A 57671-nucleotide genomic window follows, 5' to 3' on the forward strand; every position below is an offset into this window, starting at 1 on the left:
CCAGGATCTTGATGCCGTCCAATGCTTTCATCAGGTCATTCCCCCTTGTTTTTCGTGATCCCTGCGCGGGTCCAGACCTCGCGCACGTGGTCGTGCAGGCGCATCGTGTGATCGCGCACGCGCGTCCCGGCAAGATCCGGATCGCGCGACTCCAGCGCCTCGATGATTTCCATGTGATCCGCCACCGATTGCGGAACGCGATCCACCTCGGCCATGGACCGGCGGCGGACGGCGTGCATGTGCACGAACAGGTTCTCGGCCATGCTGGAAAGCAACTCGCAACCCGAAATTTCCAGGATCTTCTGGTGAAAGCGGATGTTGTCGTCGGAATATTCCGCGATATCCGCGCCCGTCTTGGAGACCGAGTATTTCGCCGCAATCGTGCGCAGGCTCGAGATCTCGCGGTCCGTGGCACGCTCGCAGGCCAGCCGGGCAGCCATGCTTTCCAGCGCGGCCCAGGCGATGATCATCTCCAGGATATCCGAAAGCGTCTTGCGCTGCACGAAGATGCCGCGACGGGGGCGGACCTCCAAAAGGCCTTCTTGTTCCAGCCGCACCAGAACCTCGCGCAGGGGCGTGCGAGAGACGCCCAGCTGGTCCGCAAGGCTGCGTTCGTCCAGCCGCAAATCCACGCTGTCGGAATAAATGTCCATCTCGAGGATCGCTTCGCGCATCCGGTTATAGATGTGGTCCTTGAGCGTGACCGACGTGTCGATCGGATTGAGTTTCATGACGGCGCACCGGGTTTGAGTCGCTAAATCCGTAGTCTGGTATACCACGAACCAACGCAAATCAACGGCAAACTTTCGCGGATGCAGCAAGAATACCGCCCTGTCGCGGTGCGGACCGCCTTTTCCTAAGGTCAAAACGAAAGGGCCGGGAAAACCCCGGCCCTTCGAAAATCATGATCGCAGCGCGGACTACTCCGCCGCCACCGCCGCTTCGGCCTTTTCCACCCGCACGGCCGAGTACTTGAACTCGGGGATCTTGCCATAGGGGTCGATGGCCGGGTTGGTGAGGATGTTCGCCGCCGCCTCGACATAGGCAAACGGCATGAAGACCATGTCCGGCGCAATCGCGCGGTCGGCCCGCGCCATCACATCGATCGAGCCGCGCTTGGTGGTGATCCGCACCATGCCGCCCGGCTCCACGCCCAGCTTGCGCAGGGTCGAGGGGTGCAGCGAGCAGTTCGCCTCGGGCTCGACCGCGTCCAGCACGCTGGCCCGGCGGGTCATCGACCCGGTGTGCCAATGCTCCAGCTGCCGTCCGGTGGTCAGAACCATCGGATAATCCGCATCCGGCAGGTCGTCGGGCGGGATCACGCTGGCCGGGGTGAACCGGGCACGGCCCTCGGGGCGGGGGAAGGCATCGCCGAAGACCACGGCCTGGCCGGGGTCCTCGGGGCTGAGCGACGGATAAGTCACCGCCTCGCGCTCCAGTCGTTCCCAGGTGATGTTGTCGAGGCTGCGCATGTTGATCGCCATCTCGTTGAACACTTCGCTGGGATGCGTGTAGGTCCAGTTCAGACCGCAGCGCTTGGCCAGTTCGACCTCGATCCACCAATCCTCTTTCGCCTCGCCCGGCGGCGGCACGGCCTGGCGCAGCATCTGCACCGTCCGGTTGGTGTTCGACACCGTGCCGGATTTTTCATAGAGGGCCGAGGCTGGCAGGATCACATCGGCATAGTTCGCCGTCTCGGTGATGAAGATGTCCTGCACCACGAGGTGATCCAGCATCGCCAGCGCGTCGCGGGCGTGCTCCACATCCGGGTCGCTCATCGCCGGGTTCTCGCCCAGCACGTACATCGCCTTGATGTGGCCCTCGTGCACCGCGTCCATGATCTCGGTGACGGTCAGACCCTTCTCGCTGCTGAAGTCGCCCGATTCCCAGACTTCGGTGAACGCCTTGCGCACGCCATCGTCGGTGACCGACAGGTAGTCGGGCAAAAACATCGGGATCAGGCCCGCGTCGGACGCGCCCTGCACATTGTTCTGGCCGCGAAGCGGATGCAGGCCCGTGCCGGGACGGCCCACATGGCCGCACATCAGCGCAAGGCTGATCAGGCAGCGAGAGTTGTCCGTGCCGTGGATGTGCTGGCTGACGCCCATGCCCCAGAAGATCATGGCGGATTGCGCCGAGGCGAACTCGCGGGCGACCGCGCGCAGCGTCTCGGCGGGGATGCCGCACAGCTCTTCCATCTTCTCGGGCGGGAACTGCGCCAGATGCGCCTTCTCGGCCTCCCAGTTTTCGGTGAACGCCTCGATATACTGCTGGTCGTAAAGCTCTTCCTCGACGATCACGTGCATGATCGCGTTCAGCATGGACACGTCCGCGCCCGGCTTGAACTGCAGCATGTGGGTAGCGAAGCGTTTCATCCCCACGCCGCGCGGATCCATAACGATCAGCTTGCCACCGCGCTTGGTGAACTGCTTGAAATAGGTGGCCGCGACGGGGTGGTTCTCGATCGGGTTGGCCCCGATGATGATCGCCACATCGGCATTCTCGATCTCGTTGAAGGTCGCGGTCACCGCACCCGATCCGACGTTCTCGATCAGGGCGGCAACGGAGGACGCGTGGCACAGCCGCGTGCAGTGGTCCACGTTGTTGTGGCCAAAGCCTTGGCGGATGAACTTCTGGAACAGGTAGGCCTCTTCGTTTGTGCATTTCGCACTGCCGAAGCCGGCCACCTCGCGTCCCCGGCCTTTCAGACCGTTCGCCGCCACGTCCAGCGCCTCGTCCCACGACGCTTCGCGGAAGAAATCCTGCCAGTTGTCGGGATCGACGTTCAGGCCCTTCGCGGGTGCGTCCTCGCGCCGGATCAAAGGCTTGGTCAGGCGGTGCGAATGGTGGATATAGTCGTAGCCGAACCGGCCCTTGACGCACAGCCGGCCTTCGTTGGCGGGGCCATTGATGCCCTCGACATATTTCACCTTGTCGTCCTTGACCTTCAGGCTGATCTGGCAGCCCACACCGCAGAAGGCGCAGACGCTGTCGACCTCGCGGTCATAGTCGGCGCTGTCTCCGACCTGGGCGTCATCGACCACCGTGGACGGCATCAGCGCGCCCGTGGGGCACGCCTGCACGCATTCGCCACAGGCCACACAGGTGCTTTCGCCCATGGGGTCGTCGAAATCGAACACCGGGAAGCTGTCATGCCCGCGACCGGCCATCCCGATCACGTCGTTGACCTGCACTTCACGGCAGGCGCGGACGCAAAGGTTGCACTGTATGCAGGCATCCAGGTTGACGCTCATCGCGACGTGGCTGTCATCCAGCAGCGGCACACGGTCCTGTTCCAGCTTGGGAAAACGGCTTTGCGATACGCCGGCCAGCTTGGCCATGTCCCAAAGGTGGCTCGACTTGTCATGCGCCTTTTCCGGCTCGGGCTGGTCGGCGACCAGCATCTCCATCACCATCTTGCGCGCGGTCTCGGCCCGGTTGGAATTGGTGGTGACGTTCATGCCCTCGCTGGGCTCGCGAATGCACGAGGCGACGAGGTTTCGCTCGCCCTCGACTTCCACCATGCAGGCGCGGCAGTTGCCATCGGGGCGATACCCCGGCGCGGGTTTGTGGCACAGGTGCGGGATTTTCAACCCCCGGCCATTGGCCACCTCCCAGATGGTCATGCCCTTCTCGGCTTCGACTTCCTTGCCATCGAGTGTGAACTTGATCGTGTCGGTCATGTCTTACACCTCGTCCGGGAAATGTTTCATGGTCAGGCGAATGGGGTTGGGCGCCGCCTGCCCCAGGCCGCAGATCGAGGCGTCGACCATGGTCTGGCTCAGCTCTTCCAGCAGCGACTGGTCCCATTTATCCGCCTGCATCAGCTTGACGGCCTTTTCACAGCCGACGCGGCAGGGCGTGCATTGGCCACAGCTTTCGTCCTCGAAGAACTTCAGCATGTTGATTGCGGCTTCCTTGGCGCTGTCCTTGTCGGACAGAACCACCACGGCGGCGGACCCGATGAAGCTGCCATGCGGCTGCAACGTATCGAAATCGAGCGGTACATCATCCATGTGCGCAGGCAGAAGGCCCGAGGACGGACCGCCCGGCTGATAGGCTTTCAGCGTGTGACCATCGAGCATCCCGCCCGCGGCCTCGATGATGTCCAGGATGGTGGAACCTGCCGGCAGCAGGTGCACGCCCGGGTTCTTGACCCGGCCCGAGACCGAGTAGGAGCGCAGACCCTTGCGGTCGTTCTTTTCCACGCCCGACAGGATCTCGCCGCCTTCGCGCAGAACGCGGGTCACCCAGTAGAGCGTCTCGACATTGTTCACCAGCGTCGGCTTGTTGTAGACACCGACCTGCGCCACGAAGGGCGGGCGGTGCCGCGGCAACCCGCGCTTGCCCTCGATCGATTCGATCATCGCGCTTTCTTCGCCGCAGATATAGGCCCCCGCGCCGCGGCGCAGTTCGATATACCCTTCCTCGACGATGCCCGCGTCCTCCAGCGCCTTGATCTCCTTGGCCAGGATCTTCAGCACAGCGGGGTATTCATCGCGCATGTAGATGAAACAGGTCTTGGCCTCGACAGCCCAAGCGGCGATCAGCATCCCCTCGAGGAACAGATGCGGCGTGCGCTCCAGGTAATAGCGGTCCTTGAACGTGCCCGGCTCGCCTTCGTCACCGTTGACGGCCAGATAGCGCGGCCCTGCCTCGGCCCGCACGAACCCCCATTTCTTGCCCGAAGGGAAACCGGCACCGCCCAGCCCGCGCAGGCCCGAATCCAGCAAGGTCTGCTGAATGGTCTCGAACTCGCCACTCTTGCGGATCTCCGCCAGTTTCTCGTAGCCACCCTCGGCCTTGTAGGCGGCGAAATCTTCATAGTCGGGCACATGCGTGTGGGTGTCGCCCGCGGCAATCGCCGCCTCGACCTTCTCCACCGTCGCGTTGTCGATGTGGTTGTGGCCCAGTTCCAGCACCGGCGCCGTGTCGCACCGCCCCATGCAGGGCGCGCGCAGCACGCGGACCTCACTGGGGTCCATGCCATCTTCCAGCGCCGCCTTCAGCTGTTGCGCCCCGGCCAACTCGCACGACAGCGAGTCGCATACCCGGATGGTCAGGGCCGGCGGCGGCACCTCACCTTCCTTGACCACGTCGAAATGCGCATAAAACGTTGCAACTTCATAGACTTCGGCCTGCGCGATGCGCATTTCCTCGGCCAGCGCGCGCAGGTGTGCCGCGCTGAGGTGGCCGAACTTGTCCTGGATCAGGTGCAGGTATTCGATCAGCAGGTCGCGCCGCCGGGGCGCATCGCCCAGAAGGTCGCGAACCTCTTCCCAGGCCTGATCCTCAAGCTGCCGGCCCTTGGGCGTGTGCCGCCCCTTGCCTTTGCCCGATTTCCAGACGCCGCTGCGATCATCAAGTGCCATGTGGACCCTCCCGTTGCTGAGGGCACACTAAAGCATACCGTTTTCAATCAAAAATCGTATGATTCAAAGCCACGATAAGCGGGGCTTATCGCAGAACCTCTTTCAAGGCCTGCACCGTGCGCAAGGCCGGCCCCCTGTCCGCTGTCACAAGGCTGAGCGACTTGTGCACTTCGGGATCGACCAGCGGCAGGATGCGCACCGACCGGGGCGCGCCGGTGTTTTCGACCAAAACCTTGGGCACCACCGTTGCCGCCGCGCCCTGAATGGCCATCACCACGCCCGCAGTCAGGCCCGACAATTCCGCCACGACGCGCGGGCGCGTGCCCACGTCCTGGAACACCGTGTCGATGATATGCCGGTTCTGCATCCCCGGCTCCAGCAGGCAAAGCGGCAGCGCGCCGGCCTCTTTCCAGGTGATCTGGGTCTTGCCGTCCTCGACCATGTCCGAGGGAACCAGCAGCACGTATTCCTCGTCGTCGATCGGCGTCACGCTCAGGAAACTGTGAATGGCACTCTCGGAATTCGCACTGTCGGTATAGGTGATCCCGGCATCGTAGGTACCTGCCTCCAGTCCGTGCAGAATGGCCAGCGAGTTCATCGTCTTGACGCGCACGGTGATCCCCGGATTGGCCTCGCGCAGTTGGATCACCGTCTTGGCCGCCAGGGCGGCGGCCGTCGGGATTACCGCCAATGACAACACGCCGGTCACGTCCCCCGGCTCGGCGCTGAACTCGGTCTCCAGCCGCTTCACATCCTCCAGGATCTGAAGCGCGTGGCGCACGATGCTCTCCCCATCCGGCGTCAGCCCCTGAAATCGGTTGCCCCGATGAACGATCTTTGTCTCCAGATGCTCTTCCAGCTTGGCGATCCGCATCGAGAATGCAGGCTGCGACACGCCGCATTCCTCGGCAGCGCGGGCAAAGTGCTTTTGCCGCGCCAGCGCAGTCAGGAATTGCAGGTCTTTGAGGTCCAGCACGTCTGCTCCATCATCGGTCGCCAATCGTGCCGGACTAAATCAAGCCCCGCGCCGGATGTCTATTTGAAACCGGCAATCTGCCCGATCACACCGGACTGTCCACACGGCCGAAAATCTGCGCCGCGTGCTTTTCAAGATAGATGCGCAGCCAAGGCGTGTAGATTTCCGGCATGGTACGCGCATAGTCCCGCAGGTCATCAAGATCGACCCAGGCCGTGTCCATCACCTCGGTAGGGTTTGGCCGCAGGGAAAAGCGTTCCGCAACATTGGCCACGAAAACATCGACCACTTCGTGCTCCACCAGCCCGCCGCCCACATCGGCGCGGTATTCCAGCTGGTCACGGTAGTCCAGCGCCAGGCCTTCGATGCCCAACTCTTCGGTCAGCCGACGATGCGCACAGGTCTCCGGGTCCTCGCCCCAATGCGGATGGGTGCAGCAGGTGTTCGCCCACAGGCCCGGCGTATGGTACTTGCCCAGCGCCCGGCGCTGGATCAGCACCGCGTTGCCGCACAGCACGAAAACCGACACCGCCTTGTGCCGCAGGCCGCGCTCGTGCGCCTCCAGCTTCTCGACGGCCACAAGGTCGCCGCCGACCCATGTGGGGATCATGACGCTCATGTATAGGCCGCCGGCACCAGCCGCGTCAGATGCGCCAGGTTCTTCAGGCCGATCTTCAGGTGGGCCATGGGCCGGGCCTTGACCAGTTTCTTGTTCATGTACGCCTCGAAGGTCAGACGCTGCACGTCGATGTCATGGCACAGCGACACGAACCGTTCGCGCCGCTCGTCCGACTTGTAATAGGCATTCTGCATCGACGCCAGCACCCGGAACACGGTCTTGTGCTCTTTCATGAAGAGCTGCCGCGCCAGTCTCAGGTCCTTGACCCGCCCCGAGGCCAGGGTCGCCGCGGCTGCCGTGGCCGCAACGCGCCCCCCGGCCATGGCATAGTAGATCCCCTCGCCCGAGCTTGGCGCGACCACACCCGCCGCATCCCCGGCCAGGACGACATCCTTGCCATTGTCCCAGCGGTCCAGCGGTTTCAGCGGAATGGGCGCGCCTTCCTTACGGATCGTCTCGCACTCCGCCAGCCCGCTGGCGAGACGCAGATCGGCGGTGGCCTGTTTCACGTCCACCTCCTTGACCAGCGATCCCATGCCGACGCTGGCCGACTTGCCGTGCGGAAAGACCCAGCCATAGAAATCGGGGCTGATCCGGCCGTCATAGATGACGTCGCATCGGGTCGGATCGTATTCGCCCACCTTTCCGGGGGCCGCGATGATCTCGTGATAGGCGATGACATACGGAATCCGGTCCCCGCCCTCGACCTCGTCGCGCGCCACGTTCGACCGCGCGCCATCCGCGCCGATCACCAGCTTGCAGGGCAATTCGCGCTCGTTACCGCTGACCTTGTCGCGATAGATGACCTTGACCTGCCCGTGCTCGCGCTCGATCCGCCTGTAGGTTCCGGTGGCCCGCACCGCCCCCGCGGCCTCGGCCCGGACGCGCAGGAACTCGTCGAAATCCTCGCGGTCCACCATGCCGACAAACCCATTCTCGATCGGGATATCGACCTTGCGCCCGGTAGGCGAGATCATGCGCGCGGTGGTGATCTTGGCCACCAGCAGATCCTCGGGGATGTCGAAATCCGCAACCAGGCGCGGCGGAATCGCCCCACCACAGGGCTTGATTCGCCCGGCCCTGTCGAGCAGCGCCACCTTGTGCCCAGACCGCGCCAGATCCTCGGCCGCCGTGGCCCCGCTCGGGCCGCCTCCAACCACTACAACGTCATACATCGCTCATTCTCCCGGTTGCAGCAGCGGCGCGGTCGGCCGATGCAGGATTCGCATCGCCACCAGCGCGGCGGCCAAGAAAAGCACGGCCTCAAGGCCGAACACCGCGGCATAGGCCGCCCCGTCGCTCATCATCAAACGGGCCACGTCCAGCGTGCCCGTGGCAATCAGGCCAGCCAGCCCGGCGGCCACTGCCTGCGCCGCGCCGAAGACGCCCATCCGCGTGCCGGTCGCCCCTTCCTGCGCCGCGGCCAGTCGCATCATCGACCCGATGGCGCCCACCACGAACAACCCGTTGCCCAGCCCCAAAATCACCGTGAACGGCACCAGCGCCGCGCCCGCGCCAAGGCCCATCAGGCCCAGCGCCGAGATCACGCAGCCAGTGACGGCCCATGTCCGCAAGCTGCCGAGCTTGAAGGTCGAGAACGCCCCAGCCATCAACATCCCCAAAAGCGCCGCGCCATCCTTGCCGCCCGACAGCTTGGTCGACTCGTCGGGTGTCAGCCCATGGATATGTCCGGCAAAGGGCTCCAAAACCAATTCGCTCAGGTAGAAGGCCAGGATCGACAGGAACACGAAGCCCGTGAATGTCTTCGCCGCCGGGTCCGCCCAGGTCGCGCGCAGCGCCGGACCCAGCTTGGCCTCCTGCGGCGCGGGCACGGCGCCCAGACGCCGCTCGACGCCCCATGTGGCAATCAACGCCGCCACGAAACAGGCGGCCGCCACGATGGGCACGACCAGCATCAGCCGCTCCGGGCTGTAGGGTTTCAACGCGATCCCCGCGCCAACCGACGCCGCAATCGCCCCCGCGATCAGCATCAGCCACGCAAACGTGGCCGCGGCCCCTTTCCTGTCGTCCGGCGCGGCCGTCGCAAGCAGCGCCAGGAAGGACGTGCCCGCCGCCCCGATGCCGAAGCCGATCAGCGCATAGGCCACAATCCAAACCGCAATCGCCATCTGCGTGTTTGGCGCAAAAGCGATTCCCCAGCCAGTCAGCACCAGCCCCGCGCCCACGACCAGCGTACCGCCCAGGATGAACGGCGTCCGCCCGCCCTTGGTATCCGAACGATGGCCCCAGACAGGCCGCGACAGTTGCACGGCATAGTGCAAGGCCACCAAGAACCCCGGCAACAGGGCGGGCAAGGCAAGCTCCACCGTCATCAGCCGGTTGAAGAGGTTGACCGGCAGCGCCGCCATTCCGCCAATGGCCGCATTGGCCAGGCACAATCTTGCGATACCGCCCCAGCCCAGCGTCATACCAGCGTCCTTACTGCGAAGGCCGCAACCATCATGCCGCTGACATAAAGCGTGACGCCCGTCCCGTTGTACCAGGGCGCACGCCCCTTGGGATCGGACAGCAGAACGCGCATCGCCCAGACCTGAACGCCCAGCAGTGCGGCAATAGCGGCGGCGTGATACACCTGCCCCCACCCCGTCAGCAGCGCGATCACCGCAACCTGCGGCAGCGCCATGACCCAGCAAGCCACCCGCGCCGCGCGCTCGGGGCCCAGCGTGACCGGCAGGGAATTGACGCCGGTCTGGCGGTCCCCCTCCAACGCTTTGAAATCGTTGAGAGTCATGATCCCGTGCGCGCCCACGGCATAAAGCAGCGCCAGCACCACGATCTGCCAGGCTGGCGCACCCGCCGACAAGACGGCGGCCCCGGTGAACCAGGGCAATCCTTCGTAACAAAGTGCCACCAGGCCCGGCCCCCACCAGCCCGATTTCTTCAACCGGACAGGCTCGGCCGAATAGGCCCAGGCTGCCAGAACGCCGAAAACCGTCGCGCCAAAGCCCCACGGGCCCAGCGTCGCCCCCAGCGCCAATGCGGCGGCACTCATCACCAAGGCGATCCAAAGCCCCCAGCGCCCGGGAATGCGCCCCGACGGGATCGGGCGGTGCGGTTCGTTGATGGCATCCACATGCCGGTCGCACCAGTCGTTGGCCGCCTGGCTCATGCCACACACGACGGGTCCGGCCAGAACCATGCCGATCAACACCAGCCACGGCGCCGACATCACCGGCACGCCGCTGGACACGACGCCGCACAGATAGGCCCAGACCGGCGGAAACCACGTGATCGGCTTTATCAAGGTAAGTATGGCGCGCGGTTCGGGCCGGCGGCGCGACGCCTGTATGCCCAATGAGACACTCATGGTGTCAAGTATGGTTTACATCTCGGATTCGCGAAAGGTCTTTTTTGAAACCGGACTCGTTCCGCACCAAAATCCTTTCAAAAAGGATTTGCCAAAAGCTTTCACAAAGCTTTTGACCGCCTACTCGTCAGCACCCGAATTGATCAGGCCGTATTTGCGCAGTTTCACGTAAAGGCTCTGGCGTGACAGTCCCAGCATTTCGGCCGCCGCGACCCTGTTGTTCCCGGTCAACTGCACCGCCGTCTCGATGCACAACTTCTCGATCACGTCCGACGTGGCCGAAACGAGTTCTTTCAGCGAGGCTGTCCCGACGAGGTCCATGACGTTCTTCATGGCCTCTTCGCTGACCACGCTGGTCACTTCGGCATCCGCACCTTCGTTCAAAGACGTATTTCGCAGGATGAAACCATACCCGAAATCGCCGGCCGGGTCGCGCAGCCGGGCCACGGAGACATCGACGCTCGACCGCGTTCCGACGATGCTGGCCATCTGGGTGGCGTAGTTGCTCAACCGCCCCTGCTTGGCCGCCGTCTCAAGCATCAGCTTGGTATCCACGGCACCGCGCACCAGGAAATCCGCCAGATTGTTGTCGCGCACGTCGCGCAATTGCGCCGCATCGGCCATGGTCAGAAAGGCCTCGTTCGCGTCGCGGATCGCACCTTTGCCATCGGTGATCACGATCGCATCGCTGGTGGCGGCATATAGCGCGCCAAGCACCTGCGCGGATTCAGCCGCCGTTCCGGCGTCGCCATCCGCAGGCCGCACGCGGCACAGCATATAAAGCTCACCCGCCGCACGGAAAAAATCGGGGTAGAGCTTCAGTTCGCGCTCGTTGCGCCGCGCCACAAGTTCGATGCCCCGCGCCTCGCGCGATCCGGCCGCGCTGCGCATCGCGTCCATCAGCTCTTCGCGCCGGCGGCCGTCGAACGCCTGCGCCAGCGACGATCCGCTCAGCGTGTCGACATTCGTACCCAATAGCATCGCCGCCGCGCTGTTCAGGTCGCGAATGCGGCCTTTCTCCGGCTCGACCAATATCAGCGGCGTCTCGGACGCTTCCAGAACGACATGATAAAACGTCTGCTCACCGCGCAGCCGCTGCTGGTCACGCTCGCGCGCCGTTTGCTCGGCAACAAGGCGTTGCTGCACCTCCGCAATGGGCTGCATGTCGCGCCCCAGCAAAAGCAAGCCTCCGTCATAGACCCTGTGCAGGGTATAGCGAATCGGAAATTCCCACGTGGCATTGTCGATATGATTCAGTTCCAGCCCCCGAGTCGTCGCGTCGGGATTGGCGCGCATCTCTGCCAGCCGCAACTCGAGCTTTTCCTTGCTTTCGACAGTCAGGAATTTTTCGAACGGCCGCCCAACCCAATGGTCAAGGCATCCAAGCGATGGACAATCGGGATTGACGGATATGCCGGCGACTTCGCCATCGTCTGCCACGTATACCGCCATATCACCGGCCTGTTCGACAATATTGTGCACCCCGGAAGGATCGGGCAAGGCGCCGGCGCGTAGTCGCTCAGACTTCCGAGTCTCACGCGTCATCGGACCACTCCGCCAATCCCCAATTCAGGCAGCATCAGATCGCTCCGGTGAACGGCAGCGCCTCAGCTACACTCGACAAGCCACATTTTTCAATCGCTTCTCTTGCAGTGCGCACCGCGTGATCCGCGCCGGTCTTGGATACGGCCTTGGGATCTGCTTCAACGGCCCGCCCGCCGATCACGATCGGTGGCATATAGTTAGCATTCGAGCGGAGGTAGTCTATGAGTTCGGTGGTTTTTTCAACCGAATTCCGCGTCGCGACCGAGATTCCGATCATTGCAAAGCGCCGCGTGCCCGAAAGTTCAGCCAATTCCTCTCGTGTCAGGCCGATCGCCATGTGCACCCACAACCCATGACGGCGAAGATTATCCGCCGCGACAAACGCGCCGAGCGCGTGCTGCTCGTACTGCGGCACGACCATCAGCGCGGATTGGCCAAGCGGGATGCTCCGGTCGCTCCACCGACCGGGCGAGTCGGCCTGTTTACCGCGAAACAGCCCCTGCAAACGCGAAGCGCCGACCGTGACATCGACGAAACTTGCCCGATCACTGACCCAAAGCTCGCCAAGATAGGCCGAGGCGGCCGGGATGTAGGACTGGAAAATCTCCTCGCTGCTGACTCCGTTCGCCATCAACGAAGATATGACCGCGCGGTAGCTGCTGTCAGAGTCCGACATCAGCGCTTCGCACAAGCGTTCGACCCATTGCTCTCGGGTTCGCGGCTCGGACCGGGCCGTGTTCGAGATGACCGTTCTCAGCGCCGATTCTACGAGAAACCGGATGGCCGGTTGCTGCGTCTTTGAAAGGCCTTGGCCTTTTCTGTCAGAGGACTCTCCCACGCGCTTCTCCCCCGCGTTCGACAACATGACTTAGCCCGAAGAAACCGGGCACGCATGTGGCCAGAGTTAGTCTGCGCCCGCCGGACCTCAATGTCAATTTTTCCTGACATACACGCATGAGGAGACAACTCAAGCCCTTGTTTGCCACCAATTTATTCTTGCGCCAAACAGCCTGAAAATGACCTGATGGCAAATAAAAAACCAAAGCCAGTCGCGTATCAGGCCAACCGCGCCTGTTTACAGATCGCGACGGATCAATGTGTAAATTTTAGTTGACACTTTGGCGCCCCGACCCCTAGCATCGTGCTACGATCTTACGGCCTGCGAGGGGGAGCCAATGACGCTGCAAGCGCCACCAAAAGCGAGCCCGGGCCTGCTCTACACACCCGAGCAGCGCGCCCGCCGCGATGCCAGTATCTGGACCCTGGTTCAGGGCGTTCTCGCGCCCGCTCAATTCCTCGTCTTTCTCGTCTCGCTCGGTCTCGTGCTGCGCTACCTTTGGACAGGCGAAGGCTATGCGCTGGCCACCTGGTCGATCCTGATCAAGACCGGCTTTCTGTATCTCATCATGGTCACCGGTGCGATCTGGGAAAAAATCGTTTTCGGTCAATACCTTTTCGCCCACGCCTTCTTTTGGGAAGACGTGTTCAGCTTTGCGGTCATCGCGCTGCACACAGCCTATCTCTGGGCGCTTTTCACGGCCGCCTTCTCCCCTCAAGGTTTGATGATCCTGGCGCTCGCGGCCTATGCCGCCTACGCCATCAACGCCACCCAGTTCTTACTCAAATTACGCGCCGCGCGACTGCAATCGGCAGCCCTGTCAGAGGTGCCGGCATGACCGACGACTCCACGCCTCTTCCGGCCACAGGATGCCGTGACGCCCCGGTTCTGAAACAGCGCGGCCAGCACGAGGTCTTCTGCGGCCTGACGGGAATCATCTGGCTGCACCGCAAGATGCAGGACGCGTTCTTTCTGGTCGTGGGCAGCCGCACCTGCGCCCACCTGCTGCAATCCGCCGCCGGCGTGATGATCTTTGCCGAGCCGCGTTTCGGCACCGCGATTCTCGAGGAAACCGACTTGGCCGGCCTGGCCGATGCCCAGGCCGAGCTTGAACGCGAGGTTGCCCGCCTGCTGGAGCGCCGCAAGGATATTCGCCAGCTCTTCCTCGTGGGCTCCTGCCCGTCCGAGGTGATCAAGCTGGACCTTGCCCGCGCCGCCGAAAAGCTTTCGCTGCAATACGCGCCGCATGTGCGGGTTCTGAATTACTCTGGGTCGGGCATCGAAACGACCTTTACCGAGGGCGAGGACGCGTGCCTCGCCTCGATGGTGCCGGTCCTGCCGGAAACGGACGAGCGCCAGCTTCTCGTGGTTGGCGCCCTGCCCGACGTGGTCGAGGACCAGATGCTCGATCTTCTGTCCAAAATGAGCATCGACAACGTGAAAGTGCTGCCAGCGCGCCGCGCCGACAGCACTCTCGCGGTTGGTCCCAACACCTCTTTCATCCTTACCCAGCCTTTCCTCGGCGGCACCCTCGCCGCACTTGGAAAGCGCGGGGCGCGTCACATTCCTGCGCCTTTCCCGTTCGGCGAAGAAGGCACCACCGCGTGGCTTCGCGCCGTGGCAATGGAGTTCGGTGTCGACATCACCCTGTTCGACACTGTAACACACGCGCCCCGCGCACGGGCCAAAAAAGCGATCTCGCAGGCGTCGGAGAAACTGGACGGCAAATCCGTCTTCTTCTTTCCCGACAGCCAGCTTGAGATCCCGCTGGCCCGGTTTCTCACCCGCGAATGCGGGATGACCGCCATCGAAGTCGGCGCACCCTATATCCACAAGGGCGTTGTCGGCCCCGATCTCGACCTTCTGGAAGAAGGCCCGACACTGTCCGAGGGCCAGGATGTCGAGATGCAGCTTGACCGCTGCCGCGCCGCCCAGCCGGACCTGACGGTCTGCGGTCTGGGCCTTGCCAACCCGTTGGAGGCCGAGGGACTGGCCACCAAGTGGGCCATCGAACTGGTCTTCACCCCGGTGCATTTCTACGAACAGGCCGGTGACCTTGCCGGTCTCTTCTCGCGTCCCCTCAACCGCCGCGCCAAACTGCGGCTGGAGGCGGCGGAATGAAGCTGTCGGTCTGGACATACGAAGGCCCGCCGCATGTCGGCGCCCTGCGCGTCGCCACCGCGATGAAGGGCCTGCATTACGTCCTGCACGCGCCGCAGGGCGACACCTATGCCGACCTGCTCTTCACTATGATCGAGCGGCGCAACCACCGCCCGCCGGTCACTTACACGACGTTTCAGGCTCGCGATCTGGGCGCAGACACCGCAAACCTGTTCAAAACCGCGGCTCAAGCGGCCTATGACCGATTCAAGCCGCAAGCGATGATCGTCGGCGCCTCCTGCACCGCCGAACTGATCCAGGACGACCCCGGCGGCATGGCCGAACAGATGGGCCTTCCCTGCCCGGTCATCGCGCTGGAACTCCCGAGCTACCAGCGCAAGGAAAACTTCGGCGCAGACGAGACCCTGTTTCAGCTGGTGCGTCACCTTGCGAAACCGATGGAGCGTACGGGCCACGTCACCGCCAACCTGATCGGCCCCACCGCGCTCGGCTTCCGCCACCGCGACGACATTACCGAGGTCACTGCCCTGCTCGAAGACATGGGCATCTCGGTCAATGTCTGCGCACCGTTCAACGCGACGCCCCGGGACCTCACCCGGCTGGGGGCCGCGCATTTCAACGTGCTGATGTACCCCGAAACCGGCGAGGCCGCCTGCCGCTGGATGGAACGTGAGCTGGACCAGCCGTTCACCAAGACCGTCCCCATCGGTGTCGGCGCCACCCGCGATTTCATCGCCGAGGTGGCCCAGATCACCGGACAAGAGCCGAACCTCGACGACAGCCGCCTGCGCCTCCCGTGGTACTCCGCCTCGGTCGATTCCACTTACCTCACCGGCAAGCGCGTGTTCCTCTTTGGCGACGGCACGCATGTCGCCGCCGCCGCCCGCGTCGCCCGCGACGAGATGGGGTTCGAGGTGGTGGGCCTTGGCTGCTACAACCGCGAGATGGCCCGCCCGATCCGTGCTCTGGCAAAGGATTACGGCGTCGAGGCGCTGATCACCGACGACTACCTCGACGTCGAACAGCGGATCGAGGAACTGGCACCCGAGATGATCCTCGGAACGCAGATGGAACGCCATATCGGCAAGCGCCTCGGCATCCCCTGCGCCGTCATCTCCGCCCCCGTCCACGTTCAGGATTTCCCGGCCCGTTACAGCCCGCAAATGGGTATCGAGGGCGCAAACGTCATCTTCGACACCTGGGTGCACCCGCTGGTCATGGGGCTGGAAGAGCATCTGCTGCACATGTTCCGCGACGATTTCGAGTTCCATGACGACGCGGGTGCCAGCCATCACGGACACAAGGCGGTCGACCGCAAAACGGACGACCGTCCCGGGCTTGACCCGGGACCTCCCGGCCACTCAACCGAAGAACCGCAGCCTGCCAATGACAACACCTCCATCACCTGGCTTGCCGACGCCGAGAAGGAGTTGAAGAAGATCCCCTTCTTCGTGCGCGGCAAGGCCCGCCGCAACACCGAAAACTTCGCCGCCGAACGCGGCATGACGCAGATCAGCCTCGACACGCTTTACGAGGCAAAGGCCCATTATGCGCGATGACGCCATGATAACCCGGCCTTACAAGGTCGTGATCCTGACGCTGGACAGCCACGCCGCCGGTCCCTGCGAACGCGCGGCGCTGAATCTCGGCATGGATTTCCCGGGGCTGGAACTCAAAGTCCACGCCGCCGCCGAATGGGGTGAAAGCGACGCCGCCCTGGCCGCCGCCCGCGCCGACATCGCCTCGGGCGACATTCTCATCGCCAACCTTCTCTTCCTCGAAGACCACATCAACGCGATCCTGCCCGACCTCGAGGCCCGGCGCGAAGACTGCGACGCGCTGGCGGGCATCATCGCCGACGCCAAGATCGTGCGCCTGACGCGTATGGGCACGCTCGACATGCAGGCGCCCGAATCCGGCACCCGCAAGCTGATGAAAAAGCTTCGCGGCCAGACCAAGCAGAATGTCGACAGCGGCGCCAAGAAGATGAAGATGCTGCGCCGCCTGCCGCGCATCCTCAAGCTGATCCCTGGCAAGGCGCAGGACCTGCGCGCCTGGTTCCTGGTGATGCAATACTGGCTGGGCGCATCCGACGAGAACGTCGAGGGGCTGATCCGCTTCCTCATTTCGCGCTACTGCCGCCACGACGACTGGCGCGGCGCGCGCGTGGCGCTGCCGGTGGAATATCCCGATACCGGGCTTTACCACCCCGACCTGTCCGACCGCATCACCACCGATCCCGCCGATCTGCCCGGCCACATCCCCGGTGCGCCCACCGTGGGCCTTCTGATGATGCGCTCCTACGTGCTCTCTGGCGACACGGCGCATTACGACGGCGTCATCCGCACGCTTCATGCCCGCGGCCTCAACGTGTTGCCCGCCTTCGCAGGCGGTCTCGACGGGCGCCCGGCCATCGACGCCTACTTCCGCACCGAGCGTGGCCCCAAGATCGACGCGCTTGTCTCGCTGACCGGCTTCAGCCTTGTCGGCGGCCCGGCCTATAACGACAACGACGCAGCCATTTCCGTGCTCAAGGACCTCGATCTGCCCTACATCGCCGCGCACCCGCTGGAATTCCAGACGCTGGGCCAGTGGGCCGCCTCGCCCCAGGGCCTCGGCCCGATCGAGACCACGATGCTGATCGCCCTGCCGGAACTTGACGGCGCGACCTGCCCCACGGTCTTTGCCGGCCGCCACGGCCCCGAAGGCTGTGACGGATGCCGTCACAAATGCCGCGCCGCTCCCGATGTCAAATCCATGGCCCCCTGCCCCGAGCGCATCGACAGCCTGGTCGAAAAGACCGAGCGCCTGATACGCCTGCGCCGCAGCAAGCTGGCCGAAAAGAAGGTCGCCATCGTCCTCTTCGGCTTCCCGCCCAACGCGGGCGCCGTGGGCACCGCCGCCTATCTCTCGGTCTTTGAAAGCCTGCACAACACCATGCTGGAAATGCAGGCCCAGGGCTACGACATCGAGGTGCCCGAAACCGTCGACGCCCTGCGCACCGCCGTCCTGCAAGGCAACGCCGCCCAGTACGGGCAAGAGGCCAATGTCGCGGCCCATGTCAGCGCCGACAGAATCGTGGCAAACACGCCCCACCTCTCCGAGATCGAAGAGGTCTGGGGACCCGCCCCCGGCAAGGTGCAATCCGACGGGCGCGGCGTTTTCGTGCTTGGCCAGGACTTCGGCAATGTCTTCGTCGGCGTCCAACCCGCCTTCGGCTACGAAGGCGATCCGATGCGCCTGCTGTTCGAGCGCGGCTTCGCGCCCACCCATGCCTTCGTGCAATTCTACCAGTGGCTGCGCAACACCTACCAGGCCGACGCCATCCTGCATTTCGGGATGCATGGCGCGTTGGAATTCATGCCGGGCAAACAGGCGGGTCTTGGCGCGCGCGACTGGCCAGACCGCCTGATCGGCGAGATGCCCAACATCTACCTCTATGCCGCCAACAACCCGTCCGAGGCCAGCCTCGCAAAACGCCGCTCCGGCGCCGTCACCATCTCGCACCTCACCCCGCCGCTGGCCACCGCCGGCCTCTACAAGGGCCTGGCCGAGCTGAAAGACAGCCTCACCCGCTGGCGCGCCACCCGCCCCGGCGCGTCTGAGCGCGCCGATCTGGAATCCCTCATCGCCGAACAGGCCGAGGCGGTGGATTTGGGCGACACCGACCCTGAAACGCTCTGGCTGAAACTGCTGGAAACCGAGGATGCGCTGATCCCCGAAGGACTGCACGTCGTGGGCCGGCCTATGTCCGACACGGCTCGCGCCGAGTATCTCGACCTCATGGCCGACGCCGATGCCGAGACCCGCGCCATCGCCGACAAACACCTGAAGCAAAGCACCGAGATCCCAGCCATCCTCCATGCACTTGCTGGCGGCTACACCGCGCCCGTGCATGGCGGCGACCTGATCCGCTCGCCCGATATCCTGCCCACGGGCCGCAACATCCACGCGTTCGATCCGTTCCGCATGCCCAGCGAATTCGCCTGCCGCGAGGGCGCGGCCCAGGCGCAGCTTCTGCTGGACACTCACAAGACATTGCCGCGCACCGTGGCGATCGTCCTCTGGGGGTCCGACAACATCAAGTCCGATGGCTCGCAACTGGCGCAGGCGCTGGCGCTCATGGGCGCAACCCCCCGCTTCGACAGTTTCGGCCGCCTTTGCGGCGCAGACCTGATCCCACTTGCCGAACTGGGCCGTCCCCGCATCGACGTCATCATGACCCTCTCGGGCATCTTCCGCGACCTGCTGCCGCTTCAGACCAAACTACTGGCCGAGGCCGCGCTCAAGGCCGCGCAGGCCGACGAGCCGGTCGAACAAAACTTCATCCGCGCCCACGCGCTGGCCTATGCCGAAAAGATCGGCTGCGACCTGCAAACCGCCGCGCTGCGCGTCTTTTCCAATGCCGAGGGCGCTTACGGCTCGAACGTCAACATGATGGTCGACAGCTCCGCCTTCGATGACGAGGACGAACTGGCCGACGCGTACCTGTCGCGCAAATCCTTCGCCTACGGCGTCGACGGCAAGGCCGCGGCCAACGACAAGCTGCTGCAAACCGCGCTCGGCGACGTCGAACTGGCCTATCAGAATCTCGAATCCGTCGAGCTTGGCGTTACCACGGTCGACCACTATTTCGACACGCTGGGCGGCATCTCCCGCGCGGTGAAACGCGCCCGCGGCGGTGAAGAGGCGGCGATCTACATCTCCGACACCACACGTGGTGCCGGAAAGGTGCGCACGCTGGCCGATCAGGTCTCGCTGGAATCCCGCTCGCGGGCACTGAACCCCAAATTCCACGAGGCACTCTTGCAACACGGCGCCGAAGGCGTCCGCCAGATCGAAAGCGCCTTCACCAACACGATGGGCTGGTCCGCGACCACCGGACAGGTCGAACCGTGGGTCTACCAGCGCCTCAGCGAGACCTTCATCCTTGACGCGGACATGCGCCAGCGGCTGGCGGATCTGAACCCGACCGCCTCCTCGCGCATGGCCAACCGCCTGCTCGAAGCCCACGACCGCGCCTATTGGCAGCCCGACGAGGACACTCTCTCGGCCCTGCGCAACGCCGCCGACTCCCTCGAAGATCATCTCGAAGGAGTCGCAGCAGAATGACACGCAATCCCGAAAGGACAGGCGACATATGAGCCCTCGCGACGACATTCCGGCCCTCAGGGGCCAAGACGGCGAAGGATCGGTTCAGGTTCACCAGGACCCATCGATGAAAATCGAAGGGGCCAAGGTCTTTTCGGTCTACGGCAAGGGCGGGATCGGCAAGTCCACCACGTCCTCGAACCTGTCGGCGGCCTTCGCCAAGATGGGCAAGCGCGTGCTTCAGATCGGCTGCGATCCCAAGCATGACAGCACCTTCACTCTGACCGGCCGCTTGCAGCCCACGGTGATCGACATCCTGAAAGAGGTCGATTTCCACCCCGAGGAACTGCGCCCCGAGGATTTCGTGGCCGATGGCTGGGGCGGCGTCAAATGCGTCGAGGCAGGCGGTCCGCCCGCCGGCACCGGCTGCGGCGGCTATGTCGTGGGCCAGACCGTCAAGCTGCTGAAACAGCACCACATGCTGGAAGACACCGACGTGGTGATATTCGACGTGCTGGGCGACGTGGTCTGCGGCGGCTTTGCCGCGCCCCTGCAACATGCCGACCGGGCGGTGATCGTCACCGCCAACGATTTCGACAGCATTTATGCGATGAACCGCATCATCGCAGCGGTGCAGGCCAAGTCGGTCAACTACAAGGTCCGGCTGGCGGGCTGCGTCGCCAACCGCTCGCGCGAGACGAACGAGGTCGACCGCTACTGCGAGAAGGTCGGCTTCAACCGCATCGCGCATATGCCCGACTATGACGCCATCCGCCGCTCGCGGCTGAAGAAGAAGACGCTCTTCGAGATGCCCGACGAGGAAGACATCGTCATGGCGCGGGCCGAATACGTGAAACTGGCTGAAACCCTCTGGCGCGGAACCGAACCGCTGGCTCCCGCACCGATGGAAGACCGCGACATCTTCGAGCTTCTTGGATTCGATTGATGAGCTACGACCGCACATTGACCCGGGTCGAAACCTATTTCGACAAGACCGCCACCCGCACGTGGGAGGCGCTGACCAGTGACGCGCCGGTCTCGAAGATCCGGGAAACCGTGCGGCGCGGGCGGGACGCGATGCGGCAACAGATGCTGTCGCGCCTGCCCAATGATCTGCGCGGCGCGCGCATTCTCGATGCGGGCTGCGGCACCGGCGCCATGACCACCGAACTGGCCGCGCGCGGCGCGGATGTGGTCGCGGTGGATATCTCGCCCTCGCTTGTGGCCATCGCACAACGCCGCCTGCCCGAAACGCTGGCGCATCGCGTGGCCTTTCACGCAGGTGACATGCTGGACGAACGCCTCGGCCGGTTCGATCACGTGCTGGCGATGGACAGCCTGATCTACTACCGCGACGCCGATATCGCCCGGTCGCTCGCGACGCTCATGGCGCGCAGCTCGGGCCGGATCGTCTTTACCGTCGCCCCACGCACGCCGCTCCTGATGGGCATGTGGTACGCGGGCAAGCTCTTTCCGCGCTCCGACCGCTCGCCCACCATGATCCCGCACAGCCCCGCGCGGCTGGCGCGCGCCTATGCCCACGCCAATGGCACCGGCACGCTTGCTCCGCTGGAACGTGTGACCTCGGGCTTCTATATTTCCCACGCGATGGAGGTGACTGCATGAGCCGTCCTTCGCCCCTCAAGCACCTCAGCCTGCGCGCCCTGCCCTTCGCGGATGCGGCCAGCGAGGGATTGCCGATGGGCGAACTGCTGCGCCTGTCGCTCTTTCAGGTTTCGGTCGGCATGGCAACGGTTCTGCTGCTCGGCACGCTCAACCGCGTGATGATCGTCGAACTTTCCGTCCCGGCCACCATCGTGGCCGTGATGATCGCCCTGCCCGTCCTGATCGCGCCCTTCCGCACGCTTCTGGGCTTTCGCTCGGACACCTACCGCAGCGCCATCGGCTGGAAGCGTGTGCCCTACCTGTGGTTCGGCTCACTCTGGCAGATGGGCGGTCTCGCGGTCATGCCGTTCGCGCTGTTGGTCCTGTCGGGCAACACTGTCCACGACGTGCCCTTCGCGGGCGAGGTGCTGGCGGCGCTGGCCTTCCTGATGACCGGCCTCGGCCTGCACATGACCCAAACCGCCGGTCTGGCCCTGGCCACCGACCGCGCAGACGAGGCGACGCGCCCGCGCGTCGTGGCCCTGCTTTACGTGATGTTCCTCTTGGGCATGGGCATCTCGGCCATCGTCATCGGCTGGCTGCTGCGCGACTTCAGCGAACTGGCCCTGATCCGCGTGGTGCAAGGCGCGGCTCTGGCGGGCATCGTCCTCAACCTCATCGCCCTGTGGAAGCAGGAAAAAATGGCGCCGATGACCAAGGCGGAACGCGCCGCCCCCCGCCCCCGTTTTTCTGAGGCCTGGGCCGACCTGATGGCCGGCGGACAGGCCGGGCGGCTTCTGGCGGTGGTCTTCATCGGCACAATGGCCTTCAACATGCAGGACGTCCTGCTGGAACCTTACGGCGGCGAAATCCTGGGCCTCTCGGTGTCCTCGACCACGCTCCTGACAGCGCTCTGGGCCACGGGCGCACTGGCAGGATTCGTCTGGACCGGGCGCTCACTGGCGCAGGGGCGCAATGCGCACCGGCTTGCGGCCCTCGGCGTACTGATCGGCATCGCGGCCTTCGCCATTGTCGTCTTCGCCGCGCCGATGGACTCGACCACCCTCTTCTTTGCCGGGGCTTGCCTGATCGGGCTGGGCGGCGGCGTCTTCGCCGTGTCGACCCTGACCGCGGCCATGACCGTGACGACCCAAGGCAAGGCCGGCCATGGCCTCGCGCTCGGTGCGTGGGGCGCCGCGCAGGCCACGGCAGCGGGACTCGCCATCGCCTTCGGCGGCGGCATCCGCGACGCGGTGAACGCCGCTGCCACCTCCGGCGCATGGGGCGAGGTGCTGAACACGCCCGCCACCGGCTACGCTTTCGTCTATCACACCGAAATCGCCCTTCTCTTCGTCACGCTCGCCGTGATCGGGCCATTGGTGCGCAACCCGCGCGCCGCCACCCATTCCACCCCATCGGAGGCGGCCCGCATCGGCCTGGCCGACTTCCCGACATGATGTGCCGATCCATGGAAAGGATATCCCATGAGTAACGCTTTCTTTGCCAATTTCGATCTTGCCAGTCTTTCGATCTGGCTGTTCTGGGTCTTCTTCGCCGGGCTGATCATCTACATCCAGCGCGAGAACATGCGCGAGGGCTACCCCCTGGAAGACGATGACGGCAACCTGTCCGCCAACCAGGGGCCCTTCCCGATCCCCAGCGACAAGACCTTCATCCTGCCCCATGGCCGGGGCGAGCTGACCGTGCCCTCGGGCCAGCGCCCCGACCGCCAGAACGTCGCCCTGCAAAAGACCGCCGCCGGCAACGGCTTTCCGTTCGAGCCCACCGGCGATCCGCTCGCCGATGGCGTCGGCCCGGCCTCCTGGGCCAACCGCGAGGACGTGCCGGAACTGGACGGTCATGGCCATCCCAAGATCGTGCCGATGTCGGCCAACGAGCATTTCCACGTGGCCGCTGGCCGTGACCCGCGCGGCTTGCCCGTGGTGGCCGGCGATGGCGAGGTCGTGGGCATGATCACCGACCTCTGGGTCGACGAGCCCGAGCAACTGGTGCGCTATCTCGAGATCGAACTCGACGGCGATCATGGCGGCGGAAAACGGCTGGTGCCGATGACCCTGACCCGGATCAAGAGCAACCACGTCAAGGTGCTCAAGATCTACGGCAAGCATTTCGCCGGCGTGCCGACGCACGCCTCGCCCAACCAGGTGACCAAGCTCGAGGAAGACAAGATCTCGGCTTATTACGGCGGCGGCACGATCTATGCCGACGACGCCCGCCTCAACCCCAAGCTGGGCTGAGCCGGAAACAAGACGGACGGAGGAGATGACGATGCCCCATGACGACTTTCACGTGGAACCGGTGCCCGGCCTGCCCGAACGCCCGCCCGAGGGCGAGCAGATCCTGTGGCAAGGCCGGCCCAACTGGTGGGCGCTGACGGTTCAGTCGCTCAACCTCTACTGGGTAGTGGGCTATTTCGTCGTGCTCTTCGCCTGGCGCTTCGTCACCCTGTTCGATCAGGTGGGGATGGCCCATGCGTTCCGGGTGTCCTTCCCGTTCCTGGTCATCGGTGCGGTGGCGGCGGCGCTCCTGCTGCTGATCGGCTGCGTGCAGGCCCGCGCCACCGTCTACACCATCACCAACCGGCGCGTGGCGATGCGCGTCGGCGCGGCGCTGACCGTCACGCTGAACCTGCCCTTCAGCCGCATCGCCAGCGCCGATCTGGCGCTGCGCCGTTCGGGCAACGGTACCATCGCGCTCGACCTGATGGACCCGCCGCCGCTCAGCTACCTGACCTGCTGGCCGCATGTGCGGCCCTGGCACGTGCGCAAGCCGCAACCCGCACTGCGCGCCATCGACGACGCCGCCCGCATCGCGCGCCTCATTGCCGAGACGGCCGAGGCGCAGGTCAATGCCCCCAAACTCGCCCGCACACCGGCCGCCACGCCCAACACCGGCGCGGATGACATCGCCCCCGGCGCCGTGCCGGCGGAATGAGAAGGACCTGACAAACCATGGCCCAGACCGACAACATCCACGCCACCGACCGCACCGGACATGACAAGGAACTCGTCCCGCGCGTGCTGGTCTTCGCGGTCTGCACCTTCGTGCTGATCGTGCTGGCGCTGGTGACATGGTCGCGCCTGTCGGGCCAGCCGGTCACCTATACGCCGCCCACCGGTACCATCACGCATGAACGCACCTTCAACCTGTCCGGCGACATGTCCGGCAGCGCCATCGTGACCGACCTCGACGGCACGCTCATCGCCGACCTGAACCCGAAAGAGGGCGGGTTCATCTCGGGAGTCTGGAGGGTGATCCAGCGCGAGCGCACCAAACACCGCGTGGCCCTGGAGGGCCCGCTGACACTCGTCCGCTACGACAACGGACGCATCGCGATCCACGACCCGTCCACGGGCTGGAGTGCCGACCTCATGGGGTTCGGCATCGACAACGCCAAGGCCTTTGCAAGGCTCCTGGCACAATAGCAAAAGGAGACGCCAAAATGGGATGGCTGACCAAAGACATAGAAAGGGCGCCCTGCACGGTCGAAGTATCACACTGCTTTGACTCCCTGCACGCGCATGTGCGGTTCAACAACGGGGCGGTGATTCACCCCGGCGACGAGGTAAAGGTCCACGGACCCGAGATCATGGCGCCCTTCGGCGAAGTGGTCAGCGAGGACCGCGAGGCCACCATCGTTCGCGCCAGCAAACTGGAACAGCTCTGGACCCGCCTCACGGGTGATTTCGAGGTGATGGAGCTGTGCGAGTTTTCCTTCTCCGAGGAGGTCACGCTATGAACGCCCACACCGGAAAGCACACCGCCGACGCCACCACCGTTGAAGAGGGGCTCGCGATCGCCGAAGCGCAGGATCGCCAGTACAACGATGAAATGGCGACCGAGACGGCCATGTCCAACACGCTGCTCACGCCGCGGTTCTACACCACCGACTTCGACGAGCTCGATGCCATCGACGTTAGCCCGGTGCGCGCGGACTGGGACAAGCTGATCGACCAGATGGAAGCCGATCCCAACAAGGGCCACTTCAAGAAGAACGAGGACTGGGACCATGTCGACTGGGAGGGTATGGACCCCGCCCTGAAGAAGGAATTCATCGACTTCCTGATCTCAAGCTGCACAGCCGAGTTCTCGGGCTGCGTGCTCTACAAGGAGATGAAGCGCCGCGGCAACAACAAGGACATCACGCAGCTTTTCCAACTGATGGCCCGTGACGAGGCCCGGCACGCCGGCTTCATCAACGACGCCCTACGCGAGGCCGGGTTGCGGGTGAACCTGGGCTTCCTGACGCAGAAGAAGAAATATACCTACTTCCGGCCCAAGTTCATCTACTACGCCACCTACCTTTCGGAAAAGATCGGCTATGCGCGGTACATCACCATTTACCGCCATCTCGAGGCGAACCCCGAGCATCGCTTCCACCCGATCTTCAAGTGGTTCCGCGAATGGTGCAACGACGAGTTCAGCCACGGCGAGGCCTTCGCCCTGCTGATGAAGACCGACCCCAAGCTGACCTCAGGCCGAAACGTCTACTGGATCAAGTTCTTCCTGACGGCGGTCTACGCGACAATGTATGTCCGCGACCACCAGCGCCCGGCCTTTCACAAGGCCCTCGGCGTCGATCCTGACTGGTACGCGCACGAGGTCTTCACCAAGACGTCGGAGCTGACCAAGCAGATCTTCCCGATCACACTGGATATCGAGAATCCGAAATGGCAGCCGCTGCTCGAAAAGCTTCAAAAGGCCAATGTCGATCTCGACACCGCGCGCAAAGAGGGCGGGCCGATGGGCTTTGCCAAGCGTCTGTCGGCGCAGGCCCGCGCTGGTACTGCCTTCGTACGGCTTATGCTGATCCCGTCGAAGTCGCACAAGGTGCCGGAAAACGTGCGGCTGGAGCCGGCCTACTGATGACGGGCGGCCGCCATATCGCACGCCCCGCCCCGGACTTGATCCGGGGCCTCATGGCGTCAGAGGTCCCGGGTCAGGCCCGGGACGGGGATGCCCGATGCTGACCTCGCCCTGGATCGCGGCGCTCATGGCGCTTTTTCTCTGGTGGTTCTCCACCGGGGCGATCCTGATGGTGGTGCGCCATGCCGACCGTGCGGGCGGAAACGCCCGCATGATCTGTTTGATGTCGTCTCTGCCTTTGCTGGCTCTTGGGCTATGGGGCTTCCATGCAACCTTGGCGATGGACTCGACCCTTGCCGTCTACGGCGCGTTCCTCGCGGCACTGGCGGTCTGGGGCTGGGTGGAACTCACGTTCCTGACGGGCATGATCACCGGCCCCAACCTGCGCGCCTGTCCCGACGGCCTGCCGGAATGGGAGCGTTTCCTCCGCGCCTGGGGCACCGTGGCCTATCACGAGACCCTGCTGACGCTGATCTTCGTCGCGATGTGGCTGGTCGCGGCCGGCGCCGAGAACACGGTCGGGCTCTGGACCTTCACGATCCTCTACTTCGCGCGCATATCGGCCAAGCTGAACCTCTATTTCGGCGTGCCGCGCATCAACACCGAATTCCTGCCCGAGGCGCTTGGCCACCTCGCCAGCCATTTTCGCATCCAGCGGCTGAACTGGGTCTTCCCGATATCGGTGTCGGCCCTGACCTTCGCCGTGGCCTGCTGGCTGGAGCGGCTCTACGCCGCGCAAACCGGCGCCGAGGTGGCAGGCTTCGCCCTGCTTTCGGCCATCACAGGCCTCGCCCTGCTCGAACACTGGCTGATGGTGCTGCCATTGCCCGATGCCAAACTCTGGCGCTGGATGCTTCCCGCGCCCAAACCAACACAAGACAAAAATACAAGACCGGAGGGATCCCATGGATTTTGATGCCATGTTCAACGCGCAGCTCGGCGCACTCAAGGAAGAAGGCAACTATCGCATCTTCGCCGAACTCGAACGCCGCTGCGGCGCGTTCCCGAAGGCTCGCAGCCATGACGCCGACACGCCCGACGAGGTCACCGTCTGGTGCTCGAACGACTATCTGGGGATGGGCCAGAATGACCACATCCGCCAGGTGATGAAGGACACGGTTGACCAATGCGGTACCGGCGCGGGCGGCACCCGGAACATTTCTGGCACGAACAAGTATCACGTGGCACTGGAACGCGAACTGGCCGACCTGCACGGCAAGGACAGCGCCCTGCTCTTCACCTCGGGCTATGTCTCGAACTGGGCCGCGCTCGGCACGCTGGGCGCCCGCCTGCCCGACGCCGTGATCCTCTCCGACGAGCTCAACCACGCCTCGATGATCGAGGGCATCCGCCACTCCCGCGCGCAAAAGCGCATCTGGAAGCACAACGACCCCGAGGATCTCGATCGCCAGCTGGCCACCCTTCCGGCCAACGCGCCCAAGATCGTGGCCTTCGAGAGCGTCTATTCCATGGACGGCGACATCTGCCCGATGAAGGAGATCGTCGAGGTCGCCGAGAAACACGGAGCCATGACCTATCTCGACGAGGTCCATGCCGTGGGCCTCTACGGCCCGCGCGGCGGCGGTGTGTCTGAACGCGAAGGCCTGGCCGACCGCATCACCCTGATCGAGGGCACACTGGGCAAGGCCTATGGCTGCATGGGCGGCTACATCACCGGCTCCGCCGCGATGTGCGATTTCGTCCGCAGCTTTTCCTCGGGCTTCATCTTCACCACCGCCCTGCCCCCGGCCGTCGCCGCGGCGGCGCAGGCCTCGGTGGCCTACCTCAAGGACAGCCGTGCCGAACGCGACGCTCAACGCGACCGCGTCGCCTATCTGCGCGCCCAGCTCGACAGGCGCGGCATCCCGCATATGGACAACCCCAGCCACATCATCCCGGTGATGATCAAGGACCCGGTCAAGTGCCGGATGCTGGCCGACATCCTGATGCAGGATTGGGGCATCTACGTGCAGCCGATCAACTACCCCACCGTGCCCAAGGGCACGGAACGCCTGCGTTTCACGCCCGGCCCTCTGCACAGCTATGACGATATCGACCACCTGGTCGAGGCGTTGGGCGTTCTGTGGAAACAATGCGCGATAGCCCACGCCGTGGCCTGAGTTCCGCCGCGGCAATACGTCAATCACGCGGAACCTTCGAACGTGCCGCAAGGTTTAAAAAACGTCGGTTGATTTGGCCTGATATCAGCTATGTCATACAGACAGCCAAACGCATGGAGGACTCAATGAAGATCCACGTTACAGCCATCGCCCTCGCCAGCATCGCCGCCCCCGCCTTTGCCCAGGACGGTGACGCCGAAGCCGGCGAAAGCGCCTTTCGCCAGTGCAAGGCCTGCCATATGATCATCGACGACGCAGGCGAAACCATCGTCAAGGGCGGCCAGGTCGGCCCGAACCTTTATGGCCTCGCCGGTCGTACCGCAGGCTCGGTCGAGGATTTCAACTATTCCGACTTGCTGGCCGCCGCCGGCGAAGCAGGCCTCGAATGGGACCAGGAAAGCTTCGCGGGCTACGTACAGGACCCGACGCCCTGGCTTCAGGAATACACCGGCGAAGACGGTCGCGGGAAAATGACCTTCAAGCTGCGCAAGGAAGAGGATGCCGCGGATATCTGGGCTTACCTCGCCTCGGTCGGCCCCGAAAGCTGAGCCACGCGCAACGTGATTGAAAAGGCCGCCCCCGGAAGGCGGCCTTTTTCGTGCCGTGCTGCTCGCGTCGTGCTAGGATACATCCAAAACGAGGGAGAGCACCATGATCGCAGGGGCACACGCAATTCTCTGGCTGCGCGAAGATGGCAAAGGCAATGACGCCTGCCGTTTCGCCGATGCCGAAGGCGGCTACCTGATCGACGGATCGTCGACCGACGCGGACGGCACCGTGCTGCGCTACCGCATCCGCGCCCGCGCCGACGGCACCACGCGCCGCGTTCGCATCGGCCGGAAATCCCGGATCGAACTGCGCCACAAGAAAGACGGCACCTGGACGCTGAACGACGCCCCGGTGCCTGACGTCAAAGGTGCCACGGACGTGTTTCTCGACTTCACACCGGCAAGCTTTACCCTGCCGATCCGCCGCCTTGTCCTCGACACTGGTGCTCAGTCCGAAATCATCGCGGCACGGCTCGACGTGGCAACGGAACAACTTACCCCGCTGCATCTCGTATTCCGGCGGATTTCGGATGAAGCGTACGAAGTAGAAACTGCCGAGACGGGCACAACGACACGTATCACAGTCGACAATCACGGCATCGTGCAGGCGCAGCCGGGTCACTGGGTCGCGCAGGCCTGACCTCTGTTAACCGGCCATCTGGCCGCCCAGCATCCAGATCCCCATGCCCAGCATCACCAGGTTCTCGGTCAGCGAAATAAACCCCAGTGGCACGTTCGATCCGCCCCCGACGCAGGCGCAGGTCAATTCGCGCTTGTCGATATAGACGGCCTTGAACACGCTCCACCCACCGACGGCCCCGATGAAGATCGCCACCGGCGCCACCAGCCAGATCAGCCCGCTGCCCGTACCGATCAGCGCCATCATACCCACGCCCGCGTACAGCTCGGCAAAGGGATAGGCATAGCCGTAGGGCACGTATCGCTGCGCCAGCAGGTCGTAGCCCAGAAAGCCATTCACGAAACCTTCGACATCCTGAAGCTTCTGAATGGCCAGCGCCACCATCGACCCCGCGAAAAACCATTTCAGCCATGTCAGCAGCGGAAAACCGTCATAGAGGTTCAGCACGATCGCCAGCGCCATCAACGCGGTACTGGCGAAGATGGCGATCACCGGCATATAGGTCGTGTCGTTATCGCCCAGCACGCGATATCCGAAATGCGCTTTCAGTTCGCTGTACCCGCCGATCCGTTTGCCATCGATAAAGGTCTGCGGCGTGGTCTTCACGCCGTGCGCCTCCATGAACGCGTCGGTTTCCTCTCGGGTGGTCAGAAGATTGTCGTCAATCTCGAAGCCGCGCCGCTTCAGCATCGACAACGACTTCAGCCCGAACGGGCACAGATGCCCCGGCATCGCCATCCGGTAAAGCGATGCGGTCTTCCGGTCGCCTTCGCTCTTGGCGCGGGCCGTGTCGGGGCCGTCGATCGTGTCCGTTGCTGTCATGGTCAGTGCCTCTCGCGTCGCTCGTCTCAAGGCGAAACATCACGCCGGGCGCGGACGCTTCGCGACTTGACGAGTCAACGGAAAGACAGCCGGTTGGTTCCGGCGAGCGTCGCAGGCCCCTCAGCCCAAGGCCGCCCGAAGCCGCGTCAGCCGACCGCGTTCAGCGTGACGACCTCCGCCGCCCGGCCCACCGCCGCGCGCGCGGTTGCGGCGATATCCGCTGCCGTCAGGCCTGCATCGGCGTACATGTCCTCGGGGCTTGCCTGATCGATATAGCGGTCCGGCAGATGCATCGTGCGCACCGCCAGTCCCCGGTCGAACGCGCCTTCGGCGGCCAGCGCCTGAAGCACCATCGCACCGAATCCGGCCATGGCGCCCTCTTCCACCGTGATCAGCGCCCGGTGATGCCGCGCCAACTGCCGGATCAGCTCCATGTCCAGCGGCTTGGCAAAGCGCGCGTCGGCCAGTGTGACCGACAGGCCGCCGGCCTCCAACGCGGACACCGCCGCACTGCACTCCGCCAGGTGCGCGCCGTATGACAGGATCGCCACATCGTCGCCCTCTTGCAGGACACGGCCCTTGCCGATTTCCAGCACCTCGCCCCGCTCCGGCAGGTCGACACCCGTGCCCGCCCCGCGCGGATAGCGAAACGCGATGGGCCCGTCGTCATGCGCCGCCGCCGTGGCGACCATATGGGTCAGCTCCGCCTCGTCGGCGGCGGCCATGCAGACCATCCCGGGCAAGGCCCCAAGATAGCCAACATCGAATGCACCTGCATGGGTCGGACCGTCAGCCCCCACCAAACCCGCCCGGTCGATCGCGAACCTCACCGGCAGGCCTTGCAGTGCCACGTCATGCACCACCTGGTCATAGCCCCGTTGCAGGAAGGTCGAATAGATCGCGCAAAAGGGCCGCAGCCCGCTCGCCGCCATCCCGGCCGCAAAGGTCACCGCGTGCTGTTCAGCAATGCCGACGTCGAACACACGGGCCGGAAACCGCTCGGCCATGATATTCACGCCCGTGCCCGACGGCATCGCCGCCGTCACCGCCACGATATTCGGATCGCGCGCCGCCTCGTCCGTCAGCGCCTTGCCGAAGACCGAGGTATAGGACGGCGCCCCGCCTGCCTTCTTCGCCTGCACGCCGGTGGCGGGATCGAACTTCGACACGCCATGCCCGCAATCCGCGCTGCTCTCGGCCGGGGCGTATCCCTTGCCCTTTACCGTGCACACATGGATCAGGACCGGCCCCGTCGCCCGCGTCCGCGCCGCTCGCAGCACCGGCAGCAATTGCCCCATGTCATGCCCGTTGATCGGACCTACATATTCAAAACCCAACTCCTCGAACAGCGTGCCGGACTGGCTTACGCCCGTCACAAGCTGCCGCGCCCGCTTGGCGCCTTCGCGCATCGGCGCGGGCAGCGCGGCCTCGAACCCTTCGGCTAGGCTCTTGACCCGTGCCAGCGGCTCGTTGGCATAGAGGCCGGACAAATAGGACGACATCGCCCCAACCGGTGGCGCGATGCTCATCTCGTTGTCGTTCAGGATCACGAACATCCTCCGCCCCTCGGCGCCCGCGTTGTTCATCGCCTCATAGGCCATGCCGGCACTGATCGAGCCGTCGCCGATCACCGCAATCGCATCGCCCGTGGGCCGGCCCATGTCGCGCCCCACCGTGAACCCCAGCGCCGCACTGATCGATGTCGAGCTATGCGCCGCCCCGAACGGATCGTATTCGCTCTCCTTGCGCTTGGTGAATCCGCTCAGACCATCCTTCTGCCGCAGGGTCCGGATCCGGTCCCGCCGCCCGGTCAGGATCTTGTGAGGATAGCATTGGTGCCCAACGTCCCACACCAGCTTGTCCATCGGCGTGTTGAAGACCGAGTGGATCGCCACGGCCAGTTCCACCACGCCCAGCGACGAGCCCAGGTGCCCGCCCGTTTCGGAAACCGCGGAAATCACTTCGGCACGCAGCTCGTCGGCCAGCGCCGCCAGATCCTCGTCGGGCATCTGCCGCAAATCCTGCGGCCCCGCCACGCGGTCCAGTATCGGTGTGTGTGGTTTGGTCTGTTGCATCGCACCCCCTCAAGGTGAGTTCCGGCGCGGCACGCAAATGGCTGCAAGCAGCGCAGAGTTGCAGGCCGGGCGGTGTGCGCCGCCCGGCCTATTGATCTTATTGCCCGTAATCCGGGTCGCCGGTCGTGGCCAGTTCCGGCCAGTCCTTGATGACGTTGGTGCCCTGCAACGGCTGCTGATAGCCTTTGTGGCACGTCCGGCACGCCGCCTTGGGCGCATCGCCGTTCTTCGGCCCCAGCCGGTTTTCCGGCAACAGCCCGGCAATCGGGATCAGGTAGTCGTTGTTCAACTCCTGCACCATCTGGATGCCCAGCGTCTCGGTCGCCCATTGCGGCGTCACCTGCGCCCCGTCATAGAAGGCGCGGCTGTTGTGACAGAACACACAGTTCACGCCCAGCGAGTTCGAGATGTAGTTCATGAACGCATAGGTGCGTTCCGCGTGCTGGATGCCGGGGTAATCGTCCACACCCGGCACACCCTCGACCCGGCTGTCCAGGTCGTGAACCTTGATGGACTCTCCATCCACCAGGTAGGTCTGCAACGCGTCCGACGGCAGCGAGGTATAGCTCGACAGCGGCGTCACCCGGTTCTGCACGGCGCCCCAGCCCTCGACCCGCTCGTTGACCGGGCTGATGTCGAACCAGACGTCGCTCGGCACGGGCTGGCCGCGGTGGCAAGTGTAACAGGTCACGCCCACCTCCGCGTTGGCATTGACATGCCCGTCCCAGTTCTCGTTCAGGTTCTGGGTCATGCCGATCATGGTATAGCCCACCGAGGTCTGGTAGTTGTCCATGTCCTCGAAAAGGTCGGGAATGCCCGTCCACTGCCGCATCGCGGCCAGAAGGCGGTCGTAGTTCTCGACCGTCAGCCCCTCCAGCCCCGGCGGCACGTTCTCACGCGCATCGCCGGCCAGTTCTTCGCCGCCCTGCGGCACCACCGGGTCCGAGCGCGTGGCCATGTAGCCCGCAATGCCCGGATCGGGTTCACCGAGGTCCGACTTGAACTTGGGCACCGACATGCCGGTGCCGCGTGGACCTGTCTGAAGGCTGTCGACGGCGCTGGACTGGTTGGCCGAAACCAGCCAGGCCGCCACCAGGACCGCACCCCCCACGACCCCGATGGCAATCGCGGGACCATAGATGTTCGTGGGGTTGTCGGAGTTCCACTTGTTGAACCAGTTCGGTAGCATGGCTCAGTCCTCCTTGCCGATGAAGGCTTCGTAAGACCCGTAAGCCTCGTAGCCGTAAGAGCCATCGTAAGCGGGGGCAAAGTTGTGCTCCTGCGCCCAGATGAACCAGTTGTCGACGACCGTGCCGGTCAACAGGATGCCGATCCCGCCGGTGATCGGCGTCAGCACCGCGAACCACCACGCCCAGCGGTGGATACCTTCCATCGTGGCGTTGAAGCCCATGGTCCAGCGCCAGAAGAGGGCCGCGCGTTCCGTGGCCGTGCCCCGGTCGACGATCTGCTCTAGTTCCCGGTCGCCGCCATAGCGCGTCACGGCCAGGATGGTCGCGCCGTGCATTGCGAACAGCAGCGTCGAGCCATAGAGGAACACGATGCTCAGGCAGTGGAACGGGTTGTAGTACAGGTTGCCGTACCGGATCGAGAACGCCGTGGTCCAGTCCAGGTGCGGGAAGATACCGTAAGGCACCGCCTCGCTCCACGATCCCATCAGGATCGGGCGGAAGAGGTTCAGCACCAGCATCAGCCAGATCGCACTGGCGAAGGCCCAGAAGACGTGCTTGCCCATCTTGTGCTGCGCCGCGAGAAGGTAGCTGCGGATAAGCCATGTCATGACACTGACCAGCAGCAGGAAACTGGCAATGATGAACCAGCCCCCGTCATTCAGCGGCGGGATCGACAGGCCATGCTCCGGCCCCGGCGGCTCCAGCGCCAGCCAGAAGCCCTGGCGCAGGAATTCCGGGATCGACCAGTTGACCTGCGCCAGCATGTTGAAGCCGACGATGTTCAGCGCCAGGATGAAGGTGACCGCGCTGACAAGCCCCGTCCAGCCCAGGTAGATCGGGCCGATCTGCGCGTTGCCAAGCCAGCCCACCAGGTTGCTGAACCGCGGCTTGAACCCCCGCTCGTCCATCATGTGGTTGTCGTTGTCCATGCCCCATTCTGGGTTTCCCCGGACCTGGACCTGCGTGAATATGTTCTGATACTCGATCATCTCTTATACCCCCATCTGCGATGGCCAGATCGGCAGTTCGAGCCACCAGTTCCACCATTCGGGCCAACCCTTGGTCCAGACCGGGCCGCTGATGATGATGCAGACCGCCGACCAGAAGCCCGCGTTCAGCGCCAGCAGCAGCCCGACGCGGTGGATCCCCAGCGTGCCGACCGAATAGCCGATGAAATCCCGGAAAAACGTATCCTCGTGGTCCGGCGTCTTCATGACCTCGCCCTTCTCGGGGTTGGCCGCCGACAGGATCAGCCCGCCATGCAGCGCCAGGGCCAGCGTGGTGGTGAAGAAGAACGTCACCGCCAGCATGTGCGCCGGGTTGTAATGGAAATGCAGGTACGCGTAGCCGGTGTTGCTGACCCAGTCGAGGTGACTGAAGATTCCGTAAGGAAAGCCGTGCCCCCACGCGCCCATCAGGACGGGGCGGAACACCACCAGTGTGACATAGGCGAAGATCGCGACACTGAACGCGAAGGGCACGTGATACCCGATGCCCAGCTTGCGGCAGATCTCGACCTCTCGCAGCGCCCAGCAACTGAAGGCGCCGATCGCGCAGATCGTGATGATCTGCCACAGACCGCCCTCCATCAGCGGGGCCGCGCCCAGGCCGTATGACAGGTCGGGCGGCGCGATGTTGATCAGCCAGGGGTTCCACGTGCCCTGATGGGCCGCTCCCCAGAAGATCAGGATCGTGCCAAGAAGCGCAAAGAACGCGCCCAGCACGCCGAAAAAGCCCACGTAGAACGGACCGACCCAGAAGTCGAACAGGTCGCCTCCGATCAGTGTCCCTCCGCGGACCCGGTATTTTCTCTCAAAGCTGAGCAACGCCATTGTTTCTCTCCGCGTTTTCGGCCGGCCAGTCTTGCCCGGCCGTCACTCTTTGTTCGGTTTGTTGCGGGCGGGCGGACCCGCCCGCAACGAGGTTTGACGATTGTCTTGGATCACTCGGACGCCGCAGCGCGGGACGCTGCTGCATTCTCGAACCAGTTGACGCCGTTCGACAGAACCACCAGGTGGATCATGACGGCCAAAAGGAACAGGAATGCGCCTTGTGCTACGAACACGCGGCGCGGATCGAAAATGAGCCAGATCTTGTAGAACTTCGACATTTTCTTTCCTTCCTCAGAACCAAGGAGCCCAGATGTACGTCGCGATGTGCGCGATGACCGCAACCAGTGTGAAGAGCGTAAGGCCGCTCATATACACCGAATGCAACTCCTGGGCTTGCTCGTCGGTAAGACCTGTAAAGGACAGGTCGGTGTTATCAGCCATGAACTTTCCTCCGGAACGTTATGCTGACGCCGCGAACCCCGCGGCCGGGTTCCCCAAGAGCCTTGCGGGCCCTTGAAGGTCTGCTCGCCCAGTCGGGCGGATACAGCTCGGGTTTCGGTCGGGGCATCGTGCCTCAGACCGAGAAGATCAGCGGCGTGATCCGGTCCGCTTCGGACCAGGCGCGCGCCAGCGGGCCGCGCACGTTCAACGTGTGGCGCTCCGCGATATCGCGGACCCAACGGAACGTCGTGAACGGCACCGCGCAAAAGAAGATCAGCGTGAAGTACACCCAGAACTCCGCGGTTCTGCGGCGTCCCGTGGTGCTGCGTCTCGGCGGGTTGGACGTCATGTCAGTCATGGGTGTTGTCCTCCTCTTGGACATCTGCCGCGGCGGATTGGGCCGCGGGCGAAAGGGCTTGTACGGTTTCCAGCACGACCCGCTCGGCGCCCTCTCTCAAGGCGGCCTCCTCGGCGGCATCGCGCAGCGTCTTGGCGGCGGAAATTCTGGTCAGCACCGGATGGCTTTCCACGATCCGGTTCAGCTCGGCCTGTGCATCGGCATCCCACGGGAAATCCCGGCGCAGCGGCGTCGGCGTGGCAGACCCTGCATCCATCTCGGACCCCAGCGGCAGGATGTGGAACAGCGCATCGAACAGGCCATTGCACACTTCCTGGATCAGATAGGTCGCCCCGGCATACCCCATGAAGGGCGTGCCCGTGGCGCGTCGGATCGCGGCACCCGGAAAGCTCGCCGGGATAAAGGCAGGCTTCGGCCCATGTCCCGCGCTCATCTCCGCCAGGTACATCTTCTCGTTGATCGACCCCATCAGGATCAGCGGGCGCTTGTTGTGCACCAGCGACCGAACTTCCTCGTTGTTGGTCTTGGTCCCCGCACAGCGCGCCACCGCGAACCCGCAGGGCAGCCCCATGTCGTTTTCCAGGAAATTGCGGATGCCCCGCGCATAGGTCTCGTTTGCCACGATCCCGAAACTGGCCGTGGCAAAGAAATCCTGCGTCACCGAGCGCCACAGGTCCCACACCGGCTTGATCGTCGAATGCTTCTCGCGCTCGATGAACGGCTCCGCGTCCAGCTCCAGCAATTCCCCCAGCTTACGCAGAAATTTCGTCGTGCTGTCGATGCCGATCGGCGCTTGCAGGTACGGCTTGTCCAGCACTTCGCACAGGCCGCGCCCGAACTCGCGATACATGCAGATGTTCACATCGGCATTCACAAGGTCCCGCATCTCGGCCAGATGCGCCCCCAGCGGCATCACCATGTTGACCTCGGCCCCGATCCCCTCGACCAGACGCCGGATCTCGGCCAGATCACTGGGCATATTGAACGTGCCATACATCGGCCCAAGAATATTGACCCGCGGTTTGGCATCTTCCGCGCGCTTCTTCTCGGGCGGCATCCGGCCCTTGGTCATCCCGAACTCGGTGAAGATCCAGGTCATCGCCCGGTCGGCGGCTTCCCACTGGTCCTCGTCGATGGTCCGCGGCAGGAAGCGTTGGATATTGGTGCCCTGCGGCGTCACGCCCCCGCCGATCATCTCGGCGATAGACCCCGTGACCACGACCGCCGGCAGCGCGGGGTCAAGCGTGCCCCAGGCCCGTTTCATCGCGCCTTCGGTTCCTTCCCGGCCCAGCTCTTCCTCGCCCAACCCCGTCACGACGATGGGCAATTCATGCGGCGGCAGCGCGTCGGTGTAATGCAGCACCGAGGTCACCGGCAGGTTCTCGCAGCCCACCGGGCCATCGATCACCACCTGCAATCCCTTGACGGCGCAGAAGGCATAAACCGCCCCCCAGTATCCGCCCGCGCGATCATGATCCTGAATCAGCATGACGCGCCCTCTTGTAGGGCGGGGGTCCACCCCGCCATGGGCACCAGAATGCTCCACGCCATGGGCACGCAACCCATCCCCGTCCCGGACTTGATCCGGGACCTCTGCGCCCGGAATGATCCACGGGGCGCGGCCGCAGTTGGCGCTGCCAACCGCTTTCCCGCGCGCGGCGAAATATGTCCATATTTCGCCGTCATATCATCTCCTGCGCTTTTCTGGCCCGCGCTTGTTTCTCGAGCTTCTTCTGGTTTGTCGCCCGGAAATCCTCGCGCACGTTGGGCTGGCCTTCCCAGACCCCTGCGGTATCGCCCGTGCCCACGCCTTCGAAGAACTCGCGCATCCAGTCCATCCGCCCTTTGTTGGCGATGGCCGCGTTGACAACCTCCGCCAGGCTTCCGGCTCCGGCAGGTCCCATCAGGGGCCGCGCGGAAATCAGGTTGGTGAAATACAGGCCCGGAACGCCCAGTTCCTTGGCCTTCTGCACCACCGGCGTCGTGCCGATGGCCAGGTCGGGCCTGATGGCTTCCATCGCCGCGCAATCGTCTTCCAGCGACGCGCGGTACTGCACCTTGGTGCCTTTGGCCTCCAGCCAGGCCGCGTCGTCTGCCGACCACGGGCTCTTGGCACAGGCCGTGCCCACGTAAGGCACATTGGCCCCGCTCTCGATCAGCAGGCGCGCGACCAGCAACTCACTGCCTTCATAGCCGGACAGCGTAATCGTCCCATCGATCTTCTTGGCGCCCAAAGCCGCCTCGATCGCCGGCAGGAACGCGTTCTGCGCCTGCGCCACCTTGTCGGCAGGCACACCAAACGCATCGCCAATGGCACTCAGCCACGCCGCCGTCCCGTCTCGTCCCACCGGCGCAGACCCCACAACAGGCCGCCCGGCGGCTTCGAATTCCCGCACGGCGGCGGTATAGAACGGATGGATCGCCGCCACCGCACCGCAATCCAGCGCGGCATAAAGCTCCCGCCACTCGCGGCACGGCACGACCGGCCCCGCGGCCAGCCCCATGGGCGCCAGCATCTGACCGATCATCACCGGGTCGGCCGGGAACATCTCGCCCAGCAGGGTCACGGTCGGCCTGTCGGAGACGCCCCCCTCAGGGGCGGCGACGGGCCCGGCCTCGATTTCCTTGCGGGCGTAGTTCAGCATCGCGCCGGCCAGCACGTCCTTCGCCTCGGCGTGCGTCGGAATGCCGAACCCCGGCACGTCGATCCCCACGATCCGCACGCCATTGATTTCCTTCGGCAACAGCCGCAGCGGCACGCCGCTCGCCGTCGGCACGCACAGGTTCGTCACCACGACCGCATCGAACCGGTCCGCGTCGGCCAGCTCATGCACAGAATCCCGGATATCCTCGAAGAGCTTGCCCGTGACCAGCGTCTCGGAATTGAACGGCACATAGCCCACCGACCGCCTCGCTCCGTAGAAATGGCTCACGAAGGTCAGCCCGTAGACACAGCAGGCCGATCCGCTCAGCACGGTCGCCACGCGTTTCATCCGCAGGCCCACACGCAAGCTGCCGAAAGCGGGACACATGCTTTGCGGCTTGTCGTGCGGTCCTTGCGGATAGTCGCGCGCATATTGGTCCAGCAGATCGCTCTGCCCGGCCATGCGCGCGGCCTTTTCCATCTCGTTGCCGGAATGACAGCCCAGTCCCGGATCGCCCGTCAGCTCCGGCGCATCCTCACGCGCCTTGCCTTGGATGACCTCGGCCTTGCCGGCATCGTCATATGTGACTTCATCGCTCATAGAGCCCTTTCCGACCCGCCTTGGGCCGCGATATCCTTCAACAACCGGGCAATCTGCTCGGGCCGCGCCTCGGCGACCATCCGGCAGGTCCGGATCAACTGCTGTGCCCGGGTGGGGTCAGGCGTCGTCATAGACCACCTCCAGGCTTGCCTTCGGCGCAGCGTTCTTGCCGCGCATGTCCTCGTCCGTCGCAGGCTCCAGCGTGACGCTGCCGCCCGTCTCGGACTCGTCGAACAGCCCCAGCAACCCGTCCTGGTCCAGCGGCGCGGGACGCACCGGCGGGGCCAGCGACACAGCCTCGGCCAGACCGGCAAACAGGCTGCCCCATTGGCTCTTTTCGGTGCCGACGATCTGGTAATTCGCGGATTTCTTGCGCAGGTCGTCATCCTGCGGGATCGCCGCCAGCACGGGGATATCCACCGCCTTGGCAAAGGCCTGCGCCTCGCCCGAATGGTCGTCCTTGTTGACCACTAGCCCCGCGACGCCGACGTTGCCGCCCAGCTTGCGGAAATACTCCACCGCCGAGCACACGTTGTTGGCCACATAAAGCGACTGCAGATCGTTCGACGCGACCAAAATCACCTTCTGCGCCATGTCGCGGGCAATCGGCAGGCCGAAGCCGCCGCACACCACGTCGCCCAGAAAATCCAGCAGGACATAGTCAAAGTCCCAGTCATGGAAGCCCAGCTTCTCCAGCAGTTCGAACCCGTGGATGATGCCTCGCCCGCCACAGCCACGGCCCACTTCCGGCCCGCCCAGCTCCATGGCAAAGACGCCGCCCCGCTTGAAGCAAACGTCGCCGATCTTCACCTGCTCACCGGCCAGGTTCTTCTTGGTCGAGGTCTCGATGATCGTCGGGCACGCCTTGCCGCCGAACAGCAGGCTGGTCGTATCCGATTTCGGGTCGCACCCGATCAGCAGCACGCGCTTGCCCTGTTCGGCCATCATGTGGCTCAGGTTGGCCAGGGTGAACGACTTGCCGATCCCCCCCTTGCCATAGATCGCGATGATCTGCGTCTTGCTGGTGGGCTCGCCCTGTGGCACTTCCAGGCTCGGCTCCTCGCCGGCCTCGTCCCGCAGGCGTTTGTCGAAATCCTTCAGATTGGGGATGTCGTCTTTCACGCTGCGTCCTTCCAGTTGAGTATCATTTTCAGGCACGACGCCTCTTCAAAGGCCGTCCTGTACGCGACCTCGGCCTGCTGGGCCGGTGCAGTATGAGTGATCAGCCCACCCAGGCTCAGCGCGCCGCTGTCCAGCAGCGCGCCCACGGCGGCCAGGTCCTCGCGCGCCCATTCCGCGGCGATGCGCAACCGCGCCTCGCGCATGAAGGCGGGCGGAAAGGCAAAGCTCAGGCCGTTTGGATAGAACCCCGCCAGCACGATCTCGCCGCCCTTGGTCAGCCGTCCGATCAGGTCGTTCAGAATGCCGGCATTGCCCGAGGCATCGTAAATCGCGCGGTAATCGCGGCGCGCGTCGGCGTCGGGCGCGATCACCTCGTAGCCGTCCGCGCCGCCGCGCCGCGCCGGGTCGGTTTCCCAGACCACGGGTGCGGGCGCTCCGGCGGCAATCGTCAGCCGCGCCAGTAGCCGGCCCAGAACACCATGCCCGACGATCAGCTCGGGCACGCGCTTGTCCAATCCGGCCATCGCGTGCCGCGCGGTGGCGGCCAGCGCCAGCAGCGCACCCTCGGCGCCCAGCGTCGAATCGATTCTTGTCACTCTCTGACCCGGGGTCACCAGACGGCTCGCCGCGCCGCCGAACAGCCCGAACGCACCGTCGAAGCAATCCGCCCCCGGCACGAACACGGTCTCGCCTGTTCTGAAGCCGCTGTCCGGCCCGGCCTCGACCACCTCGCCCGCGGCCTCGTAGCCCGGCACCAGCGGGTAACCCGAGCCGGGGAAAGGCGGCATCTCACCGGTCCAAAACAGTTTTTCCGTGCCGGTCGAGATCCCGGAATGGGCAATATCCACGACGATATCCGCAGGGCCCGGCTGCTTGAGCGGCAGCGTGTCCAGGTGCAGGTCTTTCGGACCATTCAGGAATACGGCTTGCGTCTCCAACTGTCTGAACTCCCCCCGGTTATTGTGTGAGTCGCGCCGACGCAGGGCGCGATCCGGTTATATGTCAGTCTATTCGGACAGCAATTTGTGTCAACTAAACTTTACACTTTACAGCGAATCGCCTGCCTGACACCGCTTTGCGCGGCTCAGCCGGGCTTGCGGCAAGACAACGCGGTGGTGATGAAGGGTCGGATCGGCCTCGGCATGACCAAGTTTTCGAATCCAGCCCCCCTGCACATTTCCGCAATCCGCGCCTGCGACCGCACGCGCCCGGTGCCCATCGCCATCGTGTAGAACGCGAAATAGACGTCGCCCGCCCGTTCGGGCACGTCGCCGCCCGACATCGGCTCGGACACGATCAATCGCCCGCCCAACGGCAAGGCTACGAACACCTTGCGCAGCAGGTCGGACACGGTGTCGTCCGCATGATCGTACAGCACACGGATCAAACAGATCGTGTCCGCCCCCTCGGGCAAGGGACCATCGCGGAAACTGCCGCCGCGCATCTCGATCCGCTCTCGCAGGCCCAGCTGCGTCAACCGGCTTTCGGCCTGCGGCATCACCTCGGGCAAATCGAACAGGATCCCACGCGCGGCCCTGTTCCGCCGCAAAACCTCGGACAGGAACACGCCCGATCCGCCCCCGACGTCCATCACCGTCTGCGCGCCCTTGATGGGCAGCATCTTCAGCGTGTCACGGGCGACCAGCACCTGACTCTCCGCCATCAGGGTCGAATACCTGTCCGCCACCTCCGGCGCGACCTCGCCCTCAACTCCGAACACATACGGCCAGAACCGCGCCAGACGTGTGTCGCGCTCGCCGCGCAACAACGCCATGGGATCGGCCATGTCGGCATAAAACTCGGCATTGTGCCGGATCATGTTATCCAACCCCGGCACGCCCAGGATCGCAGCCCCCTTCCGGGCCAGCGCATAGGCCCCGTCGCGCCGCTGCTTCAACAGTCCCAGCGCCGCGCCTGCACGCAGAAGCTGATCCATCCGGTCGGCAGGCACATCGTGCCGAAACCCGAGCGCCTCGGCGCTGCGCGGTCCGTCCAAGAGCGCACGCAAAATCCCCGTCTCGACGAGCGCGCCCAGCACCTGCGATGCCACGAAACCCTGCAAGAGATCAAAAATCTCGGCCCCATCGCGCCGGGCCATGCCCCGTCCGAACGGCAAGGCGCTGGCGAAATTCTGAAAGCCCGGCTTTGCGATCTGCCGGTTGATCCACCCCGTCAGCCCGGCGCGGCGACGCACCTGGGGCTCCTGCACCGCCATACCGGCCTAGACCCGGTAACGGGCGGGCATCTTCGGCATGATCGCCTGCGCCTGCAGGCGCACCATCTCGGCCAACGCCGCCTCGCCCGGGCAGGACGGGATCGAGGCAATCGCCCCCGCCAGGATATCCTTGAGCCGCGCCACGGCGCCTTCGACACCATATTCCGCCACCGCGTTGGGCCGCCCGTGCAGGTCGTCCTGCCCCACCGGCTTGCCCAATGTCTTTTCGTCCAGCACCGCGTCGCGCAGATCGTCCGCCACCTGGAATGCCTCGCCGATCAGCGCCCCAAGGTCGACCCAGGGCTCGGCATCGTGCCCCGCCGAAATCGCGCCCATTTCCGTGGCCGCGATGAACAGCGCCGCGGTCTTCGAGCGGTGATAGGCCGCAAGGTCCACCTCCCGCTCACTTTCCCAGCCCTGCCCCGCGCAGATGCCGCCGGGCATCCCCGTGCGCGTCGCCAGCGCGCGGATCAGGCGCAGGCCCCGCGCCGGGTCTTCATCGGCGGCCCGTGCCAGAATATCGAATGCCAGGATGATCAGGCTGTCGCCTGTCAGCACCGCCAAGGGTTGCGAATAGGCCTTGTGTACTGACGGCTTGCCGCGCCGCAGCTCGGCATCGTCGAAACAGGGCAGATCGTCATGCACCAGGCTCGCGCAGTGGATCACCTCCAGCGCCGCCGCCGCCGCATCGCTCAGCGCAGGCCGGTCGTCGCCACAGGCCATCGCCACGGACATCAGGATCGTCGGCCGAATGCGCGCCCCGCCCGGCAGGCAGGCATAGCCCAGCGCCTCGCTCAATTGCGCCGGCGCCTCCCGTCCTTGCGTCGTGTCAAGCGCGCGCAGAACGGCGGCATCGATTCGCTGCGATAGGGGCATGTGGCGCTCCTTGGTCAGGGCAAATGTCACCATATGGAGACATGCAATGTGTAAACTATACTGGACACTTTGCGGTTTCGAGTCAACAATCCCTGACATGACACCGTCCACCGATCCGGGCTCGAATGCACCTCACGTCGTCATCATCGGCGCGGGGATCGGCGGGCTGGCCACCGCCGCGCGCCTCGCGGGCGCTGGCTTGCGTGTCACCGTTCTGGAGCGCCATGGCCACCCCGGCGGCAAGATGCGCACCTTGCCCTCCGCCGCTGGCCCGGTCGATGCCGGCCCCACCGTCCTGACCATGCGCCCGGTGTTCGAGGATCTGTTCGCAGCCCTCGGCACGCGGCTGACCGATCACGTCACGCTGCATCGCCAGCACCTGCTTGCCCGCCATTTCTGGCCCGACGGCAGCACGCTCGATCTCTTCGACGATCCCGATGCCAACATCAAGGCGGTGACCGCCTTCGCCGGCACCCGCGCGGGCCGGCAGATGCGCGCATTCTCCGACCGCGCCCGCGCCCTGTTCGAAGGCTTCGACGCACCCGTGATGCAGTCTGCCGAGCCGACGCTCGCGGCGCTCACCTCGCACGTCTTGCGCCACCCGCACCTGATCCGCCAGATGGCCCCGAACAAGACCCTCGCGCAGCTTTTGGACTCCAGCTTCAGCGATCCGCGCCTCAAGCAGCTGTTCGGCCGCTACGCCACCTATGTCGGCGGCTCGCCCTACCACGTGCCCGCGCTTCTGGCGCTGATCTGGCAGGCCGAGATCTCTGGCGTCTGGGTGGTCGAGGGCGGTATGCACCGGCTGGCGCAGGCACTGGCCGACGCGATCACCCAATCCGGGGCCACTATCCACTACGACACCCATGTCGCCCGTATCGTCACAGAGCGTGGCCGCGCTGTGGGCGTGACCCTGACAGACGGCAGCCATCTGCCCGCCGACGCGGTCGTCTTCAACGGCGACCCGCGCGCGCTGGCCACCGGCGCGCTCGGCCCCGGCCTCGACCATGTGGCCCCCCAAACCACCGAAATCCCTCGCAGCCTTTCCGCCGAGGTCTGGGCCTTCGCCGCCAAGGCATCGGGGCCGGATCTGGCCCATCACAACGTCTTCTTCCGCGCCGATCCCAAGCCGGAATTCGACGCATTGATGCAAGGCCGCCGCATCCCCGATCCCACGCTCTATGTCTGCGCCATGGATCGCGGTCTGCCCGCGACACCGCCCACACTCGAACGCTTCGAAATCATCGCCAACGCCCCACCCCTGCAAGGCCACGCCGGCCCAGAGGAGTTCACCGCATGTCAGACACGCACCTTCCAGACGCTGGCCCGTTTCGGCCTCGACGTCGGGCCGCTGCCGGGACCGGACGCGCTGACCACGCCCTCGGGCTTCGACCATCTGTTTCCCGAGAGCAGCGGATCCCTCTACGGGCAAAGCCCGCATGGCACGATGGCGGCCTTCCAGCGCCCGACGGCCCGGACGCGGGTCAGGGGCCTCTACCTGGCGGGCGGCGGGGTGCATCCGGGGGCGGGCGTGCCGATGGCGGCCCTCTCCGGGCGGCATACGGCCGAGGCGATACTGACGGACCCAATTTCGACCTCGCCGTCCCGCCCAACGGCTACGCATGGTGGTATGTCGACGGCCTGAAGGATGGCGGCGGCCGCGCCATCTCGATCATCGCCTTCATCGGCTCGGTCTTTTCGCCTTGGTACGCCTGGTCCGGGCGGCGCAACCCGGACAACCACGTCTGCATCAACGTCGCCACCTACGGCCCCGGCGGGCGTTTCACCATGACCGATCGCGGCACCAGCGCCCTGCGCCAGTCCACGGACAGCTTCACCGTCGGCCCATCGTCACTGCACTGGAAGAACGGCCAACTTGTGATCGACATCAACGAGATCGGCGCCCCGCCGATGATCTCCCGCGTCCGGGGCCGTGTCACGATCACGCCCTCGGCGATGACAAACGTGGAACTGCCGCTCACACCCGACGGCGCCCATGTCTGGCGTCCCTTCGCCCCCACCGCGCGGATCAGCGTGGATCTGGACGCGCCGGGCTGGCAATGGAATGGCCATGGCTATTTCGACGCCAATTTCGGCACGCGGGCGCTGGAACAGGATTTCACCTACTGGACCTGGGGCCGCTTTCCCACGGGGACGGGCAGCATCTGCTTCTACGACGCCACCCGTCTTGACGGCTCGGAACTCGGCCTCGGCATTCGCTTCGATGACCAAGGGAACGCGCAAACCATAACGCCCCCGCCGAAAACCCGCATGAAGCGCACCGCCTGGGGCCTCTTTCGCGAAGGCCGCGCGGACCCGGGACATACCCCGACCCAAGTGCAGCCCATGCTCGACGCGCCCTTTTACGCCCGCGCCGCCGTGCGCAGCGTGATCGACGGCGAGGAAACCACCGGCGTACACGAAGCGCTCGACCTCAAGCGGTTCCGCTCACCCTTCCTGAAACCCATGCTGGCCGTCCGCGTGCCACGCAGGGCGCGCTGGAGCTTCCCCGACACCTGACGCAGTCGAAATCTTGAAAAGATTTCGGTCCGATTTCTTTTCAAGAAATCGCCACCGCTAACCGCTCCACGCCTGGAACCCCACGGCCCCGCCGTAGATCCCCAGCATCGTCAGGCTCTCCCAGCCCATGTTTGCAGGGCCGGACCTTTCGCGCAGGATCAGCCCGATCAACAACACCGCCGTCATCGCCAGCCCCACGACCACCCAAAAGAGATCCCCCGTGCCGATGGCGTGATACAGCGACCCGTCGCGATAGCTGATGTCCGACAGCGTCAGGAACAGCACGTCGAACGTATTACCCCCGATGATTCCGCCTACAGCCAGCTGCAACGCCCCGCGCCGCACGGCGGCCAGCGTCGTCACCAGCTCCGGCAGCGAGGTCACCACCGCCGTCATCAACGCCCCTACCAACGCCGAGGACAGACCCAACTGCTCGGTCAGCGCCCCCGCCGAACGCGCGATCGCATAGCCCGCCAGACCCAGCAGCAGCATCAGCCCGAGGAACGGCACCACCAGAGCCATCGCACTTTTCTTGGCATCTTCTTCGTCTTCAGGCTGGTCGTCCCGCGTCTCCTGCGTGTCCACCGCTCGCCACATCGGACTTTGCCGCACCCCGACACTGGCATAGGCGCCGAAAAGGTAGATGCCCACCAGCACGACCGAGGCCGGATGCACCGACCAGAACGCCATCTCGGGCATGACGAAGGCCGCCAGCGGCACCACCATCATCAGCATCAGCAAGGTGCTTTGAAACAGGTTGGCCACGTCCGCCGCGGCATGTTCCAGGTTCGCGCGGCGATAGATCAGGTCCGCCAGCGCCAGAAACGCCGTCTGCGCCGCGATCCCGCCAACCCCGTTGGAAAACGCCAGGCTTGCGCGCCCGTCCAGCGCCGATGTTATAGACACCACAGTGCCCGACAAAGACGTCGCCGCGCCCAGCAACAGCCCGCCCGTGACCGCCTCGCCCAATCCGGTGCGGTCCGCGATCCGGTCGGCCATGCCCGTCATCTTCGTGCCCGCCACCAGAATGACCAGCGCCGCAACGCCAAAGACGATCAGATTGGCGGTCAGGGAAAGATCAGACAGCATGACGCCTCAACCGCGCAGCTTTGCGGCAAGTTCCGTTGCCACATGGAAAATTCAGCGCCGCGCCTCGGCCCGCACGACCTCGGGATTGAGCCGCATCACCGACAGGTTCAGCGCGCCCGCCACGCTGACCCAGGCCAGATAGGGCACGAACATCAGCCCAGCCAACCAATCCACCTGCCACAGCTCGATCATGCCCCAGAACACCGCGATCCACAGGCCCACCAGCACAACCAGACCCAGCCGGATCCGGCGCAGGCCAAAGAAAACCGGTGTCCACAACCCGTTCAGCGCGATCTGCAACGCCCAAAGCGCCATCGCCACCGAGTTGTCGGGGCTCACCGCCACCCGCGCGCCCGCCCCCGCCATCAGCAGGTACAGCGTCGTCCACGCCACCGGAAACAGCCAATTCGGCGGCGTCCATGTCGGTTTGTTCAGGTCCTCGTACCACTTGCCCGGCGGGAACAGCGCCCCCGTCGCACCTGCCGCAAAGCAGGCCGCAAGAAAGATTGCAAAGCAAAGCCAGATCATGATCTCGATCTAGCGTGCCTCCCCGAGACCGGCAAGGCCGGATCGTCCCGGTCCCGTGCCTTCAGCGCCGCCATCGTCGAACACAGCGCCTCGCTCCAGTCGCGCCCCGGGGCCGGTCGCTCTGCCGCCGCCTCAACCAGATAGGCCACCTCGGGCAAGGGCCGCGCGTGCAGTACGGCCGAGCGCGGCATCATCATCGTGCCGCCCGCCCGCAGGCTTGCCAGCATCAGCCAGCCCAGCTTCTGCGCGCCGGTCGTGCGCGCCCGATGCGTGATCGAGTCATGTCCCAACCGCCGCAATTGCCGCCCGATCCCGGCATAGATGTACCGCGCAGCAAAGATCCCCGGCCGCGCACTCACAGGCAGCGTCGCCACCCCCGCCTCGGACCGGGCATAAAGCCCGTCGGCCTCGCGCAAGAGCCTTGCAATAACCCGGTGCAAGGCGGGCGACATTTGCGGGCTGGCCAGAAACGCCGCCTCGTCCAGCCCCTCGTCCTCCATCCAGTCGCGCGGCAGGTAAAGCCGACCCTCGCGGGCATCCTCGCCCACGTCGCGGGCAATATTCGTCAGCTGCATCGCCACACCAAGGTCGCAGGCCCGCGCCAGCCCGTCGGCCTCGCGCATCTCCATCAGCACGCACATCATCGCGCCCACGGCCGAGGCCACGCGTGCCGAATAGGCCCGCAACTCCGACAGGCTGTCATAACGCCGGCCTTCCGCGTCCCAGGCCAGACCTTCCAGCAGCGCCTCGGGCAATTCGCGCGGCATGTCGAACCGCGCCACCATAGCGGCAAAGGCCCGGTCCGCAGGGGCGTTCCGCGGCACCCCGCGATAGGCCAGGTCCAGCCGCTCGTGCAGCCGCGCCACCGCCTCGGCCTTTTCGGAATGCAGATCCACCGAATCGTCCGCCAGCCGGCAAAACGCGTAGAGCGCCAGCGCCGGGTCGCGGACACGCCGCGGCAACAATTTCGAGGCCGCATGGAAAGACCGCGATCCGTCCCGGATCGCCTCGCGGCAATGCGCCATGTCGGCGGCTTCGGTGCGTGTCAGTCTCATCTCACCCGCACCTCGTCGGCATCCGGCACCAGCTTGCCCAGCACCTCGGCGCTCGACACCACGCCCGGCAGCCCCGCACCGGGATGCGTGCCCGCCCCCACAAGATAGAGGCCGGCCACTTCCTCGCTCACGTTATGCGGCCGGAACCACGCGCTCTGAAAGATCCGCGGCTCCAGCGAAAAGCCCGATCCATGCGGGCTCAGGTACCTGTCCCGAAACGTCTCGGGCGTGAACACTTCCGACGCGGTCAGATGCTTCCCAAGCCCCGGCAGCAACTGCTCTTCCAGCACCGCCTGCACCTTCCGGCGATAGGTCTCGGCCATCGCGCTCCAGTCCACCGGGTCGTCGAACCCCAGATGCGGCACGGGACTGAGCGCATAGAACGTGTCATCCCCCTCCGGCGCGGCACTCGGATCGGTCACCGTGGGCCGGTGCACGTAAAGGCTCATGTCCTCGGCCAGCTTGCCCTTCAGAAAGATATCCTCGACCAGCCCCTTGTAGCGCGGACCGTTCAGAATCGTATGGTGCCCCGCATCGGCCCATTTCCCGCGCGTACCCTTCGTGCCGAAATACCAGACGAACAGCCCCATCGACCACCGCGACCGCTTCAGCTTCGGCCCGGTCCAGCGCCGCTTCTTCACGTTGCGCATCAGGGTGTCATAGGTGTGCCCGGCATCGGCGTTCGACACGACCACATCCGCTTCGACCACCTCGCCGCCGGTCAAGCGCACCCCCGCCGCACGCCCGTCGCGCACCACGATCTCATCCACCTCCGCGCCCTGCCGCACCAGACCGCCCTGATCGGCCACGACATTCGCCATGGCGCGCGCGATCGCGTCGACCCCGCCCATGGCGTAATGCACACCGAATGCCTTTTCCAGGTGGCTCACGAGGATATACATCGACGTCACGTTGAACGGATCGCCGCCGATGAACAGCGGATGGAACGAAAACGCCATGCGCAGCCGTTCGTCCCTGAACCGCTTCGCCGCGTGGGCATAGACCGACCGATCCGCGCGCATCATCCCGAAGGTCGGCAAGACCTTCACCAGGTCCAGGAACCGGTGCATCGACCTCCGCCCCAGGTCCTCGAACCCGAAGGCATAGCGCCGTTCGCTGTCCTTCAGAAACCGCTCGTAGCCTTGCGCGTCGCCGGGGCTCAGCCGCGCCACCTCGGCCCGCATCGCGTCGGTATCCTGCCGCGCGGTAAATTTGCTGCCGTCAGGCCAGCGAATCTCATAAAACGGGTCCATCGGACGCAGATCCACGTCGTCCCGAAACCGCCGCCCGCAGGCCGCCCACAGATCCTCGAACACCTGCGGCACCGTCACGATGGTCGGCCCCAGATCGAACCGGTGCCCGTCGCGCCACAGGCTCGACCCGCGCCCGCCGGGGCTTTCCAGCCGGTCCAGCACCGTCACGCGATAGCCTTTCGCCCCCAGCCGCATGGCCGAGGCAAGGCCGCCCAGCCCGGCGCCGATCACGATCGCATGGGGCCGCCGGGCCCTATCGGACTGTTCACGAAGCGCGGGATCCAGGCGTGTCAACATACAGCCAGACTACATGTGTCAAGTTAAGTTGACAATCGCCGAGTGAAGTTCTTTTATGAACCGGAACGCGCTGGACAACCGGACGTCGCGGTTGGCATGAATGGGACTGCCGACACGCACGCACTGGCCGAAGGGGGACAGGGTCATCCAAATCGTCAGCCTCAGCTTTTTCCGTTTCGCACCGGGCCTCTCACGGCTCTGGGCCTTCACCATGATGGGCCTCGCCCGCCCCGCGCTGGCCCGCGTCCCCGGCATCGGCTTCTGGAAGCTGTGCGGCTCGGGCACCGGCGAAGGCTTCACGCCGAAACCCAACACCGGCGTCTATGCCATTCTCGCCACCTGGCCCGACCTTGCCACCGCGCAGCGCCAGACCGCCGAGGCGCCGATCTTCCGCCGCTACGCCCGCCGCGCCATCGAATGCTATACGCTCTTCATGCAAACCACCTCCGTGCGCGGCGCATGGTCCGGCGTGGCCCCGTTCGACCCTGCCGAAGCGCCCGGCGCCGGCCCGGTCGCCGCGCTCACCCGCGCCACGATCAAGCCGCTTGTGGCGCTCAGGTTCTGGCGCCACGTGCCCGACATCAGCACCGTCATCGGCGCCGATCCCAACGTCGCCTTCAAGATCGGCATCGGAGAGGTGCCGCTGTTGCACCAGGTCACCTTCTCGGTCTGGCCCGACACCGCGGGCATGGCCGCTTTCGCCCGCCACGACGGCCCCCACGCCCGCGCCATCAGGGCCGTCCGCGACGGCAACTGGTTCCGCGAAGAACTCTACGCCCGCTTCAACATCATAGCCGACCGCGGCACGTGGCAGGGCGCCAAACCACTTCAGCACCTGGGGGTCGGCGCATGAGCCTCGCCTTTCCGTTCTCCGCCATCGTCGGACAGGACACAATGAAACAGGCGCTGATCCTGACGGCCATCGACCCGGGCTTGGGCGGCGTGCTGGTCTTCGGCGACCGCGGCACAGGCAAGTCCACCGCCGTCCGCGCCCTCGCGGCCCTCTTGCCGCCGATCACCGCCGTCAAGGACTGCCCGGTCAATTCCGAGCGCCCCGAAGACTGCCCTGACTGGGCCACCGTGCCCGACACCGACCTGGTGGAACGTCCCACCCCCGTCGTCGACCTGCCCCTGGGCGTGACCGAAGACCGCGTCACCGGCGCGCTCGACATCGAACGCGCGCTCACCAAGGGCGAAAAGGCGTTCGAGCCGGGCCTTCTGGCCCGCGCCAATCGCGGTTATCTCTATATCGACGAGGTCAACCTGCTCGAGGACCACATCGTCGACCTCCTGCTCGACGTCGCCCAGTCCGGCGTCAACGCGGTCGAGCGTGAAGGCCTCTCCATCCGCCACCCCGCCCGCTTCGTTCTGGTCGGCTCCGGCAACCCCGAAGAGGGCGAGCTGCGCCCGCAGTTGCTCGACCGTTTCGGTCTCTCGGTCGAGGTCGCCTCCCCCACCGATATCGACGAGCGGATCGAGGTCGTCCGCCGCCGCGACGCCTTCGACATGGACCGCGAAGGCTTCATAGCCAAATGGCAACCCGAGGATGCCAAGATCCGCGACGCCATCCTCGCCGGACGCGCCGCACTCCGCAAACTCGAGGCGACCGACGCCATCCTGCGCGACTGCGCGACCCTCGCCGTGGCTCTCGGCGCCGACGGTCTGCGCGGCGAGCTGACCCTGCTCCGCGCCGCCCGCGCCCTCGCCGCCTATGAAGGCGACGCCGCGATCACCCGCGACCACCTCGCCACCGTGGCGCCCCTGGCGCTCAGCCACCGCCTGCGCCGCGACCCGCTGGACGAGGCCGGCTCAACCACCCGCGTCACCCGCACCGTCGCCGAAACCTTCGGATGACAACCGGCGCCGACACCGCCCGCACCCAACGCGCCCTCGCGGCGCTCGCGGTCGATCCCGGCGGCCTCAAGGGCCTGACGTTCCGCGCCCGCATGGGCCCCGCCCGGCAGGCGTTCGAGACCGCCCTGCGCAAGCTGTCCGGGCCCCAGCGCCGCATCCATCCCGCCATCACCGACGACCAGCTCTTCGGCGGCCTCAACATCGCCGCTTCGCTGGCCGAGGGGCGCCCCGTCCGCGACGCGGGCCTCGCCGAGCAGCCCTCCACTCTCACCCTCACAATGGCCGAGCGCACGCCCTCCGGCCTTGCTGCCCGCCTCGCCCAACTGCTCGACGCGGATCGTGGCCACGCCCTCATCCTGCTCGACGAGGCCGCCAGCGCGGACGAAGGCGCGCCGCAAGCCCTACTCGACCGCCTCGCCTTCCATATCGAGCCGCCCGAGGCCGCCACCCCCGTCCGCCTGCCCGCCGCCGCTGACCTTGACGCCGCCCGCAAACGGCTGCCCCGCGTCTCACTGCCCGACGACGCCCTGCCCCTGCTCGTTACCCTCGCCGCCCGCTTCGGCATCCACAGCCTGCGCGCGCCCAGCCTCGCCCTGCGCGCCGCCCGCGCCCTCGCCGCGCTCGACGCCGAACCGGCCGTGACCCAGGATCACCTTCAGGAAGCCGCCGAACTCGTCTACCCCTCCCGTGCCACCATGATGCCCGCCGAGGCCGAGGACGAAACGCCACCCGACGCGCCTGAACCGGACCAGTCCGACAACGCGGACGAAAACGGCGAGCAGTCCCTCACCGACCTGCCCGACGACATCCTCGTCTCCGCCATCGCCGCGCTCCTTCCGACCGACATCCTCGACCGCCTCGCCGCCAAATCCACCCGCCCCGCCAATGCGGCGGGCAGCGGCGCGGGCGATCGCCGCCGCGGCAACCGCCGGGGCCGTCCGCTGCCCTCGCGCCCGGGCCGCCCCTCGGCCCAATCCCGGATCGACCCCATCGCGACCTTGCGAGCCGCCGCCCCCTGGCAGACCCTGCGCCGCACCGGCCGCAACGCCGACCGCGCGTTGGTGATCCTGCCCTCGGACATCCGCATCAAGCGGTTCGAGGACCGCTCCGATCGCCTTCTCATCTTCACCGTCGACGCCTCCGGCTCCGCCGCCGTCGCCCGGCTGGCCGAGGCCAAGGGCGCCGTCGAACTCATGCTGGCGCAGGCCTATGCCCGCCGCGATCAGGTCGCCCTGTTGGCCTTTCGCGGCACGGGCACGGAAACGCTTCTGCCGCCCACCCGTTCGCTGGTGCAGGCCAAACGACGCCTCGCCTCCCTGCCCGGCGGCGGCGGCACACCCCTCGCCTCGGGCCTGATGGCGGCGGGTGACCTCGGTCAACTGGCCCGGGGTCGCGGTCTCACACCCATGCTGGTGCTGCTGACCGACGGCCGCGCCAACATTCCCCTCTCCGGTGAGCCGGACCGCGCCACCGCGAACGACGACGCCACCCGCATCGCCGCCAGTCTGCGCCAGCAGGGCCTCTCCGGCGTCCTCGTCGACACCTCGAACCGCCCCAACGACGCGGCCCGCACCATCGCCGCCGCCCTGGGCGCGCGCTATCTCGCCCTGCCCCGCGCCGACGCACAGGGCATAAGCACCGCCGTCACCTCGGCGCTCGAGGCGTAAGGCCCATGGACTGGGCCCGCGACCAGCCCGACTGGCCCCATGCCGACGCGTCCCGCCGCGTCCGCCACCGCCCGCATGACTGGCATGTGCAGGAATGGGGCACCGGCCCCACGCTCCTCTTGCTGCACGGCGCAGGCGCCAGCACGCATACCTGGCGCGACCTCATCCCCCGCCTGTCTGAAAACCACCACGTCATCGCCCTCGACCTGCCCGGCCACGGCTTCACCCGCGCGGGCAGCGTTTCGCGCCTCGGCCTCGCCACCACCGCCGAGGATATCGCGGCTCTGTGCGCCGATCAGAACTGGCAGCCCCAGGCCCTCATCGGCCATTCCGCCGGCGCCGCCGTGGCGCTTGACCTGGCCTCCCGCCTGCCCGGCACCCCCGCCGTGATCGGCCTCAACGCCGCCCTTGACCGGTTCGAGGGAATGGCGGGCTGGCTTTTCCCGATGCTGGCCAAGCTGCTTGCGCTGAACCCGCTCACCGCCATCGCCTTCTCGGCAGGCGGCGCGCGCCCGGGCCGCGCCCGCAACGTGATCCGCGCCACCGGCTCCACGCTCTCCGAAGAGGGGCTTGCGTATTACAGCCGCCTGCTCGCCGACCGTGCCCATGTGGACGGCACGCTTCAGATGATGTCCCGTTGGAGCACCGACGCCCTGCTCGACCACCTGCCCGAAATCCAAAGCCCGGTTCTTCTGATCACCGGCGACCGCGACACCGCCGTCGCGCCCGAGGTCTCGGACCGCGCCGCCGCCCTCTTGCCCCATGCCGAGCGCATCCGTCTGAAAGGCCTCGGCCACCTCGCCCACGAGGAAGACCCCGACCGACTTTGCGACATCATGCTGGATTGGCTGCGCGGCAAATCTTTTTAGAAAAGATTTGCCAAAAGCATTCTAAAAGCTTTTGGCCACTCACCCCTGCCCCAGGGCCTTCTGCCCTTTCCGGCTGTACCCCCGAGTCATCCGGTCCGCGATCATCGCCAGCGTCGCCATCCCGATCCCGGCGATCATGCCCACACCGAAATCCCCGTTGTTGAGACCGATATAGATCTCCTGCCCCAGATCGCTGGTGCCCACCAGCGCCGTTATGACCAGCATCGCTACCCCGAACATGATCGTCTGGTTCAGCCCCAGCAGCAGCTGCGGCAACGCCAGCGGCAACCGCACCCGCCACAGCATCTGCCACCGGGTCGCGCCACAGGCGCTGGCCGCCTCGATCACCTCTGCGTTGACGCCGCGCAACCCGTGTTCGGCATAGCGGATCGCGGGCACGATGGCATAGGCCATGATCGCCAGCAGCGCGGTGAAATCCCCCAGCTTGAAGAACATCACGAACGGGATCAGGATCACGAACAGCGGCATCGTCTGCAACGTATCGCTGATGGGGCGCAGAAAGGCCGACACCGCGTCGTTCTCCGACGCGATCACCCCCAGGGTCGTGCCGATCAGGAACGACAGCGCCACCGCCAGCCCGCACAGGTAGAACGAAATCGTTGCCTCGGGCCAGACCCCCGCCAGCATCAGGAAGGCCAGCCCAACGCTGGTGCCCACCGCCAGGCGCCGCCCGCCCGCTTGCCACGCCAGCAAAACCATCACCCCGGCGATGGACAGCCACGGCAGGCCCGTGATCCCGAAATACAGCAGGATCGCCAGAAGCGCGACACCAATGGCCCCCCGCACCCGGCGCCGCAGCAACAGCCACCCGGCCAGCGCCGCCATCGCCACCGCGTAGCCGATCTTCATCGGCTGGGTGAACTCGAACCCCCAGGAAAACGGGCTGATCGTCTGCTCCAGCCCCATCTTGACCGGCAGCATCAGGTAGAACAGCGCCGTCGTCTTGATGGCCTTGATCGCGCCCGCATATTCCACCAGCAACCAGTTGAACGCGTCGTTCATCGCATCCGCCGGATAGACTTCCCAGGCCCGCGGATAGTCCTGCAAGACCGGGAACACCCGCGCCAACACCAGCATGACAGCCGCGAACACCGCCGCCACGATCCAGTAGCGATAGCGCGTCACGAAACTCTCGTCCTCGCCCCCGTCCGGCGACCGCCCCATCGCGGCCCGCGCGGTGATCCGGTCCATCACCATCGCCATCAGCGCGATCACCACGCCCGCCAGTATCGCCTCGGCCACGTTGGCCTTGCGGATATGGGTCAGCACCTCCCAGCCGATATCGGACGTGCCGCCGATGATCGACGCGATGATGATCATCGAAAAGGCCGCTAGCATCGTCTGGTTCACCCCCAGCAGGATCTGGCGCAACGCGCTCGGCACCCGCACACGCCAGAACATTTGGCCCGCCGTGGCCCCCGCCATCATGCCCGCCTCGATCACCTCTTCGTCGATTCGGACCAGCCCCAGAGTCGTGTTCCGCACCATCGGCGGCACGGCATAAAGGACCGAGGCGATCAGCCCCACCACCGGCCCGAAACCGAACAGCAGCAGGATCGGCAAGAGGTAGGCAAAGACCGGGATCGTCTGCAACGTGTCCATCGTCGGCGTGATCACTCGCTCGGCCCGGTCCGAATAGAACGCCCAGGTCCCCACGCAGAACCCGATCGCCACCGCCAGCGGCACCGACACCATGACCAGCGCCAGCGAATTCATGGACTCGTACCAGTATCCGATCACGACCATGTAGAACATCGCCAGAAACGTGAACACGGCCAGCTTCCAGCCCGACACCGCGAAGGAGGCGATAACCAAAAGGCCCACCGTCAGCGCCCAGGGCATCCAGTGCAGCAGGCCCCGCACCCACGACATCGGGTAATCCATCACGTCCGAAAACGCCCGGAACGCGGGGCCGGCGGTCTCCACCACCCAGTCCATGCCGGTATTCAGCCATTCGGTCATCGGCCATTCCCACGCCTCGGGGAACTCCATCAGCCAGCCCAGCCGGTCACGAAAGCCCAGCGCCACCAGCGTCAGGCCGATCAGCGCGAACCACGCCCAGTGCGTGCGGTCCCCGCTCATGCCGGGGCTTCCTCCTGTTCGGACAATCGCGCCAGCGCCCGGACCACGCTTTGCGCCGTCACCACGGCCGTCACCGTGCCGCCCTGCTCCACCGCCAGCCCCTCGGGATGCGCCGACAGCATCGGCAAAAGCGCCTCAACCGACACGTCGCCTGCCACCCGCTCGCGGCCCTCGGCGGACCCGGCCTCGGGGTCCGTCACCTCATAGGCCCGCAGCACGCGCACCATGGGCACATCATTGGTGAACTCGGCCACATAATCGTCCGCCGGATTGGTGATCAGCTGCGCCGGCGTGCCAGTTTGCACCACACGGCCCCCGCGCATGATCATCATCCGGTCGGCAACGCGCAGCGCCTCCAGGAAATCATGCGTGATGAACACGATCGACTTGTGCAAGTCGTTCTGAATCCGCAGGAACTCGTCCTGCATCTGCCGCCTGATCAGCGGGTCCAGCGCCGAAAACGGCTCGTCCAGCAGCCACAGGTCCGGGTCCACGGCCAGCGACCGGGCGATGCCCACCCGTTGCTGCTGCCCGCCCGACAACTGGTGCGGATAGCTTTTCTCGCGCCCT

General features: G+C 65.4%; 53 protein-coding genes (1 of these 53 running past the window's edge). 22 read left to right on the plus strand and 31 right to left on the minus strand.

The window, feature by feature from the left end; translation table 11 throughout:
* Positions 1–35 precede the first annotated feature (35 nt).
* From XM53_RS14600 to XM53_RS14645, 10 genes are all read right to left on the minus strand, one after another.
* Positions 36–731, minus strand: coding sequence for a GntR family transcriptional regulator (locus tag XM53_RS14600; RefSeq protein ID WP_057794589.1), 696 nt, complete (start codon positions 729–731; stop codon positions 36–38).
* 189 nt (positions 732–920) lie between these two features.
* Positions 921–3683, minus strand: a complete 2763-nt coding sequence (fdhF, locus tag XM53_RS14605; RefSeq protein ID WP_057794591.1) for a formate dehydrogenase subunit alpha — start codon at positions 3681–3683, stop codon at positions 921–923.
* A gap of 3 nt (positions 3684–3686) precedes the next feature.
* Complete coding sequence (locus tag XM53_RS14610) at positions 3687–5372, minus strand: NAD(P)H-dependent oxidoreductase subunit E (protein ID WP_057794593.1); 1686 nt, start codon at positions 5370–5372, stop codon at positions 3687–3689.
* Between the two features lie 85 nt (positions 5373–5457).
* A complete protein-coding gene (locus tag XM53_RS14615; RefSeq protein ID WP_057794684.1) occupies positions 5458–6348 on the minus strand; it encodes a LysR family transcriptional regulator in 891 nt (296 codons plus the stop codon).
* Positions 6349–6433: 85 nt separating this feature from the next.
* Positions 6434–6967: an isopentenyl-diphosphate Delta-isomerase gene (idi, locus tag XM53_RS14620; protein ID WP_057794595.1), complete on the minus strand. Its 534-nt coding sequence runs from the start codon at positions 6965–6967 to the stop codon at positions 6434–6436.
* Positions 6964–8142, minus strand: a complete 1179-nt coding sequence (locus XM53_RS14625; protein WP_057794596.1) for a geranylgeranyl diphosphate reductase — start codon at positions 8140–8142, stop codon at positions 6964–6966. The genes idi and XM53_RS14625 overlap by 4 nt, the downstream gene beginning before the upstream one ends.
* 3 nt (positions 8143–8145) lie before the next feature.
* Positions 8146–9396: a BCD family MFS transporter gene (locus XM53_RS14630; RefSeq protein WP_057794598.1), complete on the minus strand. Its 1251-nt coding sequence runs from the start codon at positions 9394–9396 to the stop codon at positions 8146–8148.
* A complete protein-coding gene (gene chlG, locus XM53_RS14635; protein ID WP_057794600.1) occupies positions 9393–10295 on the minus strand; it encodes a chlorophyll synthase ChlG in 903 nt (300 codons plus the stop codon). The genes XM53_RS14630 and chlG overlap by 4 nt, the downstream gene beginning before the upstream one ends.
* Positions 10296–10415: 120 nt before the next feature.
* Complete coding sequence (ppsR, locus tag XM53_RS14640) at positions 10416–11840, minus strand: transcriptional regulator PpsR (RefSeq protein ID WP_057794602.1); 1425 nt, start codon at positions 11838–11840, stop codon at positions 10416–10418.
* Between the two features lie 34 nt (positions 11841–11874).
* The gene (locus XM53_RS14645) at positions 11875–12678 is read right to left on the minus strand and encodes a cobalamin B12-binding domain-containing protein (RefSeq protein WP_236544518.1); all 804 of its coding nucleotides are present in this window, start codon (positions 12676–12678) and stop codon (positions 11875–11877) included.
* A 337-nt stretch (positions 12679–13015) separates the two neighbouring features.
* Here XM53_RS14645 and bchF point away from each other — a divergent pair, with 337 nt between their 5' ends.
* From bchF to XM53_RS14725, 16 genes are all read left to right on the plus strand, one after another.
* The gene (bchF, locus tag XM53_RS14650; protein ID WP_057794603.1) at positions 13016–13516 is read left to right on the plus strand and encodes a 2-vinyl bacteriochlorophyllide hydratase; all 501 of its coding nucleotides are present in this window, start codon (positions 13016–13018) and stop codon (positions 13514–13516) included.
* On the plus strand, positions 13513–14799 hold the full coding sequence (locus XM53_RS14655; RefSeq protein WP_057794605.1) for a ferredoxin:protochlorophyllide reductase (ATP-dependent) subunit N: 1287 nt from the start codon (positions 13513–13515) through the stop codon (positions 14797–14799). Before bchF ends, XM53_RS14655 begins: the two co-directional genes overlap by 4 nt.
* Complete coding sequence (gene bchB, locus XM53_RS14660; RefSeq protein WP_057794607.1) at positions 14796–16358, plus strand: ferredoxin:protochlorophyllide reductase (ATP-dependent) subunit B; 1563 nt, start codon at positions 14796–14798, stop codon at positions 16356–16358. The genes XM53_RS14655 and bchB overlap by 4 nt, the downstream gene beginning before the upstream one ends.
* Positions 16348–19911: a magnesium chelatase subunit H gene (locus XM53_RS14665; RefSeq protein WP_057794609.1), complete on the plus strand. Its 3564-nt coding sequence runs from the start codon at positions 16348–16350 to the stop codon at positions 19909–19911. The genes bchB and XM53_RS14665 overlap by 11 nt, the downstream gene beginning before the upstream one ends.
* 28 nt (positions 19912–19939) lie before the next feature.
* Positions 19940–20836, plus strand: coding sequence for a ferredoxin:protochlorophyllide reductase (ATP-dependent) iron-sulfur ATP-binding protein (gene bchL / locus XM53_RS14670; protein WP_057794611.1), 897 nt, complete (start codon positions 19940–19942; stop codon positions 20834–20836).
* Positions 20836–21516, plus strand: coding sequence for a magnesium protoporphyrin IX methyltransferase (bchM, locus tag XM53_RS14675; RefSeq protein ID WP_057794613.1), 681 nt, complete (start codon positions 20836–20838; stop codon positions 21514–21516). Before bchL ends, bchM begins: the two co-directional genes overlap by 1 nt.
* On the plus strand, positions 21513–22952 hold the full coding sequence (locus XM53_RS14680; protein WP_057794615.1) for a PucC family protein: 1440 nt from the start codon (positions 21513–21515) through the stop codon (positions 22950–22952). Before bchM ends, XM53_RS14680 begins: the two co-directional genes overlap by 4 nt.
* Positions 22953–22979: 27 nt before the next feature.
* Positions 22980–23753, plus strand: a complete 774-nt coding sequence (gene puhA, locus XM53_RS14685) for a photosynthetic reaction center subunit H (protein WP_057794617.1) — start codon at positions 22980–22982, stop codon at positions 23751–23753.
* A 31-nt stretch (positions 23754–23784) separates the two neighbouring features.
* Positions 23785–24450, plus strand: coding sequence for a photosynthetic complex putative assembly protein PuhB (gene puhB, locus XM53_RS14690; RefSeq protein WP_057794688.1), 666 nt, complete (start codon positions 23785–23787; stop codon positions 24448–24450).
* A 17-nt stretch (positions 24451–24467) separates the two neighbouring features.
* Entirely contained in the window at positions 24468–24941 is a 474-nt protein-coding gene (gene puhC / locus XM53_RS14695; RefSeq protein WP_057794619.1) for a photosynthetic complex assembly protein PuhC, read from the plus strand.
* Between the two features lie 17 nt (positions 24942–24958).
* Entirely contained in the window at positions 24959–25255 is a 297-nt protein-coding gene (locus tag XM53_RS14700) for a hypothetical protein (protein ID WP_057794621.1), read from the plus strand.
* Complete coding sequence (acsF, locus tag XM53_RS14705) at positions 25252–26382, plus strand: magnesium-protoporphyrin IX monomethyl ester (oxidative) cyclase (RefSeq protein WP_057794623.1); 1131 nt, start codon at positions 25252–25254, stop codon at positions 26380–26382. Before XM53_RS14700 ends, acsF begins: the two co-directional genes overlap by 4 nt.
* A gap of 97 nt (positions 26383–26479) precedes the next feature.
* On the plus strand, positions 26480–27298 hold the full coding sequence (puhE, locus tag XM53_RS14710; RefSeq protein WP_057794625.1) for a putative photosynthetic complex assembly protein PuhE: 819 nt from the start codon (positions 26480–26482) through the stop codon (positions 27296–27298).
* A complete protein-coding gene (gene hemA / locus XM53_RS14715) occupies positions 27288–28502 on the plus strand; it encodes a 5-aminolevulinate synthase (RefSeq protein WP_057794627.1) in 1215 nt (404 codons plus the stop codon). Before puhE ends, hemA begins: the two co-directional genes overlap by 11 nt.
* Before the next feature lie 125 nt (positions 28503–28627).
* Positions 28628–29050: a c-type cytochrome gene (locus XM53_RS14720; RefSeq protein ID WP_057794629.1), complete on the plus strand. Its 423-nt coding sequence runs from the start codon at positions 28628–28630 to the stop codon at positions 29048–29050.
* 103 nt (positions 29051–29153) lie between these two features.
* Complete coding sequence (locus tag XM53_RS14725; RefSeq protein ID WP_057794631.1) at positions 29154–29690, plus strand: putative glycolipid-binding domain-containing protein; 537 nt, start codon at positions 29154–29156, stop codon at positions 29688–29690.
* Between the two features lie 6 nt (positions 29691–29696).
* Here the strand turns inward: XM53_RS14725 and XM53_RS14730 are convergent, their stop codons facing one another.
* From XM53_RS14730 to XM53_RS14795, 15 genes are all read right to left on the minus strand, one after another.
* The gene (locus XM53_RS14730) at positions 29697–30512 is read right to left on the minus strand and encodes a glutaredoxin (RefSeq protein ID WP_236544519.1); all 816 of its coding nucleotides are present in this window, start codon (positions 30510–30512) and stop codon (positions 29697–29699) included.
* 146 nt (positions 30513–30658) lie between these two features.
* On the minus strand, positions 30659–32587 hold the full coding sequence (gene dxs / locus XM53_RS14735) for a 1-deoxy-D-xylulose-5-phosphate synthase (protein ID WP_057794634.1): 1929 nt from the start codon (positions 32585–32587) through the stop codon (positions 30659–30661).
* Between the two features lie 97 nt (positions 32588–32684).
* Positions 32685–33776 (minus strand): photosynthetic reaction center cytochrome PufC, encoded by a 1092-nt coding sequence (gene pufC / locus XM53_RS14740; protein WP_057794636.1) that lies wholly within the window; start codon positions 33774–33776, stop codon positions 32685–32687.
* 3 nt (positions 33777–33779) lie between these two features.
* On the minus strand, positions 33780–34766 hold the full coding sequence (pufM, locus tag XM53_RS14745) for a photosynthetic reaction center subunit M (RefSeq protein WP_057794638.1): 987 nt from the start codon (positions 34764–34766) through the stop codon (positions 33780–33782).
* A gap of 3 nt (positions 34767–34769) precedes the next feature.
* A complete protein-coding gene (pufL, locus tag XM53_RS14750) occupies positions 34770–35609 on the minus strand; it encodes a photosynthetic reaction center subunit L (protein ID WP_057794640.1) in 840 nt (279 codons plus the stop codon).
* A gap of 110 nt (positions 35610–35719) precedes the next feature.
* Complete coding sequence (gene pufA, locus XM53_RS14755; RefSeq protein ID WP_057794643.1) at positions 35720–35887, minus strand: light-harvesting antenna LH1, alpha subunit; 168 nt, start codon at positions 35885–35887, stop codon at positions 35720–35722.
* Positions 35888–35900: 13 nt separating this feature from the next.
* A complete protein-coding gene (gene pufB, locus XM53_RS14760; protein ID WP_057794645.1) occupies positions 35901–36050 on the minus strand; it encodes a light-harvesting antenna LH1, beta subunit in 150 nt (49 codons plus the stop codon).
* A gap of 133 nt (positions 36051–36183) precedes the next feature.
* Positions 36184–36408, minus strand: coding sequence for a cytochrome PufQ (gene pufQ, locus XM53_RS14765; protein ID WP_057794646.1), 225 nt, complete (start codon positions 36406–36408; stop codon positions 36184–36186).
* Positions 36401–37897 carry a chlorophyllide a reductase subunit Z gene (gene bchZ, locus XM53_RS14770; protein WP_057794648.1) on the minus strand — a complete coding sequence of 499 codons (1497 nt, stop codon included), beginning with the start codon at positions 37895–37897 and terminating at the stop codon, positions 36401–36403. Before bchZ ends, pufQ begins: the two co-directional genes overlap by 8 nt.
* A 193-nt stretch (positions 37898–38090) precedes the next feature.
* Positions 38091–39653 (minus strand): chlorophyllide a reductase subunit Y, encoded by a 1563-nt coding sequence (gene bchY / locus XM53_RS14775; protein ID WP_057794650.1) that lies wholly within the window; start codon positions 39651–39653, stop codon positions 38091–38093.
* Positions 39650–39784 (minus strand): hypothetical protein, encoded by a 135-nt coding sequence (locus XM53_RS23945; protein WP_268873929.1) that lies wholly within the window; start codon positions 39782–39784, stop codon positions 39650–39652. The genes bchY and XM53_RS23945 overlap by 4 nt, the downstream gene beginning before the upstream one ends.
* Positions 39771–40775 carry a chlorophyllide a reductase iron protein subunit X gene (locus XM53_RS14780; protein ID WP_057794652.1) on the minus strand — a complete coding sequence of 335 codons (1005 nt, stop codon included), beginning with the start codon at positions 40773–40775 and terminating at the stop codon, positions 39771–39773. Before XM53_RS14780 ends, XM53_RS23945 begins: the two co-directional genes overlap by 14 nt.
* A complete protein-coding gene (bchC, locus tag XM53_RS14785) occupies positions 40772–41713 on the minus strand; it encodes a chlorophyll synthesis pathway protein BchC (RefSeq protein ID WP_057794654.1) in 942 nt (313 codons plus the stop codon). Before bchC ends, XM53_RS14780 begins: the two co-directional genes overlap by 4 nt.
* Before the next feature lie 146 nt (positions 41714–41859).
* A complete protein-coding gene (locus XM53_RS14790; protein ID WP_328586681.1) occupies positions 41860–42969 on the minus strand; it encodes a methyltransferase in 1110 nt (369 codons plus the stop codon).
* Between the two features lie 27 nt (positions 42970–42996).
* Positions 42997–43866 carry a polyprenyl synthetase family protein gene (locus tag XM53_RS14795; RefSeq protein ID WP_057794658.1) on the minus strand — a complete coding sequence of 290 codons (870 nt, stop codon included), beginning with the start codon at positions 43864–43866 and terminating at the stop codon, positions 42997–42999.
* 97 nt (positions 43867–43963) lie between these two features.
* Between XM53_RS14795 and crtD the strand changes: the two genes are divergently transcribed.
* Both crtD and crtC read left to right on the plus strand, forming a co-directional pair.
* Positions 43964–45511 (plus strand): 1-hydroxycarotenoid 3,4-desaturase CrtD, encoded by a 1548-nt coding sequence (gene crtD / locus XM53_RS14800; protein ID WP_057794660.1) that lies wholly within the window; start codon positions 43964–43966, stop codon positions 45509–45511.
* A complete protein-coding gene (gene crtC / locus XM53_RS14805; protein WP_082631040.1) occupies positions 45508–46386 on the plus strand; it encodes a carotenoid 1,2-hydratase in 879 nt (292 codons plus the stop codon). Before crtD ends, crtC begins: the two co-directional genes overlap by 4 nt.
* A gap of 57 nt (positions 46387–46443) precedes the next feature.
* Here the strand turns inward: crtC and XM53_RS14810 are convergent, their stop codons facing one another.
* Genes XM53_RS14810 through XM53_RS14825 form a run of 4 tightly spaced genes read right to left on the minus strand, consistent with a single transcriptional unit; the run spans position 46444 to position 50608 of the window.
* Positions 46444–47475 (minus strand): sodium:calcium antiporter, encoded by a 1032-nt coding sequence (locus tag XM53_RS14810; protein WP_057794664.1) that lies wholly within the window; start codon positions 47473–47475, stop codon positions 46444–46446.
* Positions 47476–47526: 51 nt separating this feature from the next.
* Positions 47527–48003, minus strand: coding sequence for a tryptophan-rich sensory protein TspO (gene tspO / locus XM53_RS14815; RefSeq protein ID WP_057794666.1), 477 nt, complete (start codon positions 48001–48003; stop codon positions 47527–47529).
* Positions 48000–49058, minus strand: coding sequence for a 15-cis-phytoene synthase (gene crtB, locus XM53_RS14820; RefSeq protein WP_057794668.1), 1059 nt, complete (start codon positions 49056–49058; stop codon positions 48000–48002). Before crtB ends, tspO begins: the two co-directional genes overlap by 4 nt.
* Positions 49055–50608: a phytoene desaturase gene (locus XM53_RS14825; protein ID WP_057794669.1), complete on the minus strand. Its 1554-nt coding sequence runs from the start codon at positions 50606–50608 to the stop codon at positions 49055–49057. The genes crtB and XM53_RS14825 overlap by 4 nt, the downstream gene beginning before the upstream one ends.
* A 100-nt stretch (positions 50609–50708) precedes the next feature.
* On the opposite strand from XM53_RS14825, the gene crtA reads away from it, so the two are divergent.
* Genes crtA through bchO form a run of 4 tightly spaced genes read left to right on the plus strand, consistent with a single transcriptional unit; the run spans position 50709 to position 54998 of the window.
* The gene (crtA, locus tag XM53_RS14830) at positions 50709–51461 is read left to right on the plus strand and encodes a spheroidene monooxygenase (protein WP_057794671.1); all 753 of its coding nucleotides are present in this window, start codon (positions 50709–50711) and stop codon (positions 51459–51461) included.
* Positions 51458–52462 carry a magnesium chelatase ATPase subunit I gene (gene bchI / locus XM53_RS14835; RefSeq protein ID WP_057794673.1) on the plus strand — a complete coding sequence of 335 codons (1005 nt, stop codon included), beginning with the start codon at positions 51458–51460 and terminating at the stop codon, positions 52460–52462. The genes crtA and bchI overlap by 4 nt, the downstream gene beginning before the upstream one ends.
* A complete protein-coding gene (locus XM53_RS14840) occupies positions 52459–54129 on the plus strand; it encodes a magnesium chelatase subunit D (protein ID WP_057794674.1) in 1671 nt (556 codons plus the stop codon). Before bchI ends, XM53_RS14840 begins: the two co-directional genes overlap by 4 nt.
* Before the next feature lie 5 nt (positions 54130–54134).
* Positions 54135–54998, plus strand: coding sequence for an alpha/beta fold hydrolase BchO (bchO, locus tag XM53_RS14845; RefSeq protein WP_057794676.1), 864 nt, complete (start codon positions 54135–54137; stop codon positions 54996–54998).
* A 39-nt stretch (positions 54999–55037) separates the two neighbouring features.
* On the opposite strand, the gene XM53_RS14850 is transcribed toward bchO, so the two are convergent.
* The gene (locus XM53_RS14850; RefSeq protein WP_057794678.1) at positions 55038–57101 is read right to left on the minus strand and encodes an ABC transporter permease subunit; all 2064 of its coding nucleotides are present in this window, start codon (positions 57099–57101) and stop codon (positions 55038–55040) included.
* Positions 57098–57671, minus strand: partial view of a quaternary amine ABC transporter ATP-binding protein gene (locus XM53_RS14855; protein WP_057794680.1) — the 3' portion only. The gene runs 509 nt beyond the window's last position; only the last 574 of its 1083 coding nucleotides appear in the window; its start codon lies beyond the right edge, outside the window — the gene reads right to left on this strand; it ends in the stop codon at positions 57098–57100. Before XM53_RS14855 ends, XM53_RS14850 begins: the two co-directional genes overlap by 4 nt.

It is taken from the genome of Roseovarius atlanticus (genome assembly GCF_001441615.1).
GTDB lineage: Bacteria > Pseudomonadota > Alphaproteobacteria > Rhodobacterales > Rhodobacteraceae > Roseovarius > Roseovarius atlanticus.

Bases quoted from the DNA above. Each gene is read 5' to 3' on its own strand.
- XM53_RS14600 (WP_057794589.1), bottom strand. From the start codon at position 731: ATGAAACTCAATCCGATCGACACGTCGGTCACGCTCAAGGACCACATC.
- fdhF (WP_057794591.1), bottom strand. From the start codon at position 3,683: ATGACCGACACGATCAAGTTCACACTCGATGGCAAGGAAGTCGAAGCC.
- XM53_RS14610 (WP_057794593.1), bottom strand. From the start codon at position 5,372: ATGGCACTTGATGATCGCAGCGGCGTCTGGAAATCGGGCAAAGGCAAG.
- idi (WP_057794595.1), bottom strand. From the start codon at position 6,967: ATGAGCGTCATGATCCCCACATGGGTCGGCGGCGACCTTGTGGCCGTC.
- XM53_RS14625 (WP_057794596.1), bottom strand. From the start codon at position 8,142: ATGTATGACGTTGTAGTGGTTGGAGGCGGCCCGAGCGGGGCCACGGCG.
- XM53_RS14630 (WP_057794598.1), bottom strand. From the start codon at position 9,396: ATGACGCTGGGCTGGGGCGGTATCGCAAGATTGTGCCTGGCCAATGCG.
- chlG (WP_057794600.1), bottom strand. From the start codon at position 10,295: ATGAGTGTCTCATTGGGCATACAGGCGTCGCGCCGCCGGCCCGAACCG.
- ppsR (WP_057794602.1), bottom strand. From the start codon at position 11,840: ATGACGCGTGAGACTCGGAAGTCTGAGCGACTACGCGCCGGCGCCTTG.
- bchF (WP_057794603.1), top strand. From the start codon at position 13,016: ATGACGCTGCAAGCGCCACCAAAAGCGAGCCCGGGCCTGCTCTACACA.
- XM53_RS14655 (WP_057794605.1), top strand. From the start codon at position 13,513: ATGACCGACGACTCCACGCCTCTTCCGGCCACAGGATGCCGTGACGCC.
- bchB (WP_057794607.1), top strand. From the start codon at position 14,796: ATGAAGCTGTCGGTCTGGACATACGAAGGCCCGCCGCATGTCGGCGCC.
- XM53_RS14665 (WP_057794609.1), top strand. From the start codon at position 16,348: ATGCGCGATGACGCCATGATAACCCGGCCTTACAAGGTCGTGATCCTG.
- bchL (WP_057794611.1), top strand. From the start codon at position 19,940: ATGAGCCCTCGCGACGACATTCCGGCCCTCAGGGGCCAAGACGGCGAA.
- bchM (WP_057794613.1), top strand. From the start codon at position 20,836: ATGAGCTACGACCGCACATTGACCCGGGTCGAAACCTATTTCGACAAG.
- XM53_RS14680 (WP_057794615.1), top strand. From the start codon at position 21,513: ATGAGCCGTCCTTCGCCCCTCAAGCACCTCAGCCTGCGCGCCCTGCCC.
- puhA (WP_057794617.1), top strand. From the start codon at position 22,980: ATGAGTAACGCTTTCTTTGCCAATTTCGATCTTGCCAGTCTTTCGATC.
- puhB (WP_057794688.1), top strand. From the start codon at position 23,785: ATGCCCCATGACGACTTTCACGTGGAACCGGTGCCCGGCCTGCCCGAA.
- puhC (WP_057794619.1), top strand. From the start codon at position 24,468: ATGGCCCAGACCGACAACATCCACGCCACCGACCGCACCGGACATGAC.
- XM53_RS14700 (WP_057794621.1), top strand. From the start codon at position 24,959: ATGGGATGGCTGACCAAAGACATAGAAAGGGCGCCCTGCACGGTCGAA.
- acsF (WP_057794623.1), top strand. From the start codon at position 25,252: ATGAACGCCCACACCGGAAAGCACACCGCCGACGCCACCACCGTTGAA.
- puhE (WP_057794625.1), top strand. From the start codon at position 26,480: ATGCTGACCTCGCCCTGGATCGCGGCGCTCATGGCGCTTTTTCTCTGG.
- hemA (WP_057794627.1), top strand. From the start codon at position 27,288: ATGGATTTTGATGCCATGTTCAACGCGCAGCTCGGCGCACTCAAGGAA.
- XM53_RS14720 (WP_057794629.1), top strand. From the start codon at position 28,628: ATGAAGATCCACGTTACAGCCATCGCCCTCGCCAGCATCGCCGCCCCC.
- XM53_RS14725 (WP_057794631.1), top strand. From the start codon at position 29,154: ATGATCGCAGGGGCACACGCAATTCTCTGGCTGCGCGAAGATGGCAAA.
- XM53_RS14730 (WP_236544519.1), bottom strand. From the start codon at position 30,512: ATGACAGCAACGGACACGATCGACGGCCCCGACACGGCCCGCGCCAAG.
- dxs (WP_057794634.1), bottom strand. From the start codon at position 32,587: ATGCAACAGACCAAACCACACACACCGATACTGGACCGCGTGGCGGGG.
- pufC (WP_057794636.1), bottom strand. From the start codon at position 33,776: ATGCTACCGAACTGGTTCAACAAGTGGAACTCCGACAACCCCACGAAC.
- pufM (WP_057794638.1), bottom strand. From the start codon at position 34,766: ATGATCGAGTATCAGAACATATTCACGCAGGTCCAGGTCCGGGGAAAC.
- pufL (WP_057794640.1), bottom strand. From the start codon at position 35,609: ATGGCGTTGCTCAGCTTTGAGAGAAAATACCGGGTCCGCGGAGGGACA.
- pufA (WP_057794643.1), bottom strand. From the start codon at position 35,887: ATGTCGAAGTTCTACAAGATCTGGCTCATTTTCGATCCGCGCCGCGTG.
- pufB (WP_057794645.1), bottom strand. From the start codon at position 36,050: ATGGCTGATAACACCGACCTGTCCTTTACAGGTCTTACCGACGAGCAA.
- pufQ (WP_057794646.1), bottom strand. From the start codon at position 36,408: ATGACTGACATGACGTCCAACCCGCCGAGACGCAGCACCACGGGACGC.
- bchZ (WP_057794648.1), bottom strand. From the start codon at position 37,897: ATGCTGATTCAGGATCATGATCGCGCGGGCGGATACTGGGGGGCGGTT.
- bchY (WP_057794650.1), bottom strand. From the start codon at position 39,653: ATGAGCGATGAAGTCACATATGACGATGCCGGCAAGGCCGAGGTCATC.
- XM53_RS23945 (WP_268873929.1), bottom strand. From the start codon at position 39,784: ATGACGACGCCTGACCCCACCCGGGCACAGCAGTTGATCCGGACCTGC.
- XM53_RS14795 (WP_057794658.1), bottom strand. From the start codon at position 43,866: ATGCCCCTATCGCAGCGAATCGATGCCGCCGTTCTGCGCGCGCTTGAC.
- crtD (WP_057794660.1), top strand. From the start codon at position 43,964: ATGACACCGTCCACCGATCCGGGCTCGAATGCACCTCACGTCGTCATC.
- XM53_RS14810 (WP_057794664.1), bottom strand. From the start codon at position 47,475: ATGCTGTCTGATCTTTCCCTGACCGCCAATCTGATCGTCTTTGGCGTT.
- tspO (WP_057794666.1), bottom strand. From the start codon at position 48,003: ATGATCTGGCTTTGCTTTGCAATCTTTCTTGCGGCCTGCTTTGCGGCA.
- crtB (WP_057794668.1), bottom strand. From the start codon at position 49,058: ATGAGACTGACACGCACCGAAGCCGCCGACATGGCGCATTGCCGCGAG.
- XM53_RS14825 (WP_057794669.1), bottom strand. From the start codon at position 50,608: ATGTTGACACGCCTGGATCCCGCGCTTCGTGAACAGTCCGATAGGGCC.
- crtA (WP_057794671.1), top strand. From the start codon at position 50,709: ATGGGACTGCCGACACGCACGCACTGGCCGAAGGGGGACAGGGTCATC.
- bchI (WP_057794673.1), top strand. From the start codon at position 51,458: ATGAGCCTCGCCTTTCCGTTCTCCGCCATCGTCGGACAGGACACAATG.
- XM53_RS14840 (WP_057794674.1), top strand. From the start codon at position 52,459: ATGACAACCGGCGCCGACACCGCCCGCACCCAACGCGCCCTCGCGGCG.
- bchO (WP_057794676.1), top strand. From the start codon at position 54,135: ATGGACTGGGCCCGCGACCAGCCCGACTGGCCCCATGCCGACGCGTCC.
- XM53_RS14850 (WP_057794678.1), bottom strand. From the start codon at position 57,101: ATGAGCGGGGACCGCACGCACTGGGCGTGGTTCGCGCTGATCGGCCTG.